We start from the raw sequence: 56595 nt of genomic DNA, 5'->3' as shown, positions 1-56595 counted from the left end.
GCAACATCCTCCTCGCCTATACCGAGACCGACGTCCGCGTTCTCCTCACCGCCTATACCGACGCGACCGGCACGCAGGAGCAGAACGAGGCGATCTCGATGAAGCGGGTCGCCGCCGTGAAGGCCTACCTGTCGGAGAAGTTCGACATTCCGGCCGACCGCTTCGTCGAAGCACCCTTCGGCGAGACGCCGGCGCCCGGCATCGACGATCCGCTGGCGCCTGAAAACCGCCAGGTGGTGGTGGCGCTGCTCGGCCTCGATCTCGACAAGACGGGCGACCGCCCGGTCGCCGATGCCGGCGAGCCGGTTGCCGCCGAGACCGCGAGCTACCGCACGGCCGAGCCGACCTGCCGCGTTCCGGCCTACCCGCATGCCGACTACTCGGTCGAAGGGCGTCTCGTGGCCGCCGGCTTCCAGGACATCGACGACTTCGGCGGCGGCCGGGTGATCGAGGTCTGCAAGATCGGTCACTGAAACGGACGGGGCGGGCCGGCGAAAGCCGCCCGCCCTTCGAGCCTGCCGGCAGGGCTTCGCAGAAGCGAGCCGCCGGACGATGCAACCGAACAGCGTGCCGACCTTCGAGAATCCCCGTCAATTCACGGATAACGCTGCGGAATCTCTGCCGCGAATGCTTTTCCTTCGAAAGCCTCCACTGCCTGATCGATCCACTTTCCTGATGGGTTTCAAGCGCACGACTTCGTGCTAGAACTCTCGAGGAATATTGAGGACGCAACGACGATGAACGGCGCTTCGAACCTGGGCGGTCTCCTACGTCAAGCCGTCGTATTCGCGCTGGTTTTTGTTGCCGCGGCGGCGCCGGCCGCGAGGGCGGACGAGGTGCTGCGCCCCGGCGCTCCCCTCGTCGACAACGTGCGCACCCAGGTCACCGCGGCGATCGCCGGCATCCTCACCTCGAACTGCATCGCCCCCGACGCGCCGCGCCCCTACGACCTGACCTATCTCGGCCTGCCGGCCGGCGATCCGCACGTTTCGGAGAGCCTCAGGTCGCGGATCAACGGCGCGCTGCAGGAGGCGATCCGCGGCTCGGGCCTCGCGATCAACGTCAACACGGCCGAGAACGCCCGCGCCCTCCTGCCGATTCTCGGCGCCAGCGACGAAAGCAGCCGCCAGCTCGAGCAGATGGTCAACCGGCTCTACGCCTCGACCTTCGCCGTCGCCGTCCAGGCCTCGCGCCCGACCGTCGACGTCGCCCGGCTCAACGTCGCGATCTTCGCGCGGTCGGGCTCCGGCTCCTACAGCTGCAACCGCACCGTCGCCATCAACCTGCACCTGCCGTCCTTCACCGCGATCGGCGACTTCCGCGGATCGAGCGTCGACCTCGTCGAGCTCTCCGGCGCATACCAGTCGGTGCTCGGCACGGTGGCGCCGAAGCTCGCTTCCGCCACGAGCCTCAGCTTCGAGCCCGACATGCATGTCGACGGCAGCTGCAATCTCTCCGAACGGGCGGCCGACACCTTCACCACCGCCTATTTCCAGATGCAGCAGGGCGATCTCGCCGCCTGGCTTGACGGCAAGCCGCTGCCGCCGCTGATCACCGGCCAGGCCGACGACAAGGCGGAAGGCGTCGTCATGGACGTCGACTACCGCCTGCCGGAGAAGAACGGCCGGATCGTCGACCTGACCCTCACCATCCGCACCGGAAAGACGGTGCTGACGCGGCGCCAGGCGCTCGCCGTCGCCGACGAGGGGATGCTCGACGGATGCCGGCCGCAGGCGGTGGTCGAGGCCGCCAAGGTGCCGGCCGTCAAGACCGCCTCCGCCGCCCCGAACGCGTCGGCCGCCCCGAACGCTTCCGGCACCCCGGCCGGTGCCGCTCCCTCGCCGGCAGCTTCCGGCACCGAGACGAAGGTCGCCCCGCAGCAGCCGGAGGACGCCGCCTCGGCGGTCCCGGCGGACGAGAAGCCGGCGCCGCAGCCCGTCGACGCGGCGGCCTCGGCGACCCCCGCGACCGGCGGCGACGACAGCGCGGCGGCCGAGGACGACCAGGGCCAGCCGCCCCGCCACCTCTTCATCATCGCCAATCACGCCTACCGCTATGCCGAGGACGTGCGCTTTGCTCCGAACGACGCCAGCGCCGTCGAGAAGCTGTTCGTCGAGCAGTTCGGTCTCGCCCCGGCGAACATCACCCGCTACGAGGACCTGACCAAGGCGGAGTTCGAGTATCTCTTCGGCGATGCCGACAAGCCGGGCACCATCGCCAACCAGATCTCCTCGCCCAACGCCGAGGTCTACGTCTATTTCGTCGGCCACGGCTCGCGCTCCTTCATGGGCGGCGGCAACGACAGGACGCCCTATCTCCTCGGCATCGACAGCCGGCCCGACCGGCTCGACCTGACCGGCTACGACCTCAACACGATGATCAAGCGGCTCGCGCAGCTTCGCGAGAAGACCTTTCCGAAGGGCCGGGTCGTCATGATGCTGGAGAGCTGTTTTTCGGGCCGCTCCGACGCCGGCGACTTCGTGACCGGCGTCAGCGCGCCGAATTCCGGCGAGCCGCCGGTGATCAAGGCCGACAAGGGCGTGACGCTGATCGCCGCCGCCCATTCCGACCAGGTCGCGGTGTGGGATTCCGAATATCGCCACGGCGTCTTCACCGACGCCCTGGTCTCCGCGCTCTACGGCGAGGCCGACGAGAAGCGCTTCGGCGGCAACGGCGACGGCAAGGTCACGGTCGCCGAGCTCGACGACTTTCTCCAGAACCGCATGTCGCGGCGGATCAAGCAGCTGCGCCCGGAGTTCCGCCAGACGCCGGAAATCGACGGCGCGGCGCCGACCGAGGTGCTGTTCACGCTGCCCGACGACGGCGTCGGCCGCGAGGAGGCGACCGAGCGCGAGCACTACGAGCTCCTCACCGCCCGGGAAATCCTGGAATCGAAGGATCTCGGGGGCGTGCAACCCTATCTGCGGGGCTGCGTCTACTGCCCGCTGAAGGACGAGCTGCGCGACCTCGTGCAGACCGAGCGGCGGCGCGAGGCGATCTGCCGCGCCGAGGAGCGTCATTCCGCCGAACTCTTGAAGAGCGGCAGCGCGCTGGAGATCGGCGCCTATCTCCAGAGCTGCGAATGCTGCGGCGACAAGAAGCCGCTGGAAGACCGCCTCGCCAAGCTCAACGGTCCCGATCCGGCCGCCCTCAAGGACGAGGCCCTATGGGCGGCGGCGGAAAAGGACGGAACGCTCGACGCCTACTGGTACTACGTCCAGAACTGCGAGGAGTGCACGAAGAAGCGCGAGGGCGAGAAGAAGGTCGCCGGCATCTGCCAGCGTGCCCACGACACGGTCGAGACGCAGTTTCCGGCCGACCGCTCCTATGACGGCCTGCTGCGCTACCTCGCCAGCTGCAACGACCTGCCGCCGGTCTGCGGCGCCTGCCAGAAAATGAGCGAGGCGATCAAGCTGGTCGCCGAGATCGAGAGCCGGCCGGATTTCGCGACAAAGGACGCCGCGGCGCCGACTGCCGCCGAGGCCGCGCCGCAGCAGCGCGTGGCCGCCGTCGAGAGCGAGGATCTCAAGGCCTACAAGACCACCATGTCGTCGACCGACTCGACGGACTACGACAACTTCCTCGCGCAATATCCGAAGAGCGTCTACGTGCCTGAAATCAAGGAGCGGCTCACCAGCCTGCTCGCCCAGGAAGCCACCTGGGAAGAGGTCTCCAACATCCACACGGTCGAGGCCTATCGCCGCTACGTGCTGCAGTATCCGACGGGCAAGCATCTCGGCGAAGCGCGCGACCGCATCGAGATGCTCGCGGACGAGGCCGACTGGCAGAAGGTCCTCGTCGAACGCACCCGCGACGCGCTGGTCGAATATCTGAGAAAGCGGCCGACCGGGCGCTATGCCGGCCACGCCCGCCAGCTGGTCCGCGATTTCGACGAGAAGGGCTGACGCCGGAAAAAGTCGCAGACGGGGTAATCGGCAGCGACCGGAGGGCGGCATCCGGTCGCTGCAGCCATTGAAAGGTTCGGCGCATGGCGCAGCCCGAGACGCTCTTCACCTGGTCCGAGACCGCCCGCACGGAATTCGACGCCCTGGTCGACGGCAGCAACGCCTCCGACCGTTTCCGGCTTGCTCTCGCCCAGACGATCGCCAGCGGCTGGGGCGCCAATCGCGACAAGCCGGTGTGGGCGCTGGCCGGGACGCTGGCGCTCTTGGGCGAGACCGGTGCCGGACTGAAGAGCGCGCTCGACTTCCTCTGGCTCCCCGCCAACACGGCGTTCGCGCATCTCGGCGCCTGCCGGCATCCGGCGGTCTCGGCCAACGAGGGCGGGTCCTTCCATCTCAAGCTTCCCGGCGGCGGCCTGCTGCTCGACCGGTTCCGGCTGAAGCTCCTGCAGAAATACCTCGAATTCCTGATCTCCTGCGACGGCTTCGCCCATTCCGGCGAGGTGGCCGGCCTCCTCGACGCCTGCCTGCGCGGCGGCCTGTCGGACAAGGGCGCCATCGACACGGCGGTCAAGTCCATCGCCAAGATCCTCTACCGCTACCGGACCGAGCATTTCGACGACGGCCACGCCACCTCGGCCTTTTCGATCCTCAGGGCCTATCTAGCGGGCATCGGCGACACCATCACCGACGACACCGTGTTCGAGTTCTGGTCGGCCGAGACCAACAGCCACTTCAAGACCTACCAGGCGAGCTTCTTCGCTCTGAAGGACTATGTCGACGCCCTTGCCGAGGCCCGCTCGCGCGCCGCGATGCGGCGGGCCGGCGAGATCGACGCGCCCGGCATCGCCGCCGAACTCTCGGTCGACTTCGTCGATCCGTTCGAATTCGAGGACGAGGACGGGGCGGCGATCGGCGACGTCGCCGACGACGCCGAACAGGCGGCCGCGGCAGCGACCGGCAGCGGCGAGGAGGCGGCGAGCGCGGCACTCAAGGCGGTGGCCGACAGCGAGGTGAAGCTGATCAAGAAGCGCGAGGAGATGCTCGCCGCGCCGATCGTCTCGGCCGGCAGGTTCGGCTGCAGCCTGCCGCTGGCGACGCTGCGGCTCCTCGCCTTCCACCCGATCCAGTCTGCGCTTTCCAATTCCCTGAGGACAGGCAAGGCCACCCTTTCGCTCGAGGAGCGCGTCACCTGCGTCGAAGCCCGGCGCTACGGCGTGCTCATGGGCGAGATCGGCGACCTCGAAACCGCGATGACCGAATGGCTGAAGATCGCCTTCGCCATCCGCACCGAGGAAGCGACGGGCAATGCCCGGGCCGATGCCATCCGCGCCGAGGGTGTCCAGCTCCTGAAGACGCGGCGCAGTCAATCGCTGGCAAGGCCCCGCGAGGAACTCGCGGACGCCTTCGAAAGGGTCGAACGGGCGCTGATGGCGCTCGCCCGATCGCTCGCCGACTTCCGCGCCGCCGTGCGCGGGCGGCGGGTCCGGAGCGACGATCTCGACTCCGGCTTCGAGGCAGACCGGGCCAAATTCGCGGCGCAGCTGACGAAGCTCTACGCCACCTGAAATCGTGCGGCGCCGCCGGCAGCGGCCGGTGCCGCGACCAGAAACGGGACGATGCGACCGAAGGCCCCGAAGAAGGCCGGTCCGAAAGGGATAAAGCCGTGACAATCCGTATCGATCAGATCACTTCGCCGGAGCTTCTCGCCGAAGCCGAACGCCGCTTCGTCGACCGGCGCGCGACGCGCGAACTCGCCGGTCACGGCGAGGAACGGGCCGGCGCTGCGGGCCGCATCGACGTCGCGGCGTTTCTGGCGGGGGGCGGCGCCGATGTTGGCGCGCCGGTGCCGATCGGCCTGTTGCGCCTGCGGCGCCAATATCTCCAGAGCCGCAGCCTCGCCTTCTCGACGGTCGCCCGCGCCGCCAGCACGGAAGCCGACGTCGCGCGGACGATCGGCGGCTTCCGGCTCGAGCTTCTGGACGAGGGCGACGCCTTCTTCGTGGTCATCTCCCCGAATTCCGATGGGGAACTGCCGCGTCACCTTACCTTGATCCACGAAGAAAGGAGATTGTCACTGGATATTCCGTTGGGTAATCCTATCGGGGGTGTGCTCCAGATGGGGCTCGACCCTGCGTCGGACGGTGACCGGAGGACGATCGAGCTTTTGAGGGATCCCAGGACGGAGATCTACCTGTCCTGACGAGTTGAATTCACCGCGCTTTCGCAAGGGCCGCAAAGGTTCGCCGTCGGAAGCCGCGAGGAAGGTGTCGAGAAGAACCGGATGCAAGCGCTTGAAACCGTGCGTCAGTTCACGCACAGTCCGGCTTCCGATCTCGTTATGGATGCGGCGCGTTTGGCGGCGAACGGCAACGCGCAGAAGCGTATGCGTGTCATCATCCCGACCACGGCGAAACCGGTCGAGCTGCGTGCCGTCAAGCGGCGGCCGCGCGTGCCCGCGAGCTACATGGCCGTCGTCGGCGACTTCCGCCCGCTCGCCCTGTCCGCGGACTACCACCGCTTCGTCAACGGTCCGCTGCGTCTCGTGGTGCCGGATCTCCCGGCGACGGAACTCAGCCTGTCGGACGCGCTCGATTGCGGCCGCTCCTGGGAGCTGCCGGTGCTTCTCGCCCATCTGATGGAGGCGGCCGGCCGGCTCGATGCCCGCGAGCCGCTGCTCCTCTGGGCGACCGGGATGGTCGATGCCGACCTCAATCCACAGAGCGCCGACTACCACATTCCCCTGAAGCTCGAACTGTCGAAGCCGATCTTCGCCGAAGCCGAGGCGAGCGGCGCGCAGATCGCCATGGTGGTCCCGCCGCTGCAGAGCGACGAGGAGCGCCGGCTGGTGGAAGCCTTCGCCGCCGAATTCGGCGCCAAGCTGACGGTCGCGGCCTCGCTTGCCGAGGTGACGGCGGCGTTCGGCCTCGAGACCGAGCTCGAGGCGCCCGACGCGGCGTCCCCGCAAGCGGCGGCGTCGACCGCCGCGGCGAACGCCCCGGCACGTCTGGCCGACGTCAGCCCGGCGCTGCCGCAGATCCGCCCGCAGCGTGGCGCACGCTTGGCCTATGGCCTCGGCGGTGTCGCCGCCGCCGGTCTCGCCGTCGCCGGCATCGCATTTTTTCTCTCTGACAGTTCCACTCCGCTTTCCGAGACGGGCCACGAGCCCGAACGGGCTCTCGTCGCCGCAGCCGACAATCTCGCGGTGGACGGGCTCTATGCGGAGAACCGAGCGGCATGTCAGGAGAAGATCTATACCGGCGAGCATCTGGTGGTGGAGCCGGCCGAACGGGTGGGCGACGGCTACCAGCTCAAGGCGAGCGAGGGCCTCTGCGGCCTCAGGCTGCGCAACATGTCCGAACAGGCACAGAAGCTCTTCGTCGACACGCGGCTGACCGGCCTCGCGATCCCCGGCGGGGCGTCGATCCTGTCCGGGGGCGATCTCTCCGCCGGCGAGGCGACACTTCTCTATTTCGCGCGAACACCCTCCCCCCTCTCGTCCGAGGCGGTGTTGCGCGACCCGACGGGCCGGGAAAGCCGCGTTTCGATCGCGATCGAGTGAAGGCACGGTGCGCGGCGATGTTGGAAACGGGAGGACCGGCATGACAGCACAGCACCCCACGAAAGGCCGCCGGCCGACGCCGCTCCGCCTTCTTCGCGCGCGCCGTCTTGCCGGGTTTGCGGGCCTTGCCGGCTTCGTTGCGCTGGCCCTGCCGGGCCCGGTCCGGGCCCAGACCGACATCAACGCGATCCTCGGCGGCGAAACTCCCGCCGCCGGCGAGACCGCCGGGACCCCGGGCATCCGTCCGCAGCCCTTTCCCGGAACCGTCGACCAGGGAACGGCGCCGCAAACGGGCCGGGCGGCGACCGAGGTTCCCGTCGCGAAGGGCGGCGAGGAACGCTGGGTCAACAGCGACCATCCGGTCGAAAACCTGTCGGTGATCTCCGTCCATCCGCTGCCGGGCGAGAAGTGCCAGGACGTTCTGTTCGACATCCGGCCCTCGACCCGGGTGCGTCACACCGCGGCGGTGGGCGGCACGCTCGACTTCGACCTCGGCCAGCTGTGCCTTCTCGGCATCCGCAACGAATCCGACCGGCGCACCGTCGTGGTGCGCGTGGGCGAAGAGCTGAAGACCGTCGCGATCGTCTCCGACAGCCGGCTGAATTCCGGCATCGCCCTCGGGCCGGGACGCGAGATCATGACGCCGATCCGGCCGCTCGACGTGAAGGCCCTGTCGATCGGCGTCGAGGCGGTCTGGGACGACCAGATCGATTCCCCGAATCCGACCGTCGAAAGCTTCGCGCTGCGACTGGTCCGGAAAGACAAACCCGGAAGCTGAGGAGCCCGACCATGGCGCGTTCCCTTTCTGCGACGAACCGGACCGGCAGGGCTGGAAAGCCCCGGCTCGCAGCGCTTCTCGCCGCCGCGATGCTCGGCGCCGCCGCCCTTCCGACGCTCGCCGACGCGGCCGACTTCAAGCTGCCGGCGGACGATTACGGCAAGGTCGTCCTGCCGCTGCACCAGTCGCTCGGCGATGCCGCCCGCGACGTCGTCGACCGGCAGAACGTCTTCGAGCCGGTCGGCCTCTTGCGCGAGGACGATCCGATGCGCCGCCTGTCGCGGTCGATCGGCCGGCTCGACCTGAAGGTCGAGGAAAACGGCCAGCAGTTCCTCTCGACCTGCACCGCCACGATCGTCGAGGGCAATCTCGTCCTGACCAACTACCACTGCATTCCGGGCTTCTCCGGCAAGGTGCTGGAGGCCTCGATCCTGCTCGACTACTACGGCCCGGACAGCAAGACGACGCGCATTCCGGTCGAGACGACGCCGGTCGAGAAGGACCCCAAGCTCGACTATTCGCTGTCGCGCCTCGCCGGCCCGGCCCCGAGCGATCTCGAGCCGATGACCTTTTCGAAGGAACGCTCGCGGCCGCTCGAGCGCCTCATCGTCATCCATCATCCGGCGGGTCAGCCGAAGATGATGACGCAGTTCCGCTGCTATGCGGCGGACAAGCAGGACGACGGCCCGATGCTGCGCCACCGCTGCGACACGCTGCCGGGCTCCTCGGGGGCGCTGATCTTCAATTCCGACCGCCAGGTCGTCGGCATCCACCATTCCGGCGGCCTCAACGAGAACGACCCGAACAGCTTCAACGAAGGCTCGAACACGGTCGACATCATCAAGGAGAGCGCCTTCCTCCATCCCGCGTCGGATGCCGGCGCCCCGGCCGCGGTCGCCACCAATCCGGCACAGACCGCCCCCGGCACGACGACCGCCGCGGCCGCGGAAGCGCGCCAGCCCGCCGTTTCGCCGCAGCCCACGGCCGCGCAGCAGCCGACGAGCGCCCGCCAGCCGGCGGCCGGCGGCGACCCCAACCCGATCATCGGCGGCAGCGACCGGGCGCAGCCATACAACGATCTTCTCAGCCAGTGAGCCCACGCAACGCCCTCTGGCGCTTCCACTGCACCCGAGACAACCGATCAACCGCATCAGAAGGCTTCAAGGACATGGCAAGGATGACGGGTTCGACGAGCGGACGAAACGTGAGATCGGGGCGGCCCGGTGCCGTGATGCCTGCCCGCGTGGCGCGCCTCTTCCTGGCAGCGATGCTGGTCTCCGTGGCGCCGGCGGCCGTCGGCGCCGGCGCCACGGCCTTCGCGCAGCAGACCAAGGTGCAGCCGAAGAGCGAGCGCGCCGAGCGCATCATCCGGACCCTGCGCCCGGATCGGCAGAGCCGGCAGTCCGACGCCGCCTATGCCAACCGGATCATCGAGATGGAGATCCCGCTGCCCGGCCGGCATCAGATGAAGAAGATCATCCTCAACTACAACCACTCGATCGATCTCGCGGTCTATTACGACTTCGACAGCTCGCAGATCACGCCGGAAACGGCGGAGGTCCTCGACGATCTCGGCTACGCGCTGGAGGCGAGCGAGCTCGACGGCAGCCAGTATCTGATCGCCGGCCATACCGACGCGGCCGGCAAAGACGGCTACAACCAGTGGCTCTCCGAAAGCCGGGCGCTCGCTGCCAAGCGCTATCTCGTGCAGAAGTTCGACATCGATCCCGACCGGCTGGTCGTGGTCGGCTTCGGCGAGAGCCGGCTCGCCGATCCGCGGCGCCCGCGCGACGGCATCAACCGCCGCGTCGAGATCACGCTGATCGAGGACGGCTATTCCGGGCCGACGGCGGAGCGCTTCGAGGCGCCGCGCGCGACCTACCGCAAGGGACCGGCGCCGAGCGCCGAAGATCTCGGGCTGGTCGAATACGCCCCCGCCCCGGTCGCCGGCTCGAATGCCGACTGCGAAGGCACCGAGGGGATTTCCGATCCCCGGCCGTCCGACACCGGCCTCGACGATTTCGGCAACCGGCCGACGCCGGTGCCCTGCAGCGACGTCGCCAAGAACGTCGCCCCCACCCAGCCGGAACCCGTCGACGAGGAACAGCCGGATCAGGCTGACCAGACGACGCAGCCGGCGCCGAGATCCGACAACGCGACGCCGGTCGTGCGTCCGCCGGCCAGTGGCGCCGCGGACCAGAACTCGGCGATCGGGCAGTGAAGGAGGGGCCGCAACGAACCATCGTCTCTCGATCCGCGCGGCCGGTGGCCGCGCAGCCCGTCCGAAATGCCCCGCAACCCTTTTCTAGAAACCGGAGAGCCCCAATGAAGATGCTCGCAAGAACCGCCATCGCCGCGGTGTTCGGTGTCTGCGCCATGGCCGCAAGCGCCGCGCATGCCGCGACGATCAACGTCCTCGTCATGCAGGAGGACTGGGACCAGGAGAGCCTGCCCCGCAACAACCGCATCCAGAATGCGGTCCTGTCGACGATCAACCAGACCCTCAACGCCCCGGCCTATCAGTCGAAGCTGCGCCAGTACGGCATCGAGGGAATGGACGTCTACGACGAGACGGCGCTGACCCTCAACTTCTACCAGCAGGACCGGCAGCGCCGGACCGACGAGGAGCTGATCTCGGTCGTGCGGTCGATCGACAATCCGCAGATCGACTACGTCATGCCCTATACGCTCTACGCCCGGGCGGTGACCGAGCCCTACAGCGGCATCGTCAAGCTGCAGATGTCGCTGAACTATCGCGCCCTCGACGTGCGCAGCGGCCGCTTCGTCGGCGGCGACAATCTCGACCTCGACACCAAGGGCGTCTCCTTCACCGGCTGCGCCGCCGGTCTGAACGGCACCCCCGCCGACCCGCACTGCATCAAGGAGTTCGTGTCGCTGAACGGTGAGAAGCTTGCCCGCAACGCCGGCAACAAGCTCGCCATCCAGCTCGCCGCCCTGCTCGGCCGCCAGTATGGCAGCGGTCATTCCGAGACGATCGTCGAACACGGCGACACCAACGAGGCGATCGGTGACGACGTCGCGGGCCTGCCCCGCCATGGCGTCGGCGGCTCGGTCTGCGACAACCCGCCGACCACCTTCGCCGTCACCTTCCGCGGCTTCGAGCAGCGCCAGGTGAACGCGGTCGAGGAGTACATGTCCTACTGGAAATGCGCGCTCGACCTCGACGTCACGTCGTCGGACTTCTCGGAGATCACCTTCTCCTACAAGACCCGCTCCGACCAGCAGCGCGTGCTGCGCAACGTCCGGCTGATGCTCGAACTGATGGGCGTCGTCGCCGAGCCGCAGACCCAGGGTTCCAACGAGATCGTCGTGGAAGCCCTCGGCGTCCGCGAGAACTGACAGAAGACCGGCGCCCGCCCCGACGGCGGGCGCCATCCCCGACGAGCCGCCCCGTCTTTGACTGGGCCCGCCCCCTTTCCCGAAGGTTCGAAGCGATGCGCAGGATCGACCGCACTGTCTCACGTCGCCGCCGGCTTCGCGCCCTCGCCCAGACCGGCACCGCCCTCGCCGTCACGATGACCGCCTCCGGCCTCTTCCTGCCGCTCGCGAACGCCCAGGACGGCTTCGCCGAAGCCAGCCGCCAGATCGTCCCCGGCGCCGCCGCCGCGTTGTCGCAGAACCCGCCCCGCCTCGTCGATCCCGCCCGGGTGCTCGTCACCCTGAAGGCCGGCCAGAACCGCGAGAGCCTGCGGGTCGAGGCCACCCGGCGGCAACGCGAATCCGCCGGCGGCGCGATGGACGCGGTGGTGGCCGCGATCGCCTCCGCCGACGCCAGCGGCCGGACGCTCGTCCTCACCCTTCCCGGCGCCAGCCGCGAGAGCAACGGCCAGGCTCCCGCCCCCCGCCGGCTCGAACGCGGCAGCGATTTCGCCGCCGGGCTCGCGCCGGAAGCCGCCCGCCTCGTCGGCGAGCTTCGCAACCTGCCGCAGGTGGCGGCGGTCGAGCCGAACCTGATGCGCTTTCCGACCCAGACGGCCGATCCGGCCGCCGCCATCAACGCCATTCTCGGCGGCGATGCGCCTTCGGGAAACACCGCGCCCAGCGCCTCGGGGCAGCCGCCGCGCGGCCTCGGCGCACCCTCCCGCGACGCGGCGCGGCCGACCCCCCAGGTCGACGCGCCGGGCGCACCGGGAGCCCCGGTCGCAAGCGCCGACATCCCGGCGCTCTCGGACGATCCCTTGGCGCCGCTGCAGTGGCAGCTCTTCGACCATTCCGCCGACAACCAGGCGAACCGCGTTCCCGGCGGCACCGGCTTCCGGACGTTCCGCGAAACCCACCGCCAGGGCTCCGGCCCGGCACCGGTCGTCGCCATCGTCGATACCGGCCTGATCGCCAGCCATCCCGACCTTGCGGTCAATCGCATTCTTCCCGGCTACGACTTCATCTCGCTTGATCTCGTCGCCAACGACGGCGACGGTCGCGACAGCGATCCGACCGACCCGGGCGACGGCAGCGCCGCCGACTTCTGCGGCCCCGGCACGCCGGCGACGACGAGCAGTTGGCACGGCTCCCACGTCGCCGGAATCGCCGGCGCGGTCGAGGGCGACAACCGGATCGGCATCGGCCTTCCGGGCGTCCCGGTCCGCATCCTGCCGGTGCGGGTCCTCGGCCGCTGCGGCGGCTTCGATGCCGACATCATCGACGCCATCCGCTGGACTGCGGGTCTGACCGTCGCGGGCGTGCCGGACAACCCCAACCCCGCGAAGGTGATCAACATGTCGCTCGGCGGTCCGGGCGCCTGCCCGGCGGCCTACCAGGCCGCGGTCGACGAGGTGCTGGCGAGCGGGGCGATCCTCGTCGTCGCCGCCGGCAACGAGGCGAAAGACGCCCGCGAATCCTCGCCGGCGAGCTGCAACGGCGTCATCACCGTGGCCGCCTCGGACGCCCGCGGCGTCATTGCGCCCTATTCGAATTTCGGTCCCCGGATCGACGTTTTGGCACCCGGCGGCAACAGCGCCCGCGACGACGACCACAACGGCTTCGGCGACGGCATCCTGTCGCTGGTATCCGGCGGCTACGGCCTGAAGAACGGCACCTCCATGGCGACGCCTCTCGTCTCGGCGGCGGTCGCGGCGCTCGTCGCCGACAGACCGGCGATGACCGCGAAGGAGGCGCGCGACGCGCTCGCCGCGACGGCGCTTCCCCGCTCCAGCGCCGAATGCCCGCAGGGCTGCGGCGCGGGACTGATCCAGGTCGCGTCGCCAAGCGGCACGGCGGCGGCGTCGAGCCTCGTGCGAAGTTCACGATAACCCGCTTGTCCCGTCATCCCCATCGACGGGGCGACGTTTGCGAAATCCCATCACGCGTAAGAGGAGCGAGTTTCCCATGCCACGATTGTCCCTGTTGGTCGCGGCGATCTTCGGAGCGCTGGCGCTCTCGGGCCCGGCCCTCGCGCAGTCCTGCGACACCTACCGCGTCGAGGCCCGGCTGTTGAACATGCGGGCGGAGCCGAACGTCTTCGGCACCATCCTCGACGTCCTGCGCTACAACGAACTCGTCTGCGTCTCGAAGAACGAGACGACGGGCGGGCAGGACTGGGGCTACGTCGTCTCGAAGAGCCGGCCGGACGGCAGCGACACGCAGAAGGCCGAAGGCTGGACGTCGCTGCGCTACCTCGCCAAGGTCGACCAGCCCGCCGGTTCTCCGACGCCGGTCGCCGGCGACGACCAGGCGGGCGCCGTGCCCGATCCGGGCAGCGGCCAGACGGTCGCGCCGCCGCCGGACACCGAGCAGCCGGTGACGCTGAGCTTCAGCGAGCCGGTGCCGTTCGGCCCCTTCCCGGTGCGCGGCCGCACCCTCGAACAGCTGTCGAACTCGCTGCCGCTGTTCTCGCCGATCGAGGGCCTGCCGGAAGCCAAATGGAAGCGGCAGTGCACCACTTGCCACCAGTGGAACAAGGATCGGCTCTGCGACCAGGGCAAGTCCTACGCCGCCAATCCCGGCAGCATCATCCGCATCCAGCATCCCTATGGCGGGCCGTTCAAGAAGGCTCTGTCGACCTGGGCCGCCAGCGGCTGCCAGTAGACCGAGGTCGACGCACCGCCGGGTACAGCATCCGCCAACCGTGTGGAAGAGGAACGCCAAATGGCTACGAGACACGTGATGACGGCGGCGGGCTGCTTCGCAGCCATGCTGGCCGTCGCGGGTTCCGCCGGGGCCTGCGAATTCTACGAAGCGATCGACAACCGCACCGAGCTTTTCGACAAGCCGGACAGCGGCGCCGGTCTCGCCTTCGCCGTGCTTCCCGAGACGGCGCAGGCCTGCGTGATGGAGCAGGCCGCGGATCCGGCGGGCCACAAGTGGTACCGGCTCGGTTTCTATACGGTGGCCAACGTCAAGTACAATGTCGACGGCTGGGTCCGGGCTCCGGGCGACGCGGCGCCGGCCGGCACGACCGTGGCGGCGGTGAGCGAGCCGACGCCGGTGGCGACGCAGGACGAGCCCGCAAAGCCGCAGCAGGGCGCGAAGGAGGCGTTCTTCGCCAAGGGCTGGACGCTCGACAATGCCCGCTCGCGACTGAACTTCGTCACGATCAAGAAGGGGACGGTGGTCGAGACGCAGAAATTCGGCGATCTCAGCGGCTCCGTCGCGCCGGGCGGCGAGGCGGAGGTGAAGATCAAGCTGGAATCGGTCAGCACCGGCATCGACATTCGCGACGTGAGGATGCGCTTCCTGCTGTTCGACATCGACCAGTTCCCGGAGGCGACGATCACCGCCAAGATCGACCCGCAGGCGATCGGACAGGTCTTCGACGAGGCGCGCATGACCTACGATCTGCCGCTGACCCTGACTGTCAGGGGCATCAGCAAGGACTTCACCGTCCCTGTCGTCATCTCCAAGCTCGGCGACAATCTGGTGTCGGTCGCCTCGGCCTCTCCGGTGACGGTCTCGACCGCCGACTTCGGCATGGAGGACGGCCTGAAGAAGCTGAGCGAGGCGGCCGGCGACATTCCGATCACCCCGTCGTCGCCCGTCACCTTCGAACTCGCCTTCGTTCCGGCGAGCTGAACCGGCCGCAATGCGGCCCAGGGTCGGGGCAGGCCTCGTCGCCGGTCCCCGGCCCCTTGCGAGCGGCGCGACCTTCGGCGGCAATGGTTGACTTTGGCCCGCCACCTTCGCATGTGCGGGCCATGCGCGCCGCCGAAGCCGACATCCTGATCATTCCCGGATACAAGGGATCGCCCGAAAACCACTGGCAGAGCCGATGGGAGCGCAAGCTTTCCACGGCCCGGCGGGTGGAGCAGGCGGAGTGGTCGAAACCCGTCCTCGACGACTGGACCGACGCCGTCGCCGCGGCGGTGAACGATTCGACCCGGCCGGTGGTGCTGGTCGGCCATTCGCTCGGCGTCGCCGCGGCCGTCCAGGCGCTGGGAAAATTTGACCGGCCGGTGGCCGGCGCCTTCTTCGTCGCGCCGCCGGACGTCGAAAGTCCCGCCATCCGACCGAAGCACCTGCGCACCTTCGGCCCCTATCCGCGCGATCCCCTGCCGTTTCCGAGCCTCGTCGTCGCCAGTCGCAACGACATGTTCTCGTCCTTCGAGGCGGCAGAAGACATCGCCGGAGCCTGGGGCTCGCTCTTCATCGACGCGGGCGAATCCGGCCACCTCAACGCCGACAGCGGTCACGGCCCGTGGCCGGAGGGCCTCCTCACCTTCGGCCGCTTTCTCAGCCGCCTGCCCCGCCCGCCGCACTGAACCTTGCGGCAGCCGGGCGGTGCCGCCCGCGGCGGAGCGCTTCCTCCTGCCAAAACCCACGACCACCAGCCCACCTGAGGACATCCCGCACGAACAGTAGAAGCGCGGTTGGCGGTGCTGCGCCGGCGGCGGCTCAGCCGTTGCGGATCTGCGTCTCGGCCTCCGCCAGAAGATCGGCCATGTGGCGATGGATCTGATGATCCGACTGCTCGATCTTGGCGCCGTCGAAGTCCGAGCGGATCTTCTGGAAGATCCCCTCGTCGCCCGGCGTCTGGAAGGCGACGGCGACGAGTTCCTGCGCGTAGCGCTCGGCTTCCTCGCCGGCAAAGCCGAGCTTCTCGGCCACCCAGAGCCCGAGCAGCTTGTTGCGGCGCGCCTCGATGCGAAAGCGCAGTTCCTGGTCGTGCACGTACCGGCTTTCGAAATCCTGTGCGCGATCGTTGAAGGACATGTCTGGTTTCCTCGCTGGTCGGCCCGGGCGGGCGGTCGCCCCTGACATAAGGAAACATCGCCGGCTTTTGAAGCGAAATTCGGCCGCCGCGTCCCCGTCGCCGGAGCGCGCGCCGGCCCGGTCAGCCGCGTCCGAGTTCGGCGCGGAGCTGGCGCAGCTCGAGCCGCAATTCCTGCACCTCGCGGGCGAGGTCGCGGATGAGTTCGCCGAAGGCTTCGGCCTGTTCGACGCCTTCCCGGCCCGCCTGCCGGGCTCTCTCGCCGATCGACTTGTCGAGCTCGCGCATCGTCAATGCCAGAGCCTCCACCGATCCCGCGAGATTGCGCACCGAGACGCCGTCGACGAGCGCCGCGTCGATCCGCGCGGGCTCGCTCCTTTCGCCGCGCTTCAAGCCGAGCTTCAGGACGACGGTGGAGACCGCGACGCCGATCACCCCGCCGGTCCACAGCACCCATTCGGGAAGCGAGCCGGCGTCAGGCATCGTCGCGGCACCCCTTCTCCTCGCCGATCCGGTAGAGGCACAGGAGCGAGAGCGCCGCCATCGCGCCGTTCGTCCCGACCTCCGGGGTGAAGACCCCGGCGTCGATCGCTTCGGCGAGACGGGCGAGGAGGATCAGCGCAAAGACGATCGCCCCGGCAAAGCAGCAGGCGGCACGCACCGTCGCGGCGACGGCGTGGCGGGACCCGCCGGCGACCAGCCCGGACGCCCATGCGAGACCGAGGCAGAAGGCGAGGAGACCGGCACCGGTCTGCCCCGGCGTCGCCGCGACGGGCGGGCGGGACGTGACGGCAAAGCTCGTCTCCGGAATCATTAAGGTGATGCCGACGAAGGCGAGATCGACCGCGCACAACCACTCGCCGTAGCGCGATCGCGCCCGCTTGCGGACGTGAACGAAGATCATTTCGCCGGCTCCGAGGCGGTATTCTTCGGCGCGAGATAGACGACGCCGAAGCCGAGCAGCGCATTGAAAATGCCGAGGCCGAGCCAGGCGTACCAGGGCATGTCGACGCCCTCCGGCACGGTGGCGAAGACGGTGGTTCCCGTCGCGGCGATGGTGGCGGCGGTGGCGCCGATCGCCTTGGCGACCTTTCCGAAGTTCATGGCAGTCCTCCTGTCTTTTGGGGTGGGGTTCTCCGCCTCCGGCGGTCCGGGCCGGCGCCGATACCGGTCGAGGCCGCGGGCCGGCGTGCAGCGGCGGCGACATTCACGGCGACCGCATCCGCGCAGCGAAGCCGGCAGCCGTCGACCCGAGGCGGGTGGTCAGAGCCGCGCCGCCTGGACGTGCATCCAGTCGTAGTTCCGCGCCCGGCCGAGGGAGAGCCAGCCTTCGGCCTCCCAGGCCTGCCACCAGGGCAGCGCGTCGGCATGCGACAGCCGCGCCTGCGGCGAATGGGTCTTCAGCGCGTTGCGCTCGGGGTCGAAGTCGATGGCGATGCCCCAGGAATGCATGGAGTAGCTCGTGCCGCCGCGCATCCGGCGGACGTTGAGCGAACCGCCGTAGAGGTCGAGACCGAGGGCGTGGCGCTCCTCGGCCGAATAGATCTCTGCGACCCGCTGCAGCACCCTTTCCGCCGAGGCCGCCACCTTCTCGTGCAGCGTCATCCTCGCCACCCTGGTCGTCTTCGACCATGCGAGGACCATGTCGAAGGGGATCTCGATATGCGTCTGACGGGTGCCGACCGCGCCGTAGAAGGACGGGACGCCCGACTGCCGCGGCCAGGCGTTGATCTTCAGCGAGGCGAGGGCAATCTTCTGGACCTCGGCTTCCGGCGGATCGCGGTGCTCGACGGCAGTGGCGGTCTCGGGATCGACCGCGCTCGACGATTCCCGCAGGGCCGTCACGACCGTCTCGTCGGCCATGCCGTCGACGGGCAGCCCCCGCGCCGCCTCAAAGGCGCGAATGGCAGCGGTGGTCATCGGACCGACGATGCCGTCGATCGGCCCGCAGGCAAAGCCGTGGGCGGTCAACCGGCTCTGCAGCCAGGTTTCGAATGTCATGACGATCTCCTTGAAACAGACGGGGGAGCGAACGGAAGAGACGGGGAGACGCAAAAATGCCCGGCTCGCCGGGCGGCCGGGCGGCCGGGCTGTGCCTGGGCCGAAGCCGGCCGCGCCTGATCGAGGCGCACGTCGGTCCGGCTGTCGTTTCGAGCAAAGTGCGCCCGGCGGAGAAAGCCGGGCCAGAGCAGGCGGCGAAATTGACCGGCGACCGATGATCGCCCAGAACGTCCGGGCGTCGGGAGTCCGAGCCGCTATGTCACGGCCATCAAACGGAGAGGCTCCCCGCGGAGCGACGGCGCGCGTCGGCAATGCGACAATACAGGGCGAAATTGTGCAATGTTCATGATTTGTACCATTATCACCGTCCGGCGGCAACCCCTGTCCGGCCGTCTCGTCTTAGAACGTTGCCCGATGACCACGCGTCTCGGTGAAACGCCGTGACAGAGATCGCCTCCTCCGACGCCCCCCTGGTGATCTTCGATCTCGACGGCACGCTGGTCGACACGGCGCCGGACCTCGCCGCCGCGCTCAACCACTGCCTCGGCGAAGCCGGTCACGAGGCCGACATGCTCGCCGTCGTGCGGCCCCATGCCGGCCTCGGCGCACGGGCGATGCTCGATGCAGCATGGCGCCGACGCGGCCTCACGTTGCCGGAAGCGGAGATGACCCGGGCGCTCGACCGCTTCCTCGCCCATTACGAAGCCCACATCGCCGACGCGTCGCTCCCATTCCCTGACGTCGTCGCGGCGATGGACGGTCTCGCCGCCGCCGGCTTCCGGCTGGCCGTCTGCACCAACAAGCGGCAGGCGCTGTCGGAGCTGCTCCTCGAAACCCTCGGTCTCGCGTCGCGCTTTGCGGCGATCTGCGGCGCCGACGTCGTGACGCAGCGCAAGCCCCACCCGGCCCATGTGGAGGAGACGATCGCCCGCGCCGGCGGCTCGCCGCGGCGAGCGCTGATGGTCGGCGATTCGGCCGCCGACATCGACGCCGCCCATGCGGCCGGCATTGCCTCGCTCCTCGTCGACTTCGGCTATGCCCCGGATGCGGAGGCCCGGGCCAAGGCGTCCGGCGAGATCGCCGATTACCGCGACCTCACCCCGGACCTCGCGCACCGGCTGATTGCGGCCGGGCCGCGCGGCTGAGGCGGGCGCCGGACAGGCCGGCGCGAGGAACGGCCGGTCGGCGAGAGCATCGCCGCGAGATCGCATATTGACGGCGGCCGCCGTCCGACCCTATAGGCAGGTTCCGCGTCGCCGCTCGGCGACGGGCGCACGGCTTCGAGAGAGTGTGAGGCGGACCTTCCGCACGGGCCGTGCCGCAGAAAAATGCCGAACCTTTCGGAACAGGCGAAAGCCGTTTTGGGTTCGGGGGCGCGTAGCTCAGCGGGAGAGCACTTCGTTCACACCGAAGGGGTCACAGGTTCGATCCCTGTCGCGCCCACCATCTTCATGAGAAATAAATGTCGGCCTTCCCGGGCAGCGCAGCCTGACGAGCGCCGGGCTTGTGCCCGGCGCCAGTGCCAGATGCCGTCATTGCGGCAGTTCGATCTGCATCTTCACGTCGACCGCGGGGGCGGAGGCCGCGATGTCGAAGGCCTCGACGCTGTCGGCGAATGAAAAGGTCCGGGTGATCAGCGGCTTCACGTCGATCGTCCCCGACGCGAGCATGGCGACGCAGCGCGGGAAGACGTGGGCGTAGCGGAAGATGTTCTCCACCCTCGCCTCGCGGATCATCGCGGCGCCCGCATCGTAGGAAATCGGGTCGGGCTGGCCGCCGATCATCACCACGCAGCCGCCCGGTGCCAGAGGCTCGAACACCCGCGCCGCGGCCTTGGGCGAGCCGGTCGCCTCGAAGACGACGTCGCAGCCCCAGCCGTCCGTGTCGGCCTTCACCCGCTCGGCGATGCTTTGCTTGCCGGCATCGATGCCGACGATCGCCGGCGCGAGGCTTTCGGCGATCTCCAGCTTCTTTGTCGCGAGATCCGCGACGTAGACGCGCGCGCAGCCCGCCGCCAGCGCCGAAAGCGCCGTGACGAGGCCGATCGGTCCGGCCCCCAGCACCACGGCGATGTCGCCGGGCCTGATCCTCGCCTTGGTCGCCGCATGGACGCCGACAGCGAGCGGCTCGACCATCGCCGCCTCGGCAAAGCCGACATTGTCCGGCAGCTTGAAGGTGAAGGCTTCCGGATGGACGCAAGTCGGCCTGAGGATGCCGTGGATCGGCGGCGTCGCCCAGAAACGCACCGCCGGATCGACATTGTACATGCCGAGCCGCGTCGCCTTGGAGTTCGGATCGGGAATGCCCGGCTCCATGCAGACGCGGTCGCCGACTTTCAGCGTCGCGACCTCCGAGCCGATCTCGATCACCGTTCCGGAGGCCTCGTGCCCGAGGATCATCGGCGCCGTCACGACGAACGGCCCGATCCGGCCATGGGTGTAGTAGTGGACGTCGGAGCCGCAGATGCCGACCGTATGGAGCTTGATGCGCAGGTCGCGCGGGCCGAGATGCTCCTCTTCCCGCTCGATCGGAAAGTCCCTGAGCGAGAGCTCGTGTTGGCGTTCGAGCACCAGCGATTTCATGGTTCTGCGCCTTTCCAGACGATGGGGTCGCCGCCGCGCCCGTCGGTGCCGGCGTGACGAAGCGTCCCTGCCGTCAACGGGTCGGCCGGGATGGCGGCACGATTTGGACGGCTCGGCCGGAGCCGAGCGGTCCGGCAATTCTATCCGCTGTGCCTGCGTTGTCCAACGTGTTGCGACTGACTGTGTCTTGCGACGTCTGCCCAGGGTTTTCGCTTTTCCGGCTGCCGCGGCGCTGCGCGCGGCCGTCGCGTCGACGTGGAAAACTCGTCGGCGAAGCTGACTTGCGTCGCGATGGCCCCGCACCGCAACCCTGGCTGCGACGACGTGGCGCGGGCTGGTTCGGGCGACGCGCGGCAAAAGCCGTGCGGCCGGAAGGTCCGGTGGTTGGAGCGTTTGGTCCGAACGGGATGTTCAGGCGGCCGTCGGGCCGCCGAGGGAGAGGCTGTTGCGGCTACGGCAGGGTTGGTTCGGTCGCGCCGGCGAAGCCTGCGCCGCGGCGGAGGGCGCTTCGAGGCGCTCGTAGCGGATACACGGCAGGATCAGGATCCTGCCGACCTCGGCGCCTGTCGGTGGCGCTGCACGGGGCGCGCTCGCGCCCGTTTCTCGCCGGTCAAACGTCAATACATTCCCCATCGTGCGTCACCTCCCCTTCTCACCTCGATGCCCGGCGGAACCGCAGCCGCGTCAACATGCTCACAGAACACTGCCCGAGGGTTAACAGCTTGCTAAGAAATCTTGCGTAAACCTATCCAAAATCTTTCCAATCGCCGCTTCGTGACACCGCGGCAACGATCCCGGGCCGCCGCGGATCGGGCATGGTGTCGCAGACGGGCAAGCGAAGCTCAGCGGAGCGTCATGGTCGACCAGATGCCGCGCCTTTTCAGAAGGCTCGAAACCCGCGACGGAAAGTCGACCTTCGACGCCATCGTCAGGGCGGCCGCCGCCGGCTTCCTCGATCTGCGCCGACCGAACCGCGCCCAGGCTGCGGATTTCGCCCGGCTGGTCACGTCGATGTGGTCGAAGCTGTCGCTGGAGACGAAGCGCCAGTTCGCCATCGCCGTCGCGAACTCGCCGCACATTCCCCGGCCGGTGGTGGAAATCCTCGTCGCGGAGCCGGCGGAGATCTCGGCGCCGTTCCTTTTTTCGAGCCCCTGCCTGACGCGCGACGACGTTGCCGGACTTCCCTCCGACGCCGAGCCTTCGGCGGATGCCGGCCCGGACGCGTCGAGCGCCTGCCCCGTGCCGGAGCAATCCGCTGGGGAAAAGCCGCCCCGCCGGCCGGATGACGTCGCGCATCGATCGGAGCCGCCGCTCGCAAGCGCCGCGGCCGCGCGGGATGCCCTGCGCGCCCTCGTGCGGGTGACGCCCGGCTCCGGCAGGTCGCCGCGAAAGCCGGCAGCCGCTCCGTCCCTCTCGACCCGCGATGCCGGAATGCCCCCGAGCGCGGCCCTGATGCTGGAGGCGCGCAAGGCGCGGCCCGACGGCGTTGTCGCCCTGATCGCCACGACGCTCGACCTCGCGCCGGAAACCGTCGCGGCGCTCATCGGGGAAAACGACGGCACCGTTCTCACCGCGGCGCTGAAACTTCTCGATCTCGGCCTCGCCGACACGATGACCGTCGTGATGATGGCGCATCCCACGGCCGGGCGAAACGTCTCGGAATTCGCCGGCCTACGGCGCTTCTATGAAGAATCGTCGATCCCGGAATGCCTCTCCGTGCTCGGCATCGAAACCGCTCCGACGACGGAACGTCCCGACCCGCAGACGAGGGCCCGGCACCAGCCCCTTCACGGCGAAGGCGGTGGCCACCGCCCCGCGGCGCGGACTCGGCAGGCCGCCTTCGGCCGCCGCCGCGCCAAACCCTCACGGGAGGTCTCCGGCGGCAGCCTCGGGGGCTGACGGAGGCCGGACACCGCCTCCGCTGGTCTGTGGCGGCGCCTGAAAGCGCGGCCCGTCGCCATAGCGCAGGTAGTTCGGAAACACGACGATCAGGTTGTACTGCCAGCCTTGGCTGAGCTCGCGCTTGAAAATCAGGCGCGTTTCCGCCTGGTCGAGCTGGAAGTTCTGAAGGCTGCGAAGCTTGTCATGGAGCCCAGCCGGCGGGTTCCACTGCAGAGCCGCGAAAAGCGCCGCCGCGAGCTCGGCGAGGCGCTGCCCGGCCGCCTTGGCCTTGGCTTCGTTGTCGGCGATCAGCTTGATGCGCACGCTGGTCAGCGCATCCTTGCGGACGCCGCGCGCCATCACGAAGAGCTGCGGCTCGCTCGGCAAAGCGGGTTCGACGACGGCCTCCGGGTCGTCCGTCGCCGGGCCGTCTTCGAGATCGCCGTTCCGATCGACCTTGCGGCCGTCCGCCGTCGCGGTGGCGTAACATTCCCACTGTCCCTGCAGGAAGGCGCTTTCGTGCCAGGTCATGATCGCCCTGCCCGGATCGATGGCGCGGCAGAGCTTTTTCGGGCTGACCATCGCCAGCCGCACGAATTCGGGCGTCTTCGGCGTCGCAGGGGGCATCAGCAGCCGCGCCGTGGTGATCGGTGCGAGCTCGGCGGTCCGGATGGGAGCGCCGTCGCCCTCGGCGGGCCTCACCGCGTCCGTCTTCTCGGCACTCGGCCGGGACGGCGTCCCGCCGAAGACCGAGCCTGTCTCTGCGGCACGCCGCAGGCTTTCGCCGAGCGAGCCCCCGGCGCGGCTGTTGAGAAAGGCGATCGCCAGGCCGCCGGCAATGGCCAGCGCGACGATCCCGAGCCGCGACACGAGGCCGAGCGCCGGCAGGATGCCGCCGCGCCTCTCGGCCCGCGGAACCGCCGTCCCGCCAGCGTCCCAGACGGGCGTCTTCCGCGTTCCGTCCCGGCCTCTTGGCGCCGCGGCATTTTGGCTGGGGTCGCGCTTGCTCCACGCCCGCCAGCCGGACCGCCGGCCGACCACGCGGCGCATGATTGCCGCCGCACGTCCGCCGGCGACGAAGAGGCGGGAGACGATACCGCCCGTCGCCCGTCCCACCCGGCGCCGAAATCCGCGCGCGCCCTGAGCCATGAAGCGCCCGCCGTTCTTCAGAAAAGCACCCGCTCCTTCGAGCCGGCGCACCGCTCCCGTGCCGACAGGTCGAGCCGTTCGCCGCCAGCGCAGGGACGGCCGCCACGCGAGACCGGGCAGGCGCGAAAGGCCCGCGGCCGGCCACCGCGACCGCCGCCCGTAAGTCTCGTCGCCTTCCAGCGCTCGTGCACGCGTCTTCGCCATTTCGCTCTCGGCGCTCTCCGTCCCGCGGCTCCCCGCAACTCGACGCATTGCAGGCCACAGTGCTAGTCCTGCGGCACCCGCCCGTCCTTTCCGTTGCGAAAATCTCAGGACCCGGCGACGCAGACGAGGCCGTGTCTCGCGGTCGGGCGGTTCTCCTGGGACGTGCGGGTGTGACATCTGATGCGACGCTCGAACTCTGCTGCCAATCATCGAACAGAAAACCGATGCCGGATGCAATTCGCCCGCCGGGCCCTCTGAAAGTCCCGTTTCGGACGCCCGGCCGCGGGCCCGGAGCGCTGCCGCCCGGTAAAGCCGCCGCGCCGCTCTCCCGGTGCGCTGTCCTCGCCATGACGATGCCGGCGGTAAAGAGCGGCTCGTTCGCTCGGCGCCAGACCGGCATCATCGCGCAGGACGGTCACCGGCCGGGGCACCTCGATCGGCGGCCGCGCGCCCACCGCGGCAGCCGCCTTGCATCCCGCACCGCCTTGCAGGCAGATTATGGCAAAAGCTGACCCATTGGAACTTGCCGAGGACGCCGCGGCCGCGCGGCCGTCGATCGTGCTCTATCAACCCGACATCGCCGGCAATACCGGCACGATCCTGCGCCTCGCGGCCTGTTTCGACCTTCTGGTCGAGATCATCGAACCGGCCGGCTTCGATGCGTCCGACCGGGCGCTGAAGCGCGCCGGCATGGATTATGCCGCGATGGCGACACTGCGGCGTCATGCCGACTGGAGCGCCTTTCTCGGTTCCGTAGAAGCCCGGCCCGGCCGCCTGGTGCTTCTGACGACGAAGGCCGAGACCGGCTATGCCGACTTCGCCTTCCAAGCCGGGGACCGGCTGCTTTTCGGGCGCGAGAGCGCCGGCGTTCCGGAACACGTCCACCACCGTGCCGACGTCCGGCTGAAGATCCCGATGGTGCCCGGCGCCCGCTCGCTGAACCTCGCCGTCTCGGCGGGGATCGTCACCGCCGAGGCATTGCGGCAGCTCGCCCGGCGCACCGGCGGGTGACGGCAGCCTCGCCCGGCCCTCGTCAGTCCGCGGTCGGCAGCCGCCGCATGGTGAACTCGATCCGCTCGTCTGGGAGTTCTCGCCAGCTCTCGACCTGCGTCCAATAGGCGGCCTTCGGATATTTCTCGAACCACTCCCGTGCCTTCTGCCGCGCCTCCACCCGGCGCAGCGTGAAGGTCTCGCGCACGAAGCTGTCGCCGCCGGCGCTCCTCGCCCGGCCGCCGCCCGCTCCCCCGCCCGCCTCGACGTGCTCGCGGCGGCGGTGAAGCGCGCGTCGCAATCCTTCGAGCGGTGGCCGATCGAGCGGGGACATGGAGACTCTCGCCAATTGCGGGTTCTTCTCGCAAGCTTCGCAAGATAGTGTCTTTTCGACGGAATGACGAATCGGACGCGTCGGCCCCTGGTGGAAACGCGCAGCTCTGTGCCGGGATGGGCGATCGCGCCACCCGTCGCTGCGCCCCCTCAGGTGGAGCCTGCCTGAAGGACCGGCGCCGATCCGGGGGGAACGGACGACACCGACGATGCAGAGACCTGACTTGCCGGAGGGCTTGCCGGAAGATATCGAGCGCAAGAAGGCCATGGCCCGAGCCTGGTTCGAAGCCCTGCGGGATCGCATCTGCGCGGCCTTCGAAGCGCTGGAGGACGAGTTCGGCGAGGACATCGCGCCGGATCCCGGCCGCTTTGAGCGCACCGAATGGCTGCGGGAGGGCGACGGCGGCGGCGGCGTCATGTCGATCATGCGCGGCCGGCTGTTCGAGAAGGTCGGTGTCCACGTCTCGACCGTGCACGGGGAATTCTCGCCGGAGTTCCGTCAGCAGATCCCCGGCGCCGAGGATGACCCGACCTTCTGGGCCTCCGGCATCTCGGTCATTGCCCACATGCGCAATCCGAACGTCCCGGCCGTTCACATGAACACCCGCATGGTGGTGACGACCCGCCAGTGGTTCGGCGGCGGGGCCGACCTCACGCCGACCCTCGACCGGCGCCGCAAGGACGACGATGCCGACGCCGTCGCCTTCCACCGGGCGCTGAAATTCGTCTGCGACCGGCACCGGCGCGTCGCCGACCACCAGAAGCTGAAGGAGTGGTGCGACGAGTATTTCTACCTCCCGCACCGCGAGGAGCCGCGTGGCGTCGGCGGCATCTTCTACGACTGGCTCCATTCCGCCGAGGATGCCGGCGGCTGGGACGAGGATTTCGCCTTCACCCGCGACGTCGGCAAGGCGTTTCTCGTGGTCTATCCGCACATCGTCCGCCAGAATGCCGGGCTCGCCTTCACCGAAGCGGATCGGGAAGAGCAGCTGGTGCGCCGCGGCCGCTATGTCGAATACAATCTCCTTTACGATCGCGGCACGCTCTTCGGCCTCAAGACCGGCGGCAACGTGCAGTCGATCCTCTCCTCCATGCCGCCGATAGTTAAATGGCCTTGACCTATCGTCGCGACCGAAAAAAATTTTCGGTCAGGTTGAACTGCGATATTTTTCAGCACGTTTTTCTCCCATATGACGAAAGAAACACCACGGGAGGAAACATGTACGAACTCGACTGCAGCCTCGTATTCCCCGGTTGCGAGCGCGTCATCCGCGCCGACACGCGGGCCGGCGTCATCCGCCGGGCGATCGCCCAGGCGAATGCTCTCGGGATCGAGCGCATCAGCCCCATGATGATGGATACCATGCGTGAGCGGATGATCGATCGGCCCGAGACCACCGTCCGCGCGGCCTGACGGGCGTAGCGCATCGTGAATGCTGCGACGGCGGTGCCCCCCGGGTGCCGCCGTTTTCTTTTGCCGAAAGAACCAGGCTGACGATCGGGGCGGCCAAGGGCATTCCCCGCCTCATACGAGGTCCGCTCGATCAGAGCGGGGCTCGGATCAAGCCCGCGCGGCGAATGTGCGTCGCTGTTTCCGGCATCACGAAGTGATCTGCCGGAAACCATATCACCTCGTCATGGCGCCGCGCGGCGTCGGTCTTCGGCGGCGCACCGGTTCGGCCCCAACGAGGTCGTCGCCAGCCTCTTCAGGCGTCGCTCTCGCCTTTGCCGGCCTTGGCGAGAAGCGCCTCCCGCCCCATCGTGAAGCCCGTCTCCGCCCAGAGCTGCTTCAGCCGGGCGATCTCGCTCCCAAGTCCCGGGCCCGCCGCAAAGCCCTTCGCCTTGAGGTCGCCGCCGCTGAGGGGAAATGCCGGCGGTTCGAAGCCTTGCGCGATGTCGAGCCGCGCGGCGAGACTGGCCGTCTTTTCCAACGCATCCGGATCCTGCCCGATCTTGCCCTGCGCCCTGGCGAGTTCGAGCCGCAGCGTGTCGACGATCGCCTGCCGGTCACCGAAATAGACCCGCGCCCGCAACGCCCGGTCCGCCTCGTCCGGACCTGGCTGGCGCTCCAGCGCAAAGGCGAACAGCCTGTCGCGCTCGCCGTTGGAAAGTTTCAGGCGCCTGGCGAGGCCGGCGAGCCGTTCCGGATCGGGTGGCACGATCGCCATCAGCCTGAGCAGCGGATCGGGCGCCCAGCCGCGGGCGCGCTCGCTCGCCACCAGGGGGTGGATATGGTCGATCCCCCAGCGCTCGGTCTCGGGCAGCACTATGGTGAGCGCGCCGGTCTGGCGCATCCACAGGAGCGCGCGCGAGGGATCGGGCGCCGCGAGGAGCTTCTTCGTCTCGGCCCAGAGCCGTTCGGCCGAAAGCTGCGCCAGACCGTCCTTGAGCCGGGTCGCGGCCCTCAGCCCGTCGGCGTCCGGGCGCCCCCGCCCGTACCAGGCGAAGAAGCGGAAGAAGCGCAGGATGCGCAGGCGGTCCTCGAGGATGCGTTGCTCGGCATCGCCGATGAAACGCAGGTTCCCCGCCTCGATGTCGGCGATGCCGCCGACGAGATCGAGCACCTCTCCAGCGGCATCGGCATAGAGCGCGTTGATGGTGAAGTCGCGCCGCTCGGCGTCGGTCCGCCAGTCGCGGCCGAACGTCACGACCGCGTGGCGCCCGTCGGTCTCGATGTCGCGCCGCAGCGTCGTCACCTCGAAGGGCCGCCCGTTCGCGACGACGGTGATCGTCCCGTGCTCGATGCCGGTCGGCACCGTCTTGAGGCCGATGGCTTCGGCCCGGCGCATGGTCTCCTCGGGCAGCGTGGTCGTGGCGATGTCGATGTCGGTGACCGGCCGCTCCATCAGCGTGTTGCGCACCGCGCCGCCGACCACCCGCGCCTCTTCGCCGCTCGCCGACAGGGCGGCGAGCAAAGCCTGCAGCCGCTCGTCGGACAGCCATTCGGCACAAATTCTGGTCATGCGTAATACCGTTCGTAGAGGGTTCTCAGAATGCCGGCGGTGACGCCCCAGATCAGCCGCTCGCCGAAGGGCATCGCGTAGTAGTGGCGGAGCAGCCCCTCGAACTCCCTGGCCTCGCGGCGGTGATTGGCGGCGTCCATCAGGAAGCCGAGCGGCACCTCGAAGACGTCGTCCACCTCGGCCGGATTCGGCTTCGACGTGAAACCCGGCGCGACGATGGCGACGATGGGCGTGATGCGGAAGCCCGTCGTGGTGAGATAGCGGGGAAGCCGCCCAACCGGCGTGACATAGGCCGGATCGAGCGCGATCTCCTCGAACGCCTCGCGCATCGCCGCTGCCTCGGGCGAGGCGTCGGCCGGGTCCACGGCGCCGCCGGGAAAGGCGACCTGGCCGGAATGTTTGCGCAGCGCGCGGGTGCGCGTCGTCAGGATCACCGTCGCCCCCTCGTCGCGGTCGACCACCGGGACGAGCACCGCCGCCTCGCGTGCCGCCGACCGCTCCATCTTCGTGACGAGACCGGCATTCAGCCGATGATCCCCGTATTCCGGTGCGTCGTTCTCTTGGCCGTCGGCAGGCAAGGCCGCAGCCTGCATCCGCGCTTTCAGATCGGCCGCCGTCAGGCGCGTTCGGGCCAGTTCCGTCACGCGCCGCCCGCCGGCACGCCAAAGCGCGCCCCGTTCGAGCGCACGAACATTCCCTCCTCGTCCGTCTCGACGAGATCGGCGAGTTCGATGGCGAGCGCCCGGGTGAATGCCGCCTCCAGCCGCCCGCGGACGAGGATGTAGGGCCGGAAGGCCCCGTCCTTGGCCTCTGCGAAGCGGATCGGGTGGTCCGGGCCGGCCTCGACCAGGTCGCCGACGTCGGTGCGCACCGTCAGCGCCGTGCCGTCCGGGCGCGCCTCGCGGCTCATCTCCACCGCCAGGAACGGCGCGTCCTCGACGGTGATGCCGAGCTTTTCGACCGGCGTGACGAGATAGGTCCGCCCGTCCTCGTCCCGGCGCAGCACCGAGGAGAAAAGCCGCTTCAGCGCCTCGCGGCGGATCGGCGATCCCTGGTAGAGCCAGGTGCCGTCGGCGCGAATCACCATGTCGACGTCGCCGCAGAAATCCGGGTTCCATCGCTCCACGGGCGGCGCCCCGCGCCCCGCCCGTTCGGCGCGCGAGATCAGCGCGGCGAGGCTGACCGAAGCGGTATTTTGTTGATTCGTCATGCTTTCCAATGTGCCGTGCGCGATGGATCGGGTCGTCGGCGGTCTTATTTTGGCCCGCCTTCGTCCTCACGAAATAGTTGGCGCCGAAGCGCTTGCCACCGTTCGTCGCCGTCGTATTCATGGACGATGCGGCACCGCAACCGGGCCCGGCCGGTCGGGCTTCGGCCATGACGGGCCGTCGGCGCCCGCGATCCCGCTACCGGCCGATTCCGGCACCGGCCCCTGGAGAACCGATGATGACGATGCTTGCGCCGCAGGAACAGACCCTCAGCGAAGACGTGATCGTCCGGCTCGCCGAGACGGCGCTTTCGGACATCGCCAGGGTCCGCAAGTCCGTCGGTCGCGTCATCTTCGGCCAGGAGAGCGTCGTCGAGCAGACGGTGATCGCGATTCTCGCCGGCGGCCACGCGCTGCTCGTCGGCGTTCCAGGCCTCGCCAAGACCAAGCTCGTCGACACCCTCGGCATCGCCATGGGGCTCGATGCGCGGCGCATCCAGTTCACGCCGGACCTGATGCCGTCCGACATCATCGGCACCGAGGTGCTGGACCAGGACGAGAACGGCCGCCGCTCCTTCCGCTATGTCAGAGGCCCGGTCTTCGCCCAGCTGCTGATGGCCGACGAGATCAACCGCGCCTCGCCGCGCACCCAGTCGGCGCTGCTCCAGGCGATGCAGGAATACCATGTCACGGTCGCCGGCGAACGCTACGACCTGCCGGCGCCGTTCCACGTGCTCGCGACCCAGAACCCGCTGGAGCAGGAGGGCACCTATCCGCTTCCCGAAGCCCAGCTCGACCGCTTCCTGATGCAGGTCGACGTGCATTATCCCGATCTCGCCTCCGAGCGGCGCATCCTGCTCGAAAGCGGCGGCGAGGATGACCATGCCGAGCCGGTGCTGACCGCCGTCCGCCTGCGCGAGATCCAGGCCCTCGTGCGCCGCATGCCGGTGCCCGAAAGCGTCGTCGACGCGATCCTCTCGCTGGTCCGCTCGGCGCGTCCGGGCAGCGGCCACGAGGAAGCCGACACCCACATCGCCTGGGGTCCGGGTCCCCGCGCCTCGCAGTCGCTGATGACCTGCGTGCGCGCCCGCGCGCTCTACGAGGGCCGCCTCGCCCCCTCGATCGACGACGTCCTCGCGCTCGCCGAGCCGATCCTCCAGCATCGCATGGCGCTCAATTTCGCCGCCCGGGCCGAGGGCATGAGCGTGCGGGACGTCATCGCCACGCTGAAGCGCGGCGTCGCTTGATTCTGGAGCGGGCCTGATGCCGATCGGCGCCTCCGTCGAACTGACCCGAGCCTCCGACGCTCTGGTCCGCGCCCGCCAGCGAGCGGTGCTCCTGCCGGATCTCCTGGTCGAGGCGCGCCGCATCGTGTCGACGGTGATCGCCGGCTGGCACGGACGCCGGCGGCGCGGGATCGGCGAGAACTTCTGGCAGTTCCGGCCCTTCGTCCAGGGCGAACAGGTCTCGCGCATCGACTGGCGCCGCTCGGCCCGCGACGACCACATCTATCTGCGCGACCGGGAGTGGGAAGCCGCCCACACCGTCTGGCTCTGGGCCGATCCCTCCCCGTCCATGCGCTACCGCTCCAATGCCGCCCAGGTGTCGAAAGAATCGCGGGCGCTCGTCCTCGTCCTCGCGCTGGCCGAACTCCTCTCGCGATCCGGCGAGCGGATCGGCTATCCGGGGGTGATCGAGCCGGTCGCCGCCCGCAACGCCGCCGAGCGGGTCGCGGCGGCGCTGATCAACGACCGCCCGGCGCACCGCCTTCCGCCCGACGACCGGCTGCGTCGCTTTTCGGAGATCGTGATGGTCAGCGACTGCCTCGACCCGCTCGAAGACATTCTCGGTTTCGTCGACAAGCTCGGCCGTCGCGGCATCCGCGGCCATCTCGTCATGGTCGCCGATCCTGCCGAGGAGACGTTCCCCTATGCCGGGCGGACCGAGTTCCGCGATCCGGAAGGCGGCGGCCGGCTGACGGCCGGGCGCGCCGAGACGCTGCGGGCGGAATATGTCGCCCTCTACCGGGCGCGGCGTGAGACCCTCGCGGAACATTGCCGGCGGCTTGGCTGGAGCTTCGTCTTCCACCGCACCGACCGCCTCGCTTCCGAGGCTCTGGTCACGCTGCATTCCCGCCTGTCCGGCGTGCCGCAGCCTGCAGGGCAGCGCTCGTGATCGGCGGCCTGTCGCTTTCCTTCGGCGCGCCTCTCGTCCTCGCGGGGCTGCTGGCGCTTCCGGTCATCTGGTGGCTCCTGAAGCTGACGCCGCCGCGGCCGCAGGTCGAGGCCTTTCCGCCCTTGCAGATCCTCGAGCGCGTCCTGAAGCGCGAGGAGACGCCGTCGAAGAGCCCGTGGTGGCTGACGCTGCTGCGGCTCCTGCTCGCCACCCTCGTCATCCTGGCGCTCGCCGTTCCCATCCTCAATCCGCAGCGCACCGAGATTTCCGGCTCCGGACCGCTCGGCATCCTCATCGACAACGGCTGGTCCTCCGGCGCCGACTTCGATCAGCGGCGGCGCGCCGCCGAGGAGATCATCCGCCAGGCCGGCGATGCGGGCCGCACCGTCGCCATGGCGTTTTCAGCGGAAGGGCCTGACGACGATGCGCGCCCGGTCGACGCCGCGGCGGCGCTCGAGCGTCTGGCGGCCAGCGCGCCGCGCCCCGTGCCGACCGACCGCCTCGCCGCGGCACGGCGCATCGCGACCGCGCTTTCCGGCCAGCGTCCTGGATCGCTGGTCTTTCTCTCCGACGGCCTCGACTCCGACGATTCCGGCGACGCGGCGAAGGTGCTCGCGGATCTCGTCCCCGGCCAGTCGATCCTCTACGAGCCGTCGATCGACGCCGTGGTCGGCCTGACCGGTGCAGACAACTCGACCGAGGCGCTGGTGGTGTCGGCCGTGCGGCCGACGGGCCTTCCCGCCAAGAGCTTCACCCTCGTCGCGCGCGACGCCCAGTCGCGCGAGGTGGGCAGGGCCCCCGTCGGCTTTAATGGCTCAGGCGGCGCGGCCGAGGCCCGCTTCCAGATCCCGGTCGAAATGCGCAACGACATCGCCCGCATCGAGGTCGAAGGCGCGTCGACCGCCGGCGCCGTGCGGCTGCTCGACGATTCCTTCCGCCGCCGCCGCGTGGCGCTCGTCTCGGGCGAATCCGCCGACGACGCACAGCCGCTGCTGTCGCCGCTCTACTATATTTCGCGCGCCCTCGAGCCCTTCGCCGACCTCGTCCGCCCCTCGACGGCCAATCTCGCCAAGGCGATCCCGGAACTCCTCGAACGCAAACCCTCGGTGGTCATCCTCGCCGACATCGGCGTGCTGCCCGAGGAGGCGCGGACCGCGCTCGAGAAATTCGTCGAGGAGGGCGGCTATCTCGTCCGCTTCGCGGGGCCGCGCCTTGCCGCGACCACGGGCGAGGATCCGCTGGTGCCGGTCCGCCTGCGGGCCGGCGAACGCCAGCTCGGCGGCGCGATGTCCTGGTCGCAGCCGCAGAAGCTCGCGCCGATGAGCGATACGACGCCGTTCTCCGGCATCGCCGTTCCCGACGACGTCACGGTCTCGCGCCAGATCCTGGCCGAGCCCTCGGCGGACCTTGCCCAGCACACCTGGGCGAGCCTTGCCGACGGGACGCCGCTCGTCACCGCCCGCAGCCAGGGCGCCGGCACGATCGTGCTCTTCCACGTCACCGCCGAGGCGACGTGGTCGAACCTGCCGATCTCGGGCGCCTTCGTCTCGATGCTGAGGCGGATCGTCAGCCTGTCGCGTGCCAATGCCGGCGCCGCGGACGGCCGGACGGCGGCCGAGAGCCTGCCGCCCTACCGCGTGCTCGACGGCACCGGGCGTCTGGTCGCCCCCGGCCCGGAGGTACAGCCGCTGGAGCTCGCATCGGCCGGCTCTGCCGCCGTCGACCTGAAGAACCCTCCCGGCCTCTATGGCAGCGAGGACGGCTACGTCGCCCACAACCTGCTCGGGCCCGATGCGAAACTCGCCCCCCTTCCCGCCCTCGACCTCGGCGCGGCGACCGAGGAGCGGCCCTACGGCAACGGCGACAGCGTCGATCTGAGACCCTATCTCTTCGCCGCTGCACTCGTGCTCTTCACGCTCGATGCGCTGGCGATGCTGTGGCTGAACGGCGGCCTCGGCCGGCTGCGCGGGCGGTTCGCCCGCCCCGCGCGCGGCGCGGCCGTGTCCGTTCTCCTCGCCGGTCTGATCGGCCTTACCGCATTCGCCGGCCTCGTCGCGCCGCGGCCGGCCCTCGCCCAGACGATCCGGCAATCCGACAAGTTCGACGTCGATCGGGCCATCGAGGCGACGTCGCAGACCCATCTCGCCTTCGTCGAGACCGGCGACACCGCGCTCGACGACCGTTCCCGGGCGGGTCTCCGCGGCCTGTCGCAATATATCGCGGCGAAGACCGCCCTCGAACCGGGCGATCCGATGGGCGTCGACATCTCGTCCGACGAACTCGCCTTCTTCCCGCTGCTCTACTGGCCGGTCAGCGCCGATTCACCGATGCCGTCCGAAGCCGCCGTCAGCCGCGTCGACGCCTACATGAAACAGGGCGGGACGGTGCTGTTCGACGTCGCCGACGACGCCGTCTCCTCGCTGGCGAACTCGGTGTCGCCCGGCCAGCGGCGGCTGCGCGAGATCCTCGGCGACCTCGACATTCCGCCGCTCGAGCCGGTTCCGCCGGACCACGTCTTGACCAAGGCCTTCTACATTCTGAGCTCGTTTCCGGGGCTTCATTCCGACTCGCCGCTCTGGGTGGAATCGCTGGTTCCCGACGCGGAAGGCCGGGCGAGGCCGGCGCGCGGCGGCGACGGGGTGTCATCGATCATGATCACCTCCAACGACTTCGCCGGTGCCTGGGCCGTCGATGATCGCGGCCTGTTTCTCTATCCGACGGATTCGTCCGACCCGTCGCAGCGGGAATATGCCTATCGGGCCGGGGTCAACATCGTGATGTACGTGCTCACCGGCAACTACAAGGCCGACCAGGTCCACGTGCCGGCCCTCCTCGAAAGGCTCGGCCAATGATGAACTGGTCCGTTGCCTTCGATCCGTTTTTCTCCTGGACCGTCCTCGGCGTCATCGCCGTGCCGGCCGCCCTCCTGGCGCTGGCGCTCCTCGTCGCCCGCACGCCCGGCGCGCTGGTCCGTGTCCTGGCGATCGCCGCGCTGGTGCTGGCCCTCGCCAATCCCGTCGTCCTGCGGGAAGAGCGCGATCCGATGAAGAGCGTCGTGTCGCTGGTGGTCGACCGCAGCCAGAGCCAGTCGATCGGCGACCGCACCGCCCAGACCGACGCGGCGGAGGCGGCGCTGCGGGCGAGCCTAGCCCGATACCCGGAATTCGAGGTCAGGACGGTCGAGGCGAAGTCCGCGGGGACGCCGGCGAACGACGCGACGACCGCGCTGTTCTCCGCATTGTCGGATTCGCTGAAGGATGTCGCGCCGGCCCGCGTCGCCGGCGCGATCATGGTCACCGACGGTCAGGTCCACGACATTCCGGACGAGGCCTCTAAGCTCGGCTTCGACGCGCCGGTCCACGCCCTCGTCACCGGCCACGACGACGAATTCGACCGGCGCATCGAAATCCGCAACAGCCCGCGCTTCGGTCTGGTCGACGAGGACCAGCGCCTGACCTACCGCGTCGTCGAGGAAGGTGCCGGCGCCGGCACCGCGCCGGTGCCCGTGCAGGTCTTCCTCAACGGCGATCTCATCGCCCGCCAGCAGGCGACGCCCGGCACCGACGAAACCGTTGCGTTCCAGCTTCCGCGCGCCGGCAAGAACATCCTCGAAGTTTCCGTCTCCCGCGAGGATCGCGAGATCACCGGCGTCAACAACAAGGCGATCGCCGTCGTCGACGGAATCCGTGAAAACCTCCGCGTCCTGCTGGTTTCCGGCGAACCCCATGCCGGCGAGCGCACCTGGCGCAACCTCCTGAAGTCCGACGCGACCGTCGACCTCGTGCACTTCACCATCCTGCGCCCGCCGGAAAAGCAGGACGGCACGCCGATCGACGAGCTCTCGCTGATCGCCTTTCCGACCCGCGAGCTCTTCGTCGAGAAGATCAAGGACTTCGACCTGATCATCTTCGACCGCTACCAGGAGCGCGGCGTCCTGCCCTCGCTGTATTTCGACTACATCGCCCAATATGTCGAAAACGGCGGCGCCATGCTGATCGCCGCGGGTCCCGAATATGCCGGCAACGAGTCGATCGCCCAGACGCCGCTGCAGTGGATCCTGCCGGCCCAGCCCACCGGCAAGGTCGAGGAGAAGGCCTTCTATCCGCAGGTTTCCGACCTCGGGAAAAAGCATCCGGTGACGCGGAACCTGCCGGGATCGGGTTCCGAGCCGCCCGACTGGAGCCCGTGGTTCCGGTCGATCGACGTGACGGAGCCGAAGGGCGAGACGGTCATGAACGGCGCCGACGGCCACCCGCTGCTGGTGCTCGACCGGGTCGGCGAGGGGCGCGTCGCGCTGCTCCTGTCGGATCAGGAATGGCTCTGGTCGCGCGGTTTCGAAGGCGGCGGCCCGCATGTCGCGCTGTTTCGCCGGGTCGCCCACTGGCTGATGAAGGAGCCTGAACTCGAAGAGGAATCGCTGAACGCCGAAGCCCGCGGCTCCGATCTCGTTGTGACGCGCCAGACGATCGGCGACGACCCCGGCCCCGCGACGGTCATCACGCCGTCCGGCAAGGCCGAGAATCTCCCTTTGAAGAACGTCAGCCCGGGCCTCTGGGAAGGCGTCCTGAAGACCGACGAGATGGGCCTGTTCCAGGCGGCGAGCGGCGATCTCAGGGCGCTCGGCACCGTCGGGCCGGTCAATCCGCGCGAATATCGCGAGGCGATCTCGACCCCCGAGAAGCTCCGGCCGATCGCCGAAGCGACGCGCGGCAGCGTCCGCCGGATCGGCGAAGACGGGTCGAGCGACGTCTCGATTCCGCGCATCGTTCCGATCAGCGGCAGAGCCGACGGCGACGGACGGGACTGGATCGGCCTGAAGACGACCGACGAGACGATCCTGCGCGGCGTCGACCGGACGCCGCTGTTTGCCGGCTTCCTCGGCCTCGCCGTGCTTCTCCTGGCGCTGTCGGCCACCTGGTACCGCGAAGGGCGATAGCCTCGCCCCTACCGTCTCGCCCGGACCTCGCCGCGCAGGCCGTCGAGGCCGCCCTCGACGAGCGCCAGCCCCAGCACCCGTCTGGGATCGACGGGGCCCGGCATGATCACGCTTCCTGGGGCCAGAGGCCGGTATCCGAGCGGCGCGTAATAGGGCGGGTCGCCGACGAGGACGATCGATGTCTCGCCCTTCGCGCGCGCCGCCTCCGCCGCGAGCCGCATCAGCGCCTTGCCGACACCGCGGTTCTTGTAGGCCGGGCGGACGGCGAGCGGTCCGAGCAGCAGGCTCGGCACCTTTCCGACCATGATCGGCGTCTGCCTGACCGAGCCGATGATGGCACCCTCGTGTTCCGCCACGAAGGAAAGTTGCGCATCGCACGACGCCATTTCGCGCACGCGTTCGGCGGCGCGGGCGAAACGCCCGGGCCCGAACGCCTCGTCGGCGATCGCCTCGATGGCGGCATGATGGGCAGCGAGTTCAGGAAGATACCTGACGTCGTTCAGGTCGAACATGATGGGGGTGTCCGGATATCGATCGAGCGGGCTCGCCGCTCGCCCCGGAGGGATAGCCCCGGGCGCCGAACGACGGTCGGTCAGCGCCCTCTGGCGCCTTTCGTCTTTCGTCGTCGGTCGATGGTCATCGCGGATCGTCCTGCTCGATTTTCGTCCGGCCCGTTAGCATCTTCGACGCGCCCGGTCCACTGCGCGTCGGCGGGCGGCACCGCCGCGGTGACGGACTGTCGCTCGCAGGCAGGAACACCCGGAGACGGCCATCTGTTAAAACCGTGCGACGAGGTCGCCGCCCCCGTCTCGGCGCGAGCAACCCCTTCGACCACCCGCGATATCAAGGAGGCGACCGCCATGGGACTTCTCGTCGACGGCAAGTGGCAGGACAAGTGGTACGATACGAAGTCGACCGGCGGCAGCTTCGAGCGATCGACGACGACGTTCCGCGACTGGATCACCCCCGACGGCGCGCCCGGTCCTGAGGGTCGCAAGGCGCATCCCGCCGAGGTCGGCCGCTACCACCTCTATGTCTCGCTCGCCTGCCCCTGGGCGCACCGCACGCTGATCGCCCGCAAGCTGAAGAGGCTGGAGGACGTGGTCTCGCTCTCGGTGGTCGACTACCACATGGGCGAAGAGGGTTGGGTGTTCTCCGAGCGGCCCGGGGCGATCCCCGACGCCGTGCTCGGCAAGAGGCGGCTCTACGAGGTCTATCTGACGGCCGAACCGACCTATACCGGCCGCGTCACCGTCCCGGTGCTGTGGGACAAGCGCGAAGGCACGATCGTCAACAACGAATCCGCCGAGATCATCCGCATCCTCGACACCGGCTTTTCCGACTTCGCCGACAATTCGGTCGACCTCACCCCTTCGGAGCACCTGGCGGAAATCGAGGCGATCAACCGGCGCGTCTACGACACGGTGAACAACGGCGTCTACAAATGCGGTTTCGCAACGACGCAGGAAGCCTACGAGAAGGCCTTCCATCCGCTGTTCGAAACCCTCGACATCTTGGAGGAGCGCCTGTCGGGCCAGCGCTATCTGGTCGGCTCGCAGGCGCCGACGGAAGCCGACTGGCGCCTTTTCACGACGCTCATCCGCTTCGACGCCGTCTATCACGGCCACTTCAAGTGCAATCTCCGGCGCATCGCCGACTATGCCGCGATCGACGCCTACATGCGCGAGCTCTACCAGTCGCCGGGCGTCGCCGAGACGGTGAATTTCGAGCACATCAAGGGCCACTACTACACGAGCCACAAGACCATCAATCCGACCGGCATCGTGCCGCTGGGGCCGACACTCGACCTCGACCGGCCGCACGGACGGGTGGCCGTGCCGGCCACCGGCTGAATTCGCGGCACCTTGCCTTCGGCGTCCGGCACGTTCTTCGGCCGCGGTGGCGGTCCTCGACCACGGCGCGGCGAGCCGCCGGTCACCAATAGGGATCGGGCGCTCCGGCTCCGGCGAGTTCGTCGAGCCGCCGGCGCGTGGCGGCGGTCAGATCGTCGGGCAGACCGTCGAGCGGGAAGAAACCCGCCTCGGCGATCTCCCGGTCCGGCCGTTTCGTTTCGCTCTGGACGACGCCTTCGCAGCGGTACAGGAGGACGTGGTCGTGCTTCGACGCGGCGCGGTTGTAGTAGACCGAGACGAGTTCCGGTGGCCGGGTGAGGCTGAGGTTGCCCTCCTCCGCACACTCGCGGTGCAGCGCCTCCTCCACCGTCTCGCCGGGATCCACCCCGCCCCCCGGCATGTACCAGCCGGGCAGATAGGTGTGGCGGACGAGGAAGATCCGGCCCGCCTCGTCGAAGGCGGCGCCGCGGACGCCGAGCGTCATCGGACGGGTCAGGAGATGCGCGCCGTGCATCGCCCCGATCAGGAATTTCTGAAATCGCACGGTTCCACTCGCTTCCTTTGTTTCTACAATCGGTTGACGGGGGGTCGAGGTCCTGACGGCGGCAGCGGCGCCGGGAAATCTCACCCGCGCAGCGCCGTCAGATCGGCAAGCCGATGCAATCGAGGATGATCGTCTCATGTTCCGTCTCGCCCACCTTTCCGACATCCATCTCGGGCCGCTGCCGGAACTTTCCTTCCGCGAGCTCGCCTCCAAGCGCGTGACGGGCTGGTACAACTGGCAGCGCAACCGTCGCCGCATGATGTTCGGCGACACGCTGAGCGATCTCGTCCTCGATCTGAAGGACGAAAACCCCGACCATATCGCGGTGACCGGCGACCTCGTCAATCTCGCCACCAAGAAGGAGACGATCGCTTCCGGGCTATGGCTGCGCGATCTCGGGACCCCGCAACTGGTCTCGCTGGTCCCCGGCAACCACGACGCCTACGTTCCCGGCGCGCTGCAGCGCTCGTTCCGGGAATGGCAGCCCTACATGACGGGCGACGAGAGCCTGAATTCGACCAAGAAGTCCTTTCCCTATCTGCGCATCCGGGAGAACGTCGCCATCCTCGGTGTCTCGACCGCCGAGGCGACCGCGCCCTTCTTCGCCACCGGCACCTTCAAGCGCGGCCAGGCATTGCGGCTCGCCAAGCTGCTCGAGACGACGCGGGCGCTCGGCCTCTTCCGCGTCGTGCTGATCCATCATCCGCCGATCTCGGGCTCGACCTCCTGGCACAAGCGGCTGATCGGCAAGCAGTTTTTTTCGAAGGTCATGCGCGATGTCGGGGCCGAACTGGTGCTGCACGGCCATACCCATCTCGACACGCTCTATTGGCTTCACGGTCCCGACGGACAGGTCCCGGTGATCGGCGTTCCCTCGGCAAGCCAGGCGCCCGGCAGCAAGAACCCCGCATCGCGCTACAATCTCTTCGAAATCTCCGGCGGGCCGTCCACCTGGCAGCTGATCCAGCGCGAGCGCGGCTTCCGCCAGGACGGCTCGGGCATCGGCTGGGTTCGCGAACGCGAGCTTCTCGCCGACGGACGCGCGGTCGACGCCCGGCCGCGGGAGGATGCCAAGGCGGCGGTCTGATCCGCCTTTGCCGACGGGTGATCTCGCCCCCCTCGCCGCTCGGATGGGCACGCGACGCCAGGACGCATGCGTCGGGCGCCAAGATGCGACGACCCGCGTGTCGCGATCCCGAAGGCCGGGGGCGAGTTGCTACAAACCGGCGACCTCGGCGTGTCCGGCCGGCACCAGCCGCACGACCTTGTAGCCCCGCGCCTCGAGCGCGGAGAGCAGGCCCGGCAGCATCGCCGCCGTGCGGGCCTGGATGTCGTGCATCAGGATGATGCCGCGGCCGTGCTTGTCGAGCGCCCGCAGGGTGCGGTCGCGGACCGTCTCCGGGGCGTCGCGGAAGTAGTCCTTGGAATCGACGTCGACGTCGATGGCGACGATACCCTCTTCGGCAAGCTCGTGGCGCAGGCGCGAGGTATCGGCGAGATAGGGAAAGCGGAAGAACGGCGCCGGCGCCATGCCGATCGGCTTCAGGGCGTCGGCGACGCTCATCTGGCCCTTGCGGATCTCGGCCATCGCGGCCGCATCGCTCATCGTCCGAAGATTGGCGTGGCGGAAGGTGTGGGTCCCGATCGTGTGGCCGGCACGGGCCACCTCCTGCGCGATCTTCGGATAGGCCTTCGCCATCTGCCCGACCATCAGGAAGGTCGCGCTGACGCCGTGGTCGGCGAGCGCCTGGAGGATCTTATGGGTCTTGCCGGGCATCGGGCCGTCGTCGAAGGTCAGCACCACCTCTTTCGGACGAAGCGCGATGTCGGAATAGCGCGCGACGGCGATCGTGCGGCCGGCGAGGGCCGAACCGACCGGCGGCTGGAACGACTGGAACAGCGGAAAGTCGCGGGCCGCATCCGGCGACTGATAGCCGAGCGCCGGCGACGCGCTTTGCGCCGGCGTGGCGGACATCCGCATCGTGTTGCGGTCGTTGCCGGCGCAGCCGGCAAGGAGCGAGGCTGCGAGGGCGGCGAAAAGGACAGATCGCTTCGAGCGCATGGGAACCGGGCGGGAAAGGTTGCGGACCCGGTCGTTGGTAAGGCGTTAAGGTTAATGACCGCTTGCGATCGGCAGCCGGCCTGCACAATTTGCCAGCGAAATATTCGCCACGCCGCCTCGTCGCCCCGGCGCCCGCCTCAGGCTCCCATTTCAGGCAAGCGACGGATCGTCCCGGTTGGGTGCACCACCCGGCGTCTCCGGCCGGCGGATCGCGCCCATCGCCTCCAGCACCAGCGGATGCATGCCATCCGTCCGGCCGCCGTCGACGCGCTCGAAGAGTTGGGTCCGCATGCGCGGCTCCCAGAACTTGTTGATGTGGTCCGCCACCCCCTTGGAGCGCGCGCCCTCCTTGGCGGATTCGAAGAACTTGGCGATCTGGTTCGCCATGTAGACGAGCTTGTCACGCTCCATGGGCGGCCCTCCCCTTCATCGTCTGTCCATTGACCGCATCATCCGGGATCGCGGATGCCCCGGCAATCCGCTCGGGATGCGAAAACACTTCGAAGTCCTCGCCGCGCGCGACCGCGACGAGGGTGATGCCGGCGGCCTTCGCCTCGCGGATCGCAAGCGCCGTCGGCGCGGAAACCGCGGCGAGGAGCCCGCATCCCATCCTCGCCGCCTTCTGGATCAGTTCCACCGACACCCGGCTGGTAATGGTGAGGAAGCCGCGGCGCGGATCGATGCCGGCGCGCGCCAGATGGCCCGCCACCTTGTCGAGGGCATTGTGGCGCCCGACGTCCTCGCGCATGACGACGAGGCCGGCGCCAGTCTCGCCCGCCGGCAGGTGGAAGCCGGCGGCGTGTACCGCCCGGGTCAGATGGCCGAGCGCCTGGCCCTCAGCCATCGCCGCGACGGCGCCGGTGATTCTTGCAGGCGGGAGCGGGCCGGCGAGCGCGCCCTCGACCCGCGGGAGCGCCGGGGCCGCGAGTTCCAGGGATTCGACGCCGCACAGCCCGCAACCGACCGGCCCGGTCATCTGGCGGCGCCGCGCGACATAGGTTTTCGCCCGCGCCTCGACCAGCCGGATCTGGCAGTCGATGCCGGCCTCCGTCTCGACGATGGCGATCGATTCGATTTCGCCGATCCCGTCGACGATCGCCTCGTTCAGGACGAGGCCTGTCGCCATGTCTTCGAGATCCGCGGGCGTCGCCATCATCACCGCATGGGTCGTGCCGCCGATCGAGACGGCGACGGCGACCTCGGCCGGAACCACGCGCGTTCCGCGATGGAAAGACCCGTCGCGGAAGACGAGCGTTTCCACGCCGGTCGATGCGGTCTGCTCTGGCGATGTCATTGGAAGACGGACTTTCCGGCCGGCAGCGCCGCAAGCCTCGTGGGCCGGCCGACGACGATCGGGCGGCGTCGACACCCCCCTCTGCCTGCCGGCATCTCCCCCGCAAGGGCGAAGATCGACCTTGCTCTCGGCTTCGCCCATTGAGCCATCGCTCTATGCAATCGCCCATTCAGAAACGGCGACCACCGACATGCGGCCGACACCAACGTTGCCGATCTCCCCCCTTGCGGGGGAGATGTCCGGTAGGACAGAGGGGGGTAACGGCGCATCCGCATCTCGCCCGCTCGGTGACAGCGAACCGCCCCTACTCCGCGGCTTCCGCCGGCATGATCCGGCGGCTCTCCATGGTGAGTTCCCGATAGTCCTCCTGCCACTCGGTCGGGCCGTTGGAGGGCGAGATCTGCACGGCGGTCACCTTGTATTCGGGGCAGTTGGTCGCCCAGTCGGAGAAGTCGGTGGTGATGACGTTCGCCTGGGTCATCGGATGGTGGAAGGTCGTATAGACGACCCCCGGCGCGACCCGGTCGGTGATCTTCGCCCGGATCGAGGTCTCGCCGGCCCGGCTCTGCAGCTTCACCCAGTCGCCGTCGCGCACGCCGCGCTGCTCGGCATCGTGCGGATGGATCTCCAGAAGGTCCTGATCGTGCCAGACGACGTTGCCGGTGCGGCGGGTCTGGGCGCCGACATTGTACTGCGACAGGATGCGGCCGGTGGTCAGAAGCAGCGGGAAGCGCGGCCCGGTCCGCTCGTCGGTCGCCACATACTCGGTCATGATGAACTTGCCCTTGCCGCGCATGAAGCTGTCGACATGCATGATCGGCGAGCCTTCCGGATGCTCGTCGTTGCAGGGCCACTGGACAGAGCCCTTCTCGTCCAGGAGGTCGTAGGTGACGTTGGCGAAGGACGGCGTGGTCGCCGCGATCTCGGCCATGATCTCGGCGGGGTGGGAATAGTTCATGTCCATGCCGATCGCCTGGGCGAGCAGCTGCGTGACCTGCCAGTCCTCGTAGCCGTTCTTCGGGCTCATCACCTTGCGCACGCGGTTGATGCGCCGCTCGGCATTGGTGAAGGTGCCGTTCTTTTCCAGGAAGGACGAGCCTGGCAGGAAGACGGTGGCGTAGTTCGCCGTCTCGTTCAGGAAGAGATCGTGGACGATGAGGAGTTCAAGTGCCGCAAGTCCGGCCGAGACGTGCTTGGTGTCGGGGTCGGACTGGAGGATGTCCTCGCCCTGGCAATAGAGGCCCTTGAACGTTCCCTCGACGGCCGCGTCGAACATGTTCGGGATGCGCAGGCCCGGCTCCTTGTCGAGCTTGACGCCCCACAGATCCTCGAAGGTCTCGCGCACCGCGTCCACCGAGATGTGGCGGTAGCCGGGCAGCTCGTGCGGGAACGAGCCCATGTCGCAGGAGCCCTGGACGTTGTTCTGCCCGCGCAGCGGATTCACGCCGACGCCGCGCCGGCCGATATTGCCCGTCGCCATGGCGAGATTGGCGATGGCGATGACCGAGGTCGAGCCCTGGCTGTGCTCGGTGACGCCGAGGCCGTAATAGATCGCCGCATTGCCGCCGGTGGCGTAGAGCCGCGCCGCCTTGCGCACCTCCTCCGCCGGAACGCCGGTGACGCTCTCGACCGCCTCGGGGGAATGCCGGTCCTCGGCGACGAAGGCCGCCCATTCCTGGAACTCGTCCCACTCGCAGCGTTCGCGCACGAAGCTCTCGTTGACGAGGCCCTCGGTGACGACGACATGGGCGAGCGCCGTCAGCATGGCGACGTTGGTGCCGGGCTTCAGCGCCAGATGGTGGTCGGCCTTCACATGCGGCGTCTTGACGAGGTCGATGCGGCGCGGATCGACGACGATCAGCCTAGCCCCCGGCTGGCCGGGCTTGCCCCGCAGCCGCTTCTTCATGCGCGAGGCGAAGACCGGATGACCGTCGGTCGGGTTGGCGCCGATGACGAGGACCACGTCGGTGTCCTCGACCGAGTCGAAATCCTGCGTTCCGGCCGAGGTGCCGAAGGTCGAGTTGAGGCCGTAGCCGGTCGGCGAATGGCAGACTCTTGCGCAGGTGTCGATGTTGTTGTTGCCGAAGCCGGCGCGCACCAGCTTCTGGACGAGGAAGACCTCTTCGTTGGTGCAGCGCGACGAGGAGATGCCACCCATCGCGCCCTTTCCGTATTTCGCCTGGATGTCCTTGATCTTCGCGGCGGTGAAGGACATCGCCTCCTCCCACGACACTTCGCGCCAGGGCTGGGTGTGGTGGTCGCGGATCATCGGATTGAGGATGCGATCCTTGTGGGTGGCGTAGCCGAGCGCGAAGCGGCCCTTGACGCAAGAGTGGCCGCGATTGGCCTTGCCGTCCTTGTAGGGCACCATGCGCACCAGTTCCTCGCCGCGCATCTCCGTCTTGAACGAGCAACCGACGCCGCAATAGGCGCAGGTGGTGACGACCGAATGTTCCGGCGTGCCGATCTCGATGACCGACTTTTCCTCCAGCGTCGCCGTCGGGCAGGCCTGGACGCAGGCGCCGCAGGACACGCATTCTGAGGAGAAGAAGTCGTCGCTGCCGGTGCCGGCCGAGATGATGGAGTCGAAGCCCCTGCCCTCGACCGTCAGCGCGAAGGTGCCCTGCACCTCGTTGCAGGCCCTGACGCAGCGCGAACAGACGATGCATTTCGACGGATCGAACTGGAAGTACGGGTTCGAGACGTCCTTGGCCTTGCCGAGATGGTTTTCGCCCTCGTAGCCGTAGCGCACCTCGCGCAGGCCGACGGCCCCGGCCATGTCCTGCAGTTCGCAGTCGCCGTTGGCGGCGCAGGTGAGGCAGTCGAGCGGGTGGTCGGAGATGTAGAGCTCCATGACCCCCTTGCGGATCTTCTTCAGCCGCTCGGTCTGGGTGGAGACCTTCATGCCAGCCGCGACCGGCGTCGTGCAGGAGGCCGGCGTGCCGTTCCGCCCCTCGATCTCGACCACGCAGAGCCGGCAGGAACCGAAGGCGTCCATCATGTCGGTGGCGCAGAGCTTCGGCACCTGGACACCGGCATCCATGGCCGCGCGCATCAGCGACGTGCCCTCGGGCACCGTCACCTCGACGCCGTCGATGGTGAGCGTCACCGCTTTTTCGGCCTTCGAGGCCGGGGTGCCGTAGTCGATTTCGCGAATGAGGCTCATGGTTTCCTCCCTGACGCAATAAGCGCCGGATCAAACGTCTTTGAGATGATCTTCGAGCACTTTGCGCATGAGATCACCTTCGGTCATGCCGTCTTTTCTGGCCTTATCGGACAGCTTGCGAACGAGCTCCGGCGGAAGTTCAAACGTCACGCGATCGGCATTGCCCCGCCGGCGAAACTTCATCGGCTTGAACTGCGACAGATCGTATTCCGTGAGATCGGCTTCTTCGATGAACCGCTCGGCCTCTTCGTCGCTTTTGAGCGGTGGTAGCCGCTTAAGTTTGGTGTCGCTCATAGAAACGCACCTCCTTCAGATGCATGTAGCGGGCACTGATCGGCCGGATGAAGCGCAGCCCGCGATGATTTCGAAGAGTATAGGCGACGAAGACGTGCCGTCCGTTCGCGCAACGACCGATTGCGCGAAAGCGAGGCTCGCTCTCCGAGTGGAGGGGATCTTCCGCGACAATCGGATCTCCGAGGAGAAGTTCCTCTATCTCATCAACTGATACACCATGCTTGCTACACTTGTCGAAGTTACCCTCGTCCCAATCGAAGTCGTCGAAGTCCAGAGCCATCCTTCAGCCATCTACTCCGCCGCGACCCTCATCGGTTCCCCGTGAAAATCTTCCGGAAAATGCCGGATTGCACTCATCACCGGGTAGGGCGTGAAACCGCCCAGCGCGCAGAGCGAGCCGAACTTCATCGTGTTGCAGAGGTCTTCGACCAGGGCGAGGTTCTCGGCCGGCCGCTCCCCGTCGATGATCTTCTTCACCGTCTCGTAGCCGCGCACTGCACCGACCCGGCAGGGCGTGCACTTGCCGCAGCTCTCGATGGCGCAGAACTCGAAGGCGAAGCGCGCCTGCTTCATCATGTCGACCGTGTCGTCGAAGACGACGATGCCGGCGTGGCCGATGAGGCCGTCCTTCGCCGCGAAGGCCTCGTAGTCGAAGGGCGTGTCGAACAGCGAAACGGGGAAGTATGCGCCAAGCGGTCCACCCACCTGGACCGCGCGCACCGGCCGGCCCGAGGCGGTGCCGCCGCCGATCTCCTCGACGATCGCGCCGAGCGTCATCCCGAATGGCGCCTCGAACAGGCCGCCATGCCTGACATTGCCGCCGAGCTGGATCGGGATCGTGCCGCGCGAGCGCCCGATGCCGAGTTCTTTGTAACCGTCGGCGCCGGCCGCGAGGATTTCCGGGACCGAAGCAAGCGTGATGACGTTGTTGATCACCGTCGGCTTGCCGAACAGCCCCTGGATCGCCGGCAGCGGCGGCTTGAAGCGCACCTGCCCGCGCTTGCCCTCCAGGCTGTCGAGCAGCGAGGTCTCCTCGCCGCAGACATAGGCGCCGGCACCCACCCGGACCTCGAGGTCGAAGGCGTGGCTGGAACCGAGCAGCGACGCGCCGAGCAGGCCGGCCTTCCCGGCCCGGCGGATCGCCTCGCGCATGACCGCGATCGCGACCGGATATTCCGACCTCAGATAGATGTAGCCCTTGGTCGCCCCGGTCGCGACGCCGGCGATCGCCATGCCCTCGATCAGGCAGAACGGATCGCCCTCCATGATCATCCGGTCGGCGAAGGTGCCGGAGTCGCCCTCGTCGGCATTGGCGACGATATATTTTCTGTCGCCCTTCGCCTCGGCGACGGTCTTCCACTTGATGCCGGTCGGAAAGCCCGCGCCGCCGCGGCCGCGCAGCCCCGACGCCGTCACCTCGGCGACGATCGCCTCGGCCTCGATGCCGATCGCCCGTTCCAAACCCTTCAGCCCGCCATGGGCGCGGTAGTCGTCGAGCGACAGGGGATCGGTGATGCCGCAGCGCTTGAAGGTATGCCGCCTCTGGCGGGCGAAGAACGGATGCTCCTCGACCTTGCCGATGCGCTTCGGATGGCCCGCACCGGCCAGGACACCGGCGTCGATCAGCGCCGCGGCCTCGCCGGGCTCGATCGGGCCGTAGGCGATGCGCCCGCCCGGCGTCTCCACCTCGATCATCGGCTCAAGCCAGGCGAGCCCGCGCGAGCCGTTGCGCACGATCTCGACGGCAAGCCCCCGATCGGCGAGCAACTGCCCGAACTCCTCGGCGATCTGGTCGGCGCCGCAGGCAACGGCGAAAGAATCGAGCGGGATGAAGAGCTTGGTCACAGCCGCGCCTCCTCGACGAGCGCCCCGACCTTTGCCTCGGACAGCCGCCCGACGATCCGCCGGTCGAGCATGGCCGAAGGCGCCGCCGCGCAGAGGCCGAGGCAGTAGACCGCCTCCAGCGTCACCTGCCCGTCCGGAGTTGTCTCGCCGAAGCCGATGCCCAGCGCCTTCTCGATCGCATCGGCGATGCCGTCGCTGCCGGCCGCCTGGCAGGCTTCGGCGCGGCACACCTTGAGGATGTGCCGGCCGCGCGGTTCCTTGTGGAAATCGTGATAGAAGGTGACGACGCCATGAACCTCGGCGCGGGTGAGATTGAGCGCGGCCGCGATCTGGCGCACCGCCGCCTCGGGCACATGGCCGAAACGCGCCTGGATGCCATGCAGGATCGGCAGCAGCGGCCCTTCCAGAGCCTCATGCTCGGCAATGATCTCGGCTGCCTCGGTCTCGTCGTAGGTCGCCTGATAAACCAAGCAGTTACCTCCCGCCCCTTATTTGAATGCTTCCAGAGACGGAACACTGTCGATGGCAATGAATCAATGCGCAATCTTCGTTCTCTGATAGAAGCCCTCTATCGTGCGGTGGATCCGGTCGTGGAGAATCAGAACTGGCGGGCCGCCAGCCGTGTGAGCCAGCGGTCTGATCCGCGCGGCCCGATCACCGACAGGCCGAAGGGAGCGCCGTCGACGGTGCCTGCCGGAAACACCACCTGCGGCAGCCGCGCCATGCCGGCCACCGCCAAGAGCTTGATGGCATAGTGGCGGAAGCCGTCGAAGACCGCACGCCCGGCGTCGAGCCTGAAGGGCGCGTCGTGCACCACCGGCGCCAGCAGGACGCCGTCATGGCCGAGGAGGTCGTCCATCGCAGCGGCGAACGGGTCACGCACGGCATTTCCGGCCGCCTCGTCCTCGGGCGTCATCCGGCGCGCGAAGGCGACCCGTTCGTCGAGGCCGGCGGGAAGCGGCATCGCCGACGCGTCGATGAACGGCACCACGGCGCGCTTCGCATCGCAACTCTGGAGGATGCGGAACGCCTCGTAGAGGGCGTCCGCCCCGCCCGCCGGATAGACCGCGACAGGCCGGGCGTCTAGGCCGCCGAAGTGGGCGTCGTAGACGGCCCGTTGCGCATCGCCGAGCCGGGCGAGCATGTCGGTCGGCGTCAGCCAGCGCGGCTCTTCTGGCCGGTCGTCGGCGTCGTCGCCCATCATCACTGCGACGACGCGCTCGAAGGTTGCCGCGTTTCGGGCGAAGACGCCCGCCGTGTCGAAGCTCGCGGCAAGTTCCATGCAGCCGTCGAGCGGCACCCGGCCGTGGCTCGGGCGAATTCCCCACAGCCCGCAGAAGCTCGCCGGCGCGCGCACCGATCCGCCCGTGTCGGTTCCGACGGCGATATCGGCGAGATCCGCCGCGACGGCGGCGGCCGAGCCGGAGGACGAGCCGCCCGGAATGCGGTCCGGCGCGGCGGAATTGACCGGCGTGCCGAAATGCGCGTTCATTCCGTAGAGCGACCAGGCGAGTTCGTCGGTGTGGGTCTTGCCGACGAAGCGGGCTCCCGCGCCGAGCAGGCGCTCGACGGCCGGCGCCGTCGTCACCGCGATGTCGCTCGTTGCGAGTTTCGTCGGGCAGCCGCAGCCGGTCCGGTAGCCGGCGACGGCGAAGATGTCCTTCACGGCAAGGCGCAGGCCGGCAAGCGGCCCCGTCGTCGCGCCGGCCACCGGCACCGCCCCATAGGGCACGAAGGCGTGGACCGGGTCTTTGTCGATCAGCATGGGAAAGCCTTTCCTCGGGAAATCTGGGCCGGCCGGCCAAGTGCCCGGCTCCATGGGCCGCATCGTGCGCCGTTGCGTCAGAAGCCGCCACTCTCCGCATCGAGGCAGAGCCGTGGCAGCGGCCGTTCGAAGGTCTGGAGCCCGTCCTTCCAGCCGGCGAGCGGCTGGGCGATCCGGCACACGGCATCGGCAGGGCCCGCAGCGTCGAGGATCAGGAGATCGGCCGGTGCGCCCACCTGCGGTGCCGACGGCCGGTCGAGGCCGACGACCGCCGCAGCGCCTGCACCGACCATCTGGAAGCACAGCGCCATGTCGGCGTCGCTGCCGGACTGCGCGACATTGGCAAAGAGGTTCGCCATGCGGATCAGCGAGGCGTCGCCGAAGGGCGTGAAGGGATTGAGGACGTTGTTGGTGGCGACCGCCGTCCGCACGCCGGCTTTCGCGAGGATGTCCGCCCGGGCGACGCCCCGGGGCGTCAGGCGGGCGCTGCCGCGCCCCATGAGATAGAGATCCGTCGCCGGCAGGACGACGAGGCCGATACCGGCCTTCGCGAGCGCCTTGCCGAGCGCCTCGAAGCGCGCTGCCGGCATCGCCGAAAGCTTGCTCGCGTGACCGACCGACACCCGCCCCTGCATCCCGCGCCGTTCGACGGCGGCGATCAGGGCCGGCAGGTCGCCTTCCGCCGGATTGAGATCGAAGTCGATGTGGAAGTCGGCGGGCACGGCGAAGCGCTCGGCAAGATCGAGCACCAGCTCGATGTGACGGACCGGATCCCGGTCGGTGTAGGGACAGCCGCCGACGCTGGTCGCGCCGCCTTGCAGCGCCGCCGCCATCAGGTCGTAGGTGGCCATCTCCTCGGTCAGGCCCTCCTGCGCGAAGGCGCAGAGGTCGATGGCGATGGCCCGCCGATAGTCGCGCTTGAGCTGCAGCAACGCCTCGAAGGACGCGAGGCCGACGCGCGGATCGGTCTCGACGAAGCTGCGCATCGCCATGGTGCCGTTGACGATCGCCCGGCGCAGCACCGCTTCGGCGCGGTTGTAGACGTCGTCGGCGGTAAAGCCCGCCTTCGCCTTCGCCGTCAGCGACACGGCCTCGGCGAGCGTGCCATCGCAGACAGGGCAACGGTCGAGGATACCGGCCTTGTCGAGGTGGATGTGAGCGTCGACGAGGCCGGTCGAGACGAAGCGCCCGCCGACGGCGCGCTCCGGCGCGCCGGCCGGCAGCCCGCGCTCGATCGCGGCGACGAGGCCCCTGGCAATGCCGATGTCGACGGGATCGTCGCGTCCCTCGACACGGGCGTCGCGCAGGATGAGGTCGAACGCCGCCACGCCTTGTCGTCCCTCAGCCGCGTTCGGGACCGGCGGCGCGGGCCGACCGCGGGGCGGCGAGCGCCGGTGCTTCGTTCCCGTCCGTTCGTACGGTCGCGCGCGGATCCCGGCTGTCGCGGCTCTTGGCGCGTCTCACGCCGGCAGCTCCGGCTCGGCGACCATGCCTTCTGGATAGACGAAACCGCGATCCTTCAGGCGCGGCGCGGCATAGCCGCCGCGCTTTGCCGTCTTCAGGCCGAGCGCCACGGCCGCTTCCATCAGCTTCACCGCCGAAGAGACGCCTTCCACCACCGGCACGCCATGCTCCTGCGACAGCGCCTGGGCGAAACCCGCCATACCGGCGCAGCCGAGGACGATCGCCTCCGCCCCGTCCTCGGCGACCGCACGGGCGATCTCCGCCGAGATCGTCCGCTCGGCCGCCTCGGGATCGGCCTCGAGCGCCAGCACCGGCAGGTCCGAGGCGCGCACGCTCGCGCAGAGATCCGACAGACCGGCGCGCTGCAGATTGTCTTCGAGAATCGGGACGGAAACGGAGAGCGTCGTCACCACCGAGAAGCGGCGCGCGACGAGCGTCGCCATGCGCGCCGCCGCCTCGCCGATCCCGATCACCGGGCCTGCGAGGACCGACCGGGCGGCTTCGAGCCCGGTGTCGTCGAAACAGGCGATGACATGGGCCTCCGCCCCGTCCCGCTCGGCAATCGCCAGGGCGTGGAGCAGGCCCGGCACGGCGAGCGCGCCGTCGACATGGCCCTCGATCGAGACCGGTCCGGCATCGTTCTGATAGGCGAGGATCTCGGTTCCTCGTGCCGCGGCCTGGCGCGCCGCGAGGGCAATCGTCTCGGTCATCGACCGCGTGGAGTTCGGGTTGACGATCGAGATCCGCATTCCGGTCCACCCCTTTCGGCGCGGCGCCCGACCGCATCGAACCGCGATCGCCTGCCGTGCCATCCTTTCGCACGTATCGCCGCCCGAAACGTCGGGGGCGGCGCCGCCATCATGCGCTGCGCCGCACGCCGTCCGATAGAACCGGGAGAACACGCTCGGCGAAGAGAATTGGCGCAGCGAGCGTTTCGGCCGCCGGTCTGCGCACTCCGGGAGGCGGGCATTTCGGCCATGGCGGGCACTCAACCCTTCAATGCCCGGCGCTGGCGCCGCTTCTGGAGAACGAAGAAAGTCGTCAGGGAGACGGCGATGACGACCAGCGAGATCGCCGTCGTCACTGTCCCGAGGGCGTAGATCATCGGCGTGGTCACGGTGGTGGTCAGCGCCTGCAGCTGGATCGGCAGGGTGTTGGCCGCGCCCATCGCCTGGCTCGATCGCGCGAGTTCGTCCCAGGACAAAGTGAAGCCGAACAGGGCGACTCCGGCGACCGACGGCGCGATGATCGGCAGGACGACATGGCGGATCGTCTGCCAGGAGGTCGCGCCGAGGTCGCGGGCGGCCTCCTCGTAGGATTTGTCGAAACGGTTGAACACCGCGAACATGATCAGAAGGCCGAAGGGCAGCGTCCAGGAGAGATGTGCCCCGAGACCGGAGGTGAAGAGGCCGGTGGCGGTCTGGTAGTTGTCGTAGAGCCAGTCGACCTCGTAGGCGTCGGCGATCCCCATCACCGTGTCGTCGACGATGTGGAATTCCAGCGCGATGCCGAGCGACACGATGATCGACGGCATGATGAGGCTGGCGATGGCGGTGTAGAACAGAAGGCTCGAACCGGTGAAGCGCCGGCGGAAGGCAAGGCCTGCCATCACCGAGAAGACCACCGTCAGCACCATCACGATGAGGCCGAGCTTCAGCGAGTTCCACAGGCCGATCGAGATGTCGACGAGGCCCGCGCCCTGAAAGAGCTGCGCGAACCAGTGGAAGGAGAAGCCGTTCATCGGGAAGGTCAGCCCGCCCTGCGGCCCCTGAAAGGACAGGATCAGGATGGTGATCACCGGCCCGTAGAGGAACAGGACGAACAGCGTGAAGATCGCGGCGAGAACGTAGAAGGAGCGCGGTCGCTTCTCGGCCGTCATGGGCTAGAGCTCCTTGCGGATGTCGATGAAGCGCGTCAGCGTGAAGATGATCCCGAGCGTCGCGATCAGCAGCACGACGGCATTCGCCGCGGCGAGCGGGAACTGCAGGTAGCTGGTCTGGACGTTGATGACCTTGCCCACCGAGGCGATCTGCTGGCCACCCATCACGCCGATGGTGATGAAGTCGCCCATCACAAGGGTGACGACGAAGATCGAACCGATGGTGATGCCGGTCTTCGAAAGCGGGATGACGACGTTCCACAGGACCTGCGCGCCGCTCGCGCCCGCGTCCCGCGCCGCCTCGATCAGCGAGCGGTCGATGCGCATCATCGAATTGAGGATCGGCACCAGCATGAAGGCGGTGAGCAGGTGGACGAAGGCGAGCGTCACCGCGAAGTCGGAATAGAGCAGCCATTCGACCGGATGGTCGACCAGGCCGGAGCCGACCAGGATCTGGTTGATCAGGCCGTTGCGCCCGAGCAGCGGGATCCAGGAGATCATCCGGATGACGTTGGAGGTCCAGAACGGGATGATGCAGACGAGCGCGAGGACGATCTGCATCGTCGTCGTACGGATGTGGAAGGCGAGGAAATAGGCGATCGTGAAGCCGAGAACGAGCGTCGTCGCCCAGACCAGCAGGCAGAACTTGATGGTCGAGAGATAGGTCGCGAAGGTCGTGCAGAGCGAGGGAAGGCTCGCGAGGCAGCCGTCGAACACGCCGGCATAGTTGTCGAAGACGAAGGCCGGGGTGATCGAATAGGAATTGTACTGCCAGAAGCTGACCACCAGCACGACGACCAGCGGCAGCACGAAAAACAGCAGGAAGACCAGCGCCATCGGCGCGGCCTGCCAGTAGGCGCCGCCGCGGGTGCGCCGGCGGCGCGACGTCGCGGCCGTTTCCGCCCCGGACGGAAGCATCGCGGCGTCGGCGATGCGGGGCGGCGATGCCGCCCCGCTGGTTGGCGTCGTTGTCACCATCACCTCAGGCCGCGACGAACTCGTTCCACTTGGTGATCAGGTACTCGTTCTCGTCCATGACCGAGTTCCAGCAGGCGATGCGGCTCATGCGGGTCTCGTAGGAGCCGCCGTCGCGCACCGCGCCCGGCTGTTCGATGACGGTTCCGTCCGGGGCCTTGATCGGCTTCTCGGCCGGCTTGCCCTCGTACCAGTAGGCCCACTCGTAGGGCTCCATCTTCTCCTTGGCCGTGTCGAGCACCGCCGGATAGTAGCCCTGACGCGAGAGATAGGCGCCGGCCCAGCCCGAAAGGAACCAGTTGATGAACTCGTAGGCGGCGTCGAGTTTCTTGTCCCGCAGCGTGCGCGGCAGCGCGAAGCCGGAGGCCCAGCCGCGATAGCCCTCTTCGAGCGCGAGATAGGTGCACTTGATGCCCTTTGAGCGCACCGCCGTGACCGCCGGCGACCACATCGACTGGATCACGACCTCGCCGGACGCCATCAGGTTCACCGACTGGTTGAAGTCGGTCCAGAAGGCGCGGAACTGGCCGTCCTTCTTGGCCTTGGTCAGGATCTCCATGGTCTTGTCGATCTCGGCCTTGGTCATGTTCCCCTTGTCTTTGTACTTGAACTGACCGGACGATTCGATCGCCATGGCCGCGTCCATGATGCCGATCGAGGGGATGTTGATCAGCGCCGCCTTGCCCTTGAACTTCGGATCGAGCAGCGCCGACCAGTGCGTGACCTCGCCGTCGATGAGATCCGGCCGGTCGCCGAGCGAGTCGGCGTTGTAGGTCGTCGGGATGAGCGTCATCCATTCGGTGGGCGCTTCGGCGAACTTCTTGGAATGCCGGCCGTCGAGGTAGAAGTACTTCCACGGCGCCGATCCCTGGCTGCCGACGTCCTTGCCGTCGATCGTGCCCTTGGTGAGGACCGGGGTGATCTTGTCCGCCAGCTTGATCTTCTTGGCGTCCATGCCCATCAGGTTGCCTGACGGCACGAGGTTCGGCAGCGAGAAATATTCGCTGTCGACGAGGTCGAAGGAGTTCGGCTGGGTGATGATGCGCTTGGCGACCTCGTCGGTCGTCACCGTCACATATTCGATCTTCACGCCGGCCTCCTCCATCGCCTTCTCGGCGATGGCAGGCGACTGGTTGGTGGCCGTCGAGAGATAGCGCAGGGTGACCGGCTCGGCGCCGATCGCCGGCGTCGGGAAGGCTGACAGCCTGGTCGCCAGGCCGGCACCGGCAAGTCCCGCACCCGCCTTCAGCAGCGAGCGCCGGGAAACGGCCGCCGTCTTGGTCTCATCGCTTATTGCCATCGGGTTCCTCCGTTTGGGGTGGGTTGAAGGTCTGGAAGGACGGCCGCCCTCAGGCGGCGAGCTCGTGCCGGTCGGCTGCCGCCCAGTCGACTGCGACCTCGTCGCCGATCGCGACGGGCATCCGGTCGTATTCGGCCTCCGGCAGGGTGGCGAGGAAGTCGGTCCCGTCGGCGCAGCGCATGGCGACGTTCACCGTCATGCCCTGATATTCGACGTCGGTGACCGTCGCGCGGGTGCCGGCCACGCCCCCGGGGGAGGCCGACAGCCTCAGCCGGTCGGCGCGCACGGCGAAGCTGCGTTCGCCGTCCGGCACGATGTTGTGGCTGCCCATGAACTGGGCGACGAAGCGGGTGCGCGGGGCGTTGAAGACCTCGCGCGGCGAGCCGACCTGCTCGATCCGCCCGTCGTTCATCAACACCACCATGTCGGCCAGCGCCATCGCCTCCTCCTGGCTGTGGGTCACGTGGACGAAGGAGATGCCGAAGTCGCGCTGATAGCGCTTCAGTTCGGCGCGCATGCGCACGCGCAGGAACGGGTCGAGCGCCGACAAGGGCTCGTCGAGCAGCAGCACCGTCGGATTGGTCACCAGTGCCCGCGCCAGCGCGACGCGCTGCTGCTGGCCGCCGGAAAGCTGCGCCGGCAGTCGCTCGGCATAGCGCGCCATGTCGACCATGCCGAGGAGTTCGCCGGCCCGCTGGTGCCGCTCGGCCTTGCCGACACCCGCCATCTTCAGCGGAAAGGCAACGTTGTCGCGCACGTTGAGATGGGGAAACAGCGCGTAGTTCTGGAACATCATCGCCGTGCCGCGCCGCGCCGGCGGCAGGTCGTTGACGATGGTGTTGCCGATCATCACGTCGCCGTCGGAGATCGATTCATGGCCGGCGATCATCCGCAGCGTCGAGGTCTTGCCGCAGCCGGAAGGGCCGAGCAGGCAGCAATAGGTCCCCGCCGGGATCTTCAGAGAGACTTTGTCGACGGCGATCGTCTCGCCGTAGGACTTGACGACGGCGGCGAGTTCGAGATCGGCGGCTCGGTTCGGCAAGGCAGGCCCTTCGCATCCAATGCTTCGAGCCACAACAATGCAACGGCCATGCCAACTCGCGGGAACAAACGCCGCGAAAGGCACCGGCGCGACGGACCCGCCCTTCCAGGCACTCCTGCTGACCGGATCGCCGGCATCTTGCTCATGAAATGCGCAGACGGACGCGATGCCGTACGGGGCAGCCGTCCGGCGGCACGATCCCCGCGCCTCGCCGCTTGCCAGCCGAGGCCGCCTCGCCTAGCAGTCCGTCTGGCCGTCTCCCCAGCCGGCCTCATTCGACCACGA

At 68.6% G+C, this 56595-nt stretch carries 52 protein-coding genes and 1 tRNA gene (1 of these 53 running past the window's edge); 25 read left to right on the top strand and 28 right to left on the bottom strand.

Annotation, left to right across the window (positions count from 1 at the left end; all coding sequences use genetic code 11):
* From J1C47_RS17665 to J1C47_RS17605, 13 genes are all read left to right on the top strand, one after another.
* Positions 1-473, top strand: partial view of an OmpA family protein gene (locus J1C47_RS17665; protein WP_207352100.1) — the final stretch only. 613 nt of this gene lie to the left of the window's left edge; only the last 473 of its 1086 coding nucleotides appear in the window; its start codon lies off the left edge, out of view; it ends in the stop codon at positions 471-473.
* A 264-nt stretch (positions 474-737) separates the two neighbouring features.
* Positions 738-3905 (top strand): caspase family protein, encoded by a 3168-nt coding sequence (locus tag J1C47_RS17660; protein WP_207352099.1) that lies wholly within the window; start codon positions 738-740, stop codon positions 3903-3905.
* An 83-nt stretch (positions 3906-3988) separates the two neighbouring features.
* Complete coding sequence (locus J1C47_RS17655; protein WP_207352098.1) at positions 3989-5470, top strand: hypothetical protein; 1482 nt, start codon at positions 3989-3991, stop codon at positions 5468-5470.
* A 98-nt stretch (positions 5471-5568) separates the two neighbouring features.
* Entirely contained in the window at positions 5569-6105 is a 537-nt protein-coding gene (locus J1C47_RS17650; RefSeq protein ID WP_207352097.1) for a hypothetical protein, read from the top strand.
* 183 nt (positions 6106-6288) lie between these two features.
* Positions 6289-7464: a hypothetical protein gene (locus tag J1C47_RS17645; protein ID WP_207352096.1), complete on the top strand. Its 1176-nt coding sequence runs from the start codon at positions 6289-6291 to the stop codon at positions 7462-7464.
* A 40-nt stretch (positions 7465-7504) separates the two neighbouring features.
* The gene (locus J1C47_RS17640) at positions 7505-8242 is read left to right on the top strand and encodes a hypothetical protein (protein WP_207352095.1); all 738 of its coding nucleotides are present in this window, start codon (positions 7505-7507) and stop codon (positions 8240-8242) included.
* 11 nt (positions 8243-8253) lie between these two features.
* Positions 8254-9336, top strand: coding sequence for a trypsin-like serine peptidase (locus J1C47_RS17635; protein ID WP_207352094.1), 1083 nt, complete (start codon positions 8254-8256; stop codon positions 9334-9336).
* A 137-nt stretch (positions 9337-9473) separates the two neighbouring features.
* Positions 9474-10463: an OmpA family protein gene (locus J1C47_RS17630; protein ID WP_245396648.1), complete on the top strand. Its 990-nt coding sequence runs from the start codon at positions 9474-9476 to the stop codon at positions 10461-10463.
* 104 nt (positions 10464-10567) lie between these two features.
* Positions 10568-11602: a hypothetical protein gene (locus J1C47_RS17625; protein ID WP_207352092.1), complete on the top strand. Its 1035-nt coding sequence runs from the start codon at positions 10568-10570 to the stop codon at positions 11600-11602.
* 95 nt (positions 11603-11697) lie between these two features.
* A complete protein-coding gene (locus J1C47_RS17620) occupies positions 11698-13512 on the top strand; it encodes a S8 family peptidase (RefSeq protein ID WP_207352091.1) in 1815 nt (604 codons plus the stop codon).
* A 76-nt stretch (positions 13513-13588) separates the two neighbouring features.
* The gene (locus J1C47_RS17615) at positions 13589-14287 is read left to right on the top strand and encodes a hypothetical protein (RefSeq protein WP_207352090.1); all 699 of its coding nucleotides are present in this window, start codon (positions 13589-13591) and stop codon (positions 14285-14287) included.
* 60 nt (positions 14288-14347) lie between these two features.
* The gene (locus J1C47_RS17610; RefSeq protein WP_207352089.1) at positions 14348-15271 is read left to right on the top strand and encodes a YceI family protein; all 924 of its coding nucleotides are present in this window, start codon (positions 14348-14350) and stop codon (positions 15269-15271) included.
* A gap of 122 nt (positions 15272-15393) precedes the next feature.
* Entirely contained in the window at positions 15394-15957 is a 564-nt protein-coding gene (locus J1C47_RS17605; protein WP_207352088.1) for an RBBP9/YdeN family alpha/beta hydrolase, read from the top strand.
* Between the two features lie 133 nt (positions 15958-16090).
* On the opposite strand, the gene J1C47_RS17600 is transcribed toward J1C47_RS17605, so the two are convergent.
* The 5 genes from J1C47_RS17600 to J1C47_RS17580 all read right to left on the bottom strand — a co-directional run bounded on the left by J1C47_RS17600 (position 16091) and on the right by J1C47_RS17580 (position 18407).
* Entirely contained in the window at positions 16091-16408 is a 318-nt protein-coding gene (locus tag J1C47_RS17600) for a DUF1476 domain-containing protein (protein ID WP_207352087.1), read from the bottom strand.
* 121 nt (positions 16409-16529) lie between these two features.
* Entirely contained in the window at positions 16530-16889 is a 360-nt protein-coding gene (locus J1C47_RS17595) for a hypothetical protein (RefSeq protein WP_207352086.1), read from the bottom strand.
* Positions 16882-17310 (bottom strand): hypothetical protein, encoded by a 429-nt coding sequence (locus J1C47_RS17590; protein WP_207352085.1) that lies wholly within the window; start codon positions 17308-17310, stop codon positions 16882-16884. The genes J1C47_RS17595 and J1C47_RS17590 overlap by 8 nt, the downstream gene beginning before the upstream one ends.
* Positions 17307-17510, bottom strand: coding sequence for a hypothetical protein (locus J1C47_RS17585; RefSeq protein WP_207352084.1), 204 nt, complete (start codon positions 17508-17510; stop codon positions 17307-17309). Before J1C47_RS17585 ends, J1C47_RS17590 begins: the two co-directional genes overlap by 4 nt.
* Positions 17511-17669: 159 nt before the next feature.
* On the bottom strand, positions 17670-18407 hold the full coding sequence (locus J1C47_RS17580) for a M15 family metallopeptidase (protein ID WP_207352083.1): 738 nt from the start codon (positions 18405-18407) through the stop codon (positions 17670-17672).
* Positions 18408-18847: 440 nt separating this feature from the next.
* On the opposite strand from J1C47_RS17580, the gene J1C47_RS17575 reads away from it, so the two are divergent.
* A complete protein-coding gene (locus J1C47_RS17575; RefSeq protein WP_207352082.1) occupies positions 18848-19552 on the top strand; it encodes an HAD-IA family hydrolase in 705 nt (234 codons plus the stop codon).
* 226 nt (positions 19553-19778) lie between these two features.
* Positions 19779-19853 (top strand) — tRNA-Val (locus tag J1C47_RS17570).
* An 86-nt stretch (positions 19854-19939) separates the two neighbouring features.
* Here J1C47_RS17570 and J1C47_RS17565 read toward each other — a convergent pair.
* Positions 19940-20989, bottom strand: coding sequence for an NAD(P)-dependent alcohol dehydrogenase (locus tag J1C47_RS17565; RefSeq protein ID WP_207352081.1), 1050 nt, complete (start codon positions 20987-20989; stop codon positions 19940-19942).
* An 855-nt stretch (positions 20990-21844) separates the two neighbouring features.
* On the opposite strand from J1C47_RS17565, the gene J1C47_RS17560 reads away from it, so the two are divergent.
* Entirely contained in the window at positions 21845-22888 is a 1044-nt protein-coding gene (locus J1C47_RS17560; protein WP_207352080.1) for a hypothetical protein, read from the top strand.
* On the opposite strand, the gene J1C47_RS17555 is transcribed toward J1C47_RS17560, so the two are convergent.
* Positions 22853-24460 (bottom strand): DUF6030 family protein, encoded by a 1608-nt coding sequence (locus J1C47_RS17555; protein ID WP_207352079.1) that lies wholly within the window; start codon positions 24458-24460, stop codon positions 22853-22855. The two genes, J1C47_RS17560 and J1C47_RS17555, sit on opposite strands and share 36 nt — an antisense overlap.
* Before the next feature lie 261 nt (positions 24461-24721).
* Between J1C47_RS17555 and J1C47_RS17550 the strand changes: the two genes are divergently transcribed.
* Positions 24722-25234 (top strand): tRNA (cytidine(34)-2'-O)-methyltransferase, encoded by a 513-nt coding sequence (locus J1C47_RS17550; protein WP_207352078.1) that lies wholly within the window; start codon positions 24722-24724, stop codon positions 25232-25234.
* 22 nt (positions 25235-25256) lie between these two features.
* Here the strand turns inward: J1C47_RS17550 and J1C47_RS17545 are convergent, their stop codons facing one another.
* The gene (locus J1C47_RS17545) at positions 25257-25547 is read right to left on the bottom strand and encodes a hypothetical protein (RefSeq protein ID WP_207352077.1); all 291 of its coding nucleotides are present in this window, start codon (positions 25545-25547) and stop codon (positions 25257-25259) included.
* A gap of 208 nt (positions 25548-25755) precedes the next feature.
* On the opposite strand from J1C47_RS17545, the gene hemF reads away from it, so the two are divergent.
* Both hemF and J1C47_RS23815 read left to right on the top strand, forming a co-directional pair.
* The gene (gene hemF, locus J1C47_RS17540) at positions 25756-26664 is read left to right on the top strand and encodes an oxygen-dependent coproporphyrinogen oxidase (protein ID WP_207352076.1); all 909 of its coding nucleotides are present in this window, start codon (positions 25756-25758) and stop codon (positions 26662-26664) included.
* Positions 26655-26960: a DUF1059 domain-containing protein gene (locus J1C47_RS23815; protein ID WP_245396644.1), complete on the top strand. Its 306-nt coding sequence runs from the start codon at positions 26655-26657 to the stop codon at positions 26958-26960. Before hemF ends, J1C47_RS23815 begins: the two co-directional genes overlap by 10 nt.
* Positions 26961-27252: 292 nt before the next feature.
* Here J1C47_RS23815 and J1C47_RS17530 read toward each other — a convergent pair whose 3' ends face one another.
* From J1C47_RS17530 to J1C47_RS17520, 3 genes are read right to left on the bottom strand one after another with little or no spacing between them, the layout of a single operon-like run.
* A complete protein-coding gene (locus tag J1C47_RS17530) occupies positions 27253-28509 on the bottom strand; it encodes a CCA tRNA nucleotidyltransferase (protein ID WP_207352075.1) in 1257 nt (418 codons plus the stop codon).
* Positions 28506-29102 carry a CoA pyrophosphatase gene (locus tag J1C47_RS17525; RefSeq protein ID WP_207352074.1) on the bottom strand — a complete coding sequence of 199 codons (597 nt, stop codon included), beginning with the start codon at positions 29100-29102 and terminating at the stop codon, positions 28506-28508. Before J1C47_RS17525 ends, J1C47_RS17530 begins: the two co-directional genes overlap by 4 nt.
* A gap of 47 nt (positions 29103-29149) precedes the next feature.
* Positions 29150-29719: a DUF1285 domain-containing protein gene (locus tag J1C47_RS17520; RefSeq protein ID WP_207352073.1), complete on the bottom strand. Its 570-nt coding sequence runs from the start codon at positions 29717-29719 to the stop codon at positions 29150-29152.
* Between the two features lie 236 nt (positions 29720-29955).
* Here J1C47_RS17520 and J1C47_RS17515 point away from each other — a divergent pair, with 236 nt between their 5' ends.
* Genes J1C47_RS17515 through J1C47_RS17500 form a run of 4 tightly spaced genes read left to right on the top strand, consistent with a single transcriptional unit; the run spans position 29956 to position 36827 of the window.
* Positions 29956-30963, top strand: coding sequence for an AAA family ATPase (locus J1C47_RS17515; RefSeq protein WP_207352112.1), 1008 nt, complete (start codon positions 29956-29958; stop codon positions 30961-30963).
* Positions 30964-30979: 16 nt separating this feature from the next.
* Positions 30980-31891 carry a DUF58 domain-containing protein gene (locus J1C47_RS17510; protein ID WP_207352072.1) on the top strand — a complete coding sequence of 304 codons (912 nt, stop codon included), beginning with the start codon at positions 30980-30982 and terminating at the stop codon, positions 31889-31891.
* Positions 31888-34743 (top strand): DUF4159 domain-containing protein, encoded by a 2856-nt coding sequence (locus J1C47_RS17505; RefSeq protein ID WP_207352071.1) that lies wholly within the window; start codon positions 31888-31890, stop codon positions 34741-34743. The genes J1C47_RS17510 and J1C47_RS17505 overlap by 4 nt, the downstream gene beginning before the upstream one ends.
* On the top strand, positions 34743-36827 hold the full coding sequence (locus J1C47_RS17500) for a hypothetical protein (protein WP_207352111.1): 2085 nt from the start codon (positions 34743-34745) through the stop codon (positions 36825-36827). The genes J1C47_RS17505 and J1C47_RS17500 overlap by 1 nt, the downstream gene beginning before the upstream one ends.
* A gap of 8 nt (positions 36828-36835) precedes the next feature.
* Here the strand turns inward: J1C47_RS17500 and J1C47_RS17495 are convergent, their stop codons facing one another.
* Positions 36836-37339 (bottom strand): GNAT family N-acetyltransferase, encoded by a 504-nt coding sequence (locus J1C47_RS17495; RefSeq protein ID WP_207352070.1) that lies wholly within the window; start codon positions 37337-37339, stop codon positions 36836-36838.
* A 348-nt stretch (positions 37340-37687) separates the two neighbouring features.
* Here J1C47_RS17495 and J1C47_RS17490 point away from each other — a divergent pair, with 348 nt between their 5' ends.
* A complete protein-coding gene (locus J1C47_RS17490) occupies positions 37688-38680 on the top strand; it encodes a glutathione S-transferase family protein (protein ID WP_207352069.1) in 993 nt (330 codons plus the stop codon).
* Positions 38681-38762: 82 nt separating this feature from the next.
* Here the strand turns inward: J1C47_RS17490 and J1C47_RS17485 are convergent, their stop codons facing one another.
* Positions 38763-39224: an NUDIX domain-containing protein gene (locus tag J1C47_RS17485; RefSeq protein ID WP_425354574.1), complete on the bottom strand. Its 462-nt coding sequence runs from the start codon at positions 39222-39224 to the stop codon at positions 38763-38765.
* Between the two features lie 136 nt (positions 39225-39360).
* Here J1C47_RS17485 and J1C47_RS17480 point away from each other — a divergent pair, with 136 nt between their 5' ends.
* The gene (locus J1C47_RS17480) at positions 39361-40311 is read left to right on the top strand and encodes a metallophosphoesterase family protein (RefSeq protein ID WP_207352068.1); all 951 of its coding nucleotides are present in this window, start codon (positions 39361-39363) and stop codon (positions 40309-40311) included.
* A 129-nt stretch (positions 40312-40440) separates the two neighbouring features.
* On the opposite strand, the gene J1C47_RS17475 is transcribed toward J1C47_RS17480, so the two are convergent.
* The 15 genes from J1C47_RS17475 to J1C47_RS17405 form a co-directional block, all read right to left on the bottom strand.
* Entirely contained in the window at positions 40441-41199 is a 759-nt protein-coding gene (locus J1C47_RS17475) for a polysaccharide deacetylase family protein (RefSeq protein ID WP_245396643.1), read from the bottom strand.
* A 237-nt stretch (positions 41200-41436) separates the two neighbouring features.
* On the bottom strand, positions 41437-41697 hold the full coding sequence (locus tag J1C47_RS17470; protein WP_207352066.1) for a formate dehydrogenase subunit delta: 261 nt from the start codon (positions 41695-41697) through the stop codon (positions 41437-41439).
* Positions 41687-42580: a formate dehydrogenase accessory sulfurtransferase FdhD gene (fdhD, locus tag J1C47_RS17465; RefSeq protein WP_207352065.1), complete on the bottom strand. Its 894-nt coding sequence runs from the start codon at positions 42578-42580 to the stop codon at positions 41687-41689. Before fdhD ends, J1C47_RS17470 begins: the two co-directional genes overlap by 11 nt.
* Positions 42581-42884: 304 nt before the next feature.
* The gene (fdhF, locus tag J1C47_RS17460; protein WP_207352064.1) at positions 42885-45746 is read right to left on the bottom strand and encodes a formate dehydrogenase subunit alpha; all 2862 of its coding nucleotides are present in this window, start codon (positions 45744-45746) and stop codon (positions 42885-42887) included.
* Positions 45747-45776: 30 nt separating this feature from the next.
* A complete protein-coding gene (locus J1C47_RS17455; RefSeq protein ID WP_207352063.1) occupies positions 45777-46040 on the bottom strand; it encodes a CopG family antitoxin in 264 nt (87 codons plus the stop codon).
* A complete protein-coding gene (locus J1C47_RS17450) occupies positions 46021-46320 on the bottom strand; it encodes a BrnT family toxin (protein ID WP_207352062.1) in 300 nt (99 codons plus the stop codon). Before J1C47_RS17450 ends, J1C47_RS17455 begins: the two co-directional genes overlap by 20 nt.
* Positions 46321-46331: 11 nt before the next feature.
* Positions 46332-47885, bottom strand: coding sequence for an NADH-ubiquinone oxidoreductase-F iron-sulfur binding region domain-containing protein (locus J1C47_RS17445; RefSeq protein WP_207352061.1), 1554 nt, complete (start codon positions 47883-47885; stop codon positions 46332-46334).
* Entirely contained in the window at positions 47882-48355 is a 474-nt protein-coding gene (locus tag J1C47_RS17440) for a formate dehydrogenase subunit gamma (protein ID WP_207352060.1), read from the bottom strand. The genes J1C47_RS17445 and J1C47_RS17440 overlap by 4 nt, the downstream gene beginning before the upstream one ends.
* 128 nt (positions 48356-48483) lie before the next feature.
* Positions 48484-49650, bottom strand: a complete 1167-nt coding sequence (locus J1C47_RS17435; protein WP_207352059.1) for an amidase — start codon at positions 49648-49650, stop codon at positions 48484-48486.
* Between the two features lie 77 nt (positions 49651-49727).
* Positions 49728-50978, bottom strand: coding sequence for an amidohydrolase family protein (locus J1C47_RS17430; protein ID WP_207352058.1), 1251 nt, complete (start codon positions 50976-50978; stop codon positions 49728-49730).
* Positions 50979-51110: 132 nt separating this feature from the next.
* Positions 51111-51863 (bottom strand): aspartate/glutamate racemase family protein, encoded by a 753-nt coding sequence (locus tag J1C47_RS17425; RefSeq protein ID WP_207352057.1) that lies wholly within the window; start codon positions 51861-51863, stop codon positions 51111-51113.
* 239 nt (positions 51864-52102) lie between these two features.
* The gene (locus tag J1C47_RS17420) at positions 52103-52993 is read right to left on the bottom strand and encodes an ABC transporter permease (protein WP_207352056.1); all 891 of its coding nucleotides are present in this window, start codon (positions 52991-52993) and stop codon (positions 52103-52105) included.
* A 3-nt stretch (positions 52994-52996) separates the two neighbouring features.
* Positions 52997-53911, bottom strand: a complete 915-nt coding sequence (locus J1C47_RS17415) for an ABC transporter permease (protein ID WP_207352109.1) — start codon at positions 53909-53911, stop codon at positions 52997-52999.
* Between the two features lie 64 nt (positions 53912-53975).
* On the bottom strand, positions 53976-55268 hold the full coding sequence (locus J1C47_RS17410) for an ABC transporter substrate-binding protein (protein WP_207352055.1): 1293 nt from the start codon (positions 55266-55268) through the stop codon (positions 53976-53978).
* A 49-nt stretch (positions 55269-55317) separates the two neighbouring features.
* On the bottom strand, positions 55318-56310 hold the full coding sequence (locus J1C47_RS17405; RefSeq protein ID WP_207352054.1) for an ABC transporter ATP-binding protein: 993 nt from the start codon (positions 56308-56310) through the stop codon (positions 55318-55320).
* Positions 56311-56595: the final 285 nt, after the last annotated feature.

Source organism: Jiella sonneratiae, assembly GCF_017353515.1.
Taxonomy (GTDB): Bacteria; Pseudomonadota; Alphaproteobacteria; order Rhizobiales; family Rhizobiaceae; genus Jiella; species Jiella sonneratiae.
This window is presented reverse-complemented; position numbering and strand designations above follow the sequence as displayed.

Bases quoted from the DNA above. Each gene is read 5' to 3' on its own strand.
- J1C47_RS17415 (WP_207352109.1), bottom strand. From the start codon at position 53,911: ATGCTTCCGTCCGGGGCGGAAACGGCCGCGACGTCGCGCCGCCGGCGC.
- J1C47_RS17475 (WP_245396643.1), bottom strand. From the start codon at position 41,199: ATGTCCGCCACGCCGGCGCAAAGCGCGTCGCCGGCGCTCGGCTATCAG.
- fdhF (WP_207352064.1), bottom strand. From the start codon at position 45,746: ATGAGCCTCATTCGCGAAATCGACTACGGCACCCCGGCCTCGAAGGCC.
- J1C47_RS23815 (WP_245396644.1), top strand. From the start codon at position 26,655: ATGGCCTTGACCTATCGTCGCGACCGAAAAAAATTTTCGGTCAGGTTG.
- J1C47_RS17515 (WP_207352112.1), top strand. From the start codon at position 29,956: ATGACGATGCTTGCGCCGCAGGAACAGACCCTCAGCGAAGACGTGATC.
- J1C47_RS17520 (WP_207352073.1), bottom strand. From the start codon at position 29,719: ATGACGAATCAACAAAATACCGCTTCGGTCAGCCTCGCCGCGCTGATC.
- J1C47_RS17625 (WP_207352092.1), top strand. From the start codon at position 10,568: ATGAAGATGCTCGCAAGAACCGCCATCGCCGCGGTGTTCGGTGTCTGC.
- J1C47_RS17580 (WP_207352083.1), bottom strand. From the start codon at position 18,407: ATGACATTCGAAACCTGGCTGCAGAGCCGGTTGACCGCCCACGGCTTT.
- fdhD (WP_207352065.1), bottom strand. From the start codon at position 42,580: ATGACATCGCCAGAGCAGACCGCATCGACCGGCGTGGAAACGCTCGTC.
- J1C47_RS17410 (WP_207352055.1), bottom strand. From the start codon at position 55,268: ATGGCAATAAGCGATGAGACCAAGACGGCGGCCGTTTCCCGGCGCTCG.
- J1C47_RS17565 (WP_207352081.1), bottom strand. From the start codon at position 20,989: ATGAAATCGCTGGTGCTCGAACGCCAACACGAGCTCTCGCTCAGGGAC.
- J1C47_RS17560 (WP_207352080.1), top strand. From the start codon at position 21,845: ATGGTCGACCAGATGCCGCGCCTTTTCAGAAGGCTCGAAACCCGCGAC.
- J1C47_RS17435 (WP_207352059.1), bottom strand. From the start codon at position 49,650: ATGCTGATCGACAAAGACCCGGTCCACGCCTTCGTGCCCTATGGGGCG.
- J1C47_RS17480 (WP_207352068.1), top strand. From the start codon at position 39,361: ATGTTCCGTCTCGCCCACCTTTCCGACATCCATCTCGGGCCGCTGCCG.
- J1C47_RS17635 (WP_207352094.1), top strand. From the start codon at position 8,254: ATGGCGCGTTCCCTTTCTGCGACGAACCGGACCGGCAGGGCTGGAAAG.
- J1C47_RS17585 (WP_207352084.1), bottom strand. From the start codon at position 17,510: ATGAACTTCGGAAAGGTCGCCAAGGCGATCGGCGCCACCGCCGCCACC.
- hemF (WP_207352076.1), top strand. From the start codon at position 25,756: ATGCAGAGACCTGACTTGCCGGAGGGCTTGCCGGAAGATATCGAGCGC.
- J1C47_RS17550 (WP_207352078.1), top strand. From the start codon at position 24,722: ATGGCAAAAGCTGACCCATTGGAACTTGCCGAGGACGCCGCGGCCGCG.
- J1C47_RS17545 (WP_207352077.1), bottom strand. From the start codon at position 25,547: ATGTCCCCGCTCGATCGGCCACCGCTCGAAGGATTGCGACGCGCGCTT.
- J1C47_RS17660 (WP_207352099.1), top strand. From the start codon at position 738: ATGAACGGCGCTTCGAACCTGGGCGGTCTCCTACGTCAAGCCGTCGTA.
- J1C47_RS17595 (WP_207352086.1), bottom strand. From the start codon at position 16,889: ATGCCTGACGCCGGCTCGCTTCCCGAATGGGTGCTGTGGACCGGCGGG.
- J1C47_RS17630 (WP_245396648.1), top strand. From the start codon at position 9,474: ATGCCTGCCCGCGTGGCGCGCCTCTTCCTGGCAGCGATGCTGGTCTCC.
- J1C47_RS17490 (WP_207352069.1), top strand. From the start codon at position 37,688: ATGGGACTTCTCGTCGACGGCAAGTGGCAGGACAAGTGGTACGATACG.
- J1C47_RS17510 (WP_207352072.1), top strand. From the start codon at position 30,980: ATGCCGATCGGCGCCTCCGTCGAACTGACCCGAGCCTCCGACGCTCTG.
- J1C47_RS17500 (WP_207352111.1), top strand. From the start codon at position 34,743: ATGAACTGGTCCGTTGCCTTCGATCCGTTTTTCTCCTGGACCGTCCTC.
- J1C47_RS17455 (WP_207352063.1), bottom strand. From the start codon at position 46,040: ATGAGCGACACCAAACTTAAGCGGCTACCACCGCTCAAAAGCGACGAA.
- J1C47_RS17600 (WP_207352087.1), bottom strand. From the start codon at position 16,408: ATGTCCTTCAACGATCGCGCACAGGATTTCGAAAGCCGGTACGTGCAC.
- J1C47_RS17615 (WP_207352090.1), top strand. From the start codon at position 13,589: ATGCCACGATTGTCCCTGTTGGTCGCGGCGATCTTCGGAGCGCTGGCG.
- J1C47_RS17610 (WP_207352089.1), top strand. From the start codon at position 14,348: ATGGCTACGAGACACGTGATGACGGCGGCGGGCTGCTTCGCAGCCATG.
- J1C47_RS17450 (WP_207352062.1), bottom strand. From the start codon at position 46,320: ATGGCTCTGGACTTCGACGACTTCGATTGGGACGAGGGTAACTTCGAC.
- J1C47_RS17495 (WP_207352070.1), bottom strand. From the start codon at position 37,339: ATGTTCGACCTGAACGACGTCAGGTATCTTCCTGAACTCGCTGCCCAT.
- J1C47_RS17525 (WP_207352074.1), bottom strand. From the start codon at position 29,102: ATGCAGGCTGCGGCCTTGCCTGCCGACGGCCAAGAGAACGACGCACCG.
- J1C47_RS17605 (WP_207352088.1), top strand. From the start codon at position 15,394: ATGCGCGCCGCCGAAGCCGACATCCTGATCATTCCCGGATACAAGGGA.
- J1C47_RS17420 (WP_207352056.1), bottom strand. From the start codon at position 52,993: ATGACGGCCGAGAAGCGACCGCGCTCCTTCTACGTTCTCGCCGCGATC.
- J1C47_RS17655 (WP_207352098.1), top strand. From the start codon at position 3,989: ATGGCGCAGCCCGAGACGCTCTTCACCTGGTCCGAGACCGCCCGCACG.
- J1C47_RS17645 (WP_207352096.1), top strand. From the start codon at position 6,289: ATGCGTGTCATCATCCCGACCACGGCGAAACCGGTCGAGCTGCGTGCC.
- J1C47_RS17470 (WP_207352066.1), bottom strand. From the start codon at position 41,697: ATGGAGCGTGACAAGCTCGTCTACATGGCGAACCAGATCGCCAAGTTC.
- J1C47_RS17590 (WP_207352085.1), bottom strand. From the start codon at position 17,310: ATGATCTTCGTTCACGTCCGCAAGCGGGCGCGATCGCGCTACGGCGAG.
- J1C47_RS17530 (WP_207352075.1), bottom strand. From the start codon at position 28,509: ATGACCAGAATTTGTGCCGAATGGCTGTCCGACGAGCGGCTGCAGGCT.
- J1C47_RS17620 (WP_207352091.1), top strand. From the start codon at position 11,698: ATGCGCAGGATCGACCGCACTGTCTCACGTCGCCGCCGGCTTCGCGCC.
- J1C47_RS17640 (WP_207352095.1), top strand. From the start codon at position 7,505: ATGACAGCACAGCACCCCACGAAAGGCCGCCGGCCGACGCCGCTCCGC.
- J1C47_RS17425 (WP_207352057.1), bottom strand. From the start codon at position 51,863: ATGCGGATCTCGATCGTCAACCCGAACTCCACGCGGTCGATGACCGAG.